Origin of the sequence: Tardiphaga sp. 42S5 (assembly GCF_034044155.1) — a bacterium.
In the GTDB taxonomy this organism is placed as follows: domain Bacteria; phylum Pseudomonadota; class Alphaproteobacteria; order Rhizobiales; family Xanthobacteraceae; genus Tardiphaga; species Tardiphaga robiniae.
In genome coordinates this window covers 2,737,912-2,795,277 of the sequence record NZ_CP139027.1, presented here as the reverse complement: position 1 = coordinate 2,795,277, position 57,366 = coordinate 2,737,912, and the positions used below count along the sequence as shown (strand labels likewise).

The window sequence follows — 57,366 nt, the reverse complement described above, 5'->3', positions numbered from 1 at the left end:
TGCCAGACGCCGACATCGGTCGGGGTCTTGAAATAATTCATCAAGAGGTTAGCCAGCGGCGAGCCGATCATCGCACCGCCGCCGAAGCCCATGATGGCCATGCCTGTGGCCATGCCGCGACGATCCGGAAACCACTTCACCAGCGTCGATACCGGCGAGATGTAGCCGAGACCGAGACCGACGCCGCCGATCACGCCGGAGCCGATCCACAACAGCCAGAGCTGATGCGTGTAGACGCCGATCGAACCGAGCACGAGGCCGCCGCACCAGCACATCGCCGAGACGAAGCCCGCCTTGCGCGGCCCGACGCGCTCGAGCCAGCCGCCCCAGATGGCGGCGGAGACGCCGAGCAGCACGAAGAACAGCGTGTACATCCAGCCGAGGCTGGCGACCTTCCAGTTACAGGTGGTGGTGAACAGCTCGGTGGCGAGGCTCATGCCCTCGCACACTTCCTTCGAGGCAGGTGTCGTGATTGCTTGCGACAGCGGCAGCCAGAACACGCTGAAGCCGTAGGCCATGCCGATACAGAGATGAATACAGAGTGCAGCAGGTGGAACCAGCCACCGGTTGAAGCCGGCGGTCGCAATGATGCGTTCGCGTTCCAGCAATCCTGGCTTGGTGCCAGACAGTGTTCCGGCGTTGCCCACACTTGTCATGAAAGTTCTCCCCTGCAGCCGCCCCTTCTGAGCCGGTCTGCGATTTGAAAAAGTCGCTTCGTCAATTCCCCTGCGCGCGGACAAAGATTCACGCACGCTCGCACTTTAGAACAGGGCCAGAAGCGACTGCGGGAGTCGATAGTCCAAAGGTATCAGGAGCGAAAATTTATCAATGATTTCCACTGCATCGCAGCAATTCAATCGCGATTTGCAATCGCAGCATTTCGTTTTTCGATGAAGAAAACGATCACATCGCCCCTGCGTTCGGAGGCTTCGATCTGATCGCCGATTTGCTGAATCAACGCAGGGATGTCGATCACCGCGAGGGGGTCCGTGCAGTGGACTTCAAGTCGATCGCCCACCGACAGTGCCTTCATCGCCTTGCGCGTCATCAGTGCCGGCAACGGGCATTTCAATCCGGTCAGGTCGAGCTTGGTCACAGGCATCGCGCGGTTCCACTTGGTGCAACTGCGTTATATCGGGCTGGCATCAAATGTCATATGCAGCGGTATGGCGATGACGAACACATATCCGGCCACGCTGGGCGTGCTTCTCGCGGGCGGTCTCGCGCGCCGGATGGGCGGCGGCGACAAGCCGATGCGCGAGATCGGCGGCACAACGATCCTGGCCCGCGTGATCGCGCGCATCGCGCCGCAATGCGACGGGCTGGTGCTCAACGCCAATGGTGATCCCGCGCGATTTGCGTCCTTCGGTCTGCCGGTAATCGCCGACGACGTCGCGGATTTTCCCGGCCCCCTCGCCGGCATTCTCGCAGGTCTGGAATGGACAGCCGCCAACCGACCAGATGTCACGTGGATGCTGAGTGCCGCCGGCGACTGCCCGTTCCTGCCGCGCGATCTCGTCGCGCGTTTACATCACGCCCGCACCGCGGAGAATGCGCAGCTTGCTGTCGCGTCATCGGCCGGACAGTCGCACCCCGTCATTGGCTTGTGGGATGTCTCCCTGCGCCATGAGTTACGGCACGCCCTCGTCAACGAGGACATCCGCAAGGTCGGCCGCTGGACGTCCCGCTACAGGCTCGCAACCGTGGAATGGCCGACTGATCCTGTCGATCCGTTCTTCAATGCCAATACGATGGACGACATCGCCGAAGCCGAACGGCTTGCATTGCTCGACGACAAAGCCTGACCTAAGCTTCTCCCAACACGCGGCCGAAGTGTCGCGACACATGGGAGGACCTTCATGCGCGGCACATCTTTGTCCGTGATCTCAAGCATTGCACTTACTCTCCTCGCCACATCCGCAAACGCGCAGGTCTCCGACGACGTCGTCAAGATCGGCGTGCTCACCGACATGAACGGTCCGGCCTCGACGCCCTCCGGCCAGGGTTCGGTGACGGCCGCGCAAATGGCCGTGGACGATTTCGGCGGCAGCGTGCTCGGCAAGCCGATCAGCATCATCATCGGCGATCATCAGTTAAAGCCCGATGTCGGCGCCTCACTGGCGCGGCGCTGGTACGATGTCGATCAGGTCGATCTCATCGTCGACGTGCCGGTCTCAGCCGTCGGCCTCGCCGTGCAGAACGTCGCCAACGATCGCAAGCGCCTGTTCATCACCCATTCGACCGGCGCCGCGGATTTCCATGGCAAGTTCTGCTCGCCCTATACCATGCAATGGGTGTTCGACACCCGCGCACTTGCGGTCGGCACCGCGCAGGAAGTGGTGAAGCGCGGCGGCGACAGCTGGTTCTTCATCACCGATGACTTTGCCTTCGGCCATGCGCTGGAGCGCGATGCATCGGCCGTCGTCACCAAGACCGGCGGAAAGGTGATCGGCTCAGTGCGCCCGCCATTCGGCGCGTCGGACCTGTCGTCCTTCGTATTGCAGGCGCAGGCCTCGAAAGCCAAGATCATCGGCATCGCCGGTGGGCCGCCGAACAACATCAACGAGATCAAGACCGCCGGCGAATTCGGCGTGTTCAAGGGCGGCCAGCAGATGGCCGCGCTGCTGGCACTGATCACCGACATCGACTCGCTGGGGCTGCAGACCGCACAGGGTCTGCTGCTGACCACCGCCTTCTACTGGGACATGGACGACAAGACCCGCGCCTGGTCGAAGCGCTTCTTCGAGAAGACCAAGCGGATGCCCACCATGTGGCAGGCCGGCGTCTATTCCTCCACCATGGTCTATCTCAACGCCATCAAGGAGGCCGGCACAGACGATCCACTGAAGGTCGCCGCGAAGATGCGCGAGAAGCCGATCGAGGATTTCTTCGCCCGCAACGGCAGACTGCGCGAGGATGGGTTGATGGTGCACGACCTGATGCTGGTGCAGGTCAAGTCACCCGAAGAGTCCAAGTATCCGTGGGACTACTACAAGATCCTCGCAAAGATTTCCGGAGAGGACGCATTTGGACCGCCGGACCCGGCTTGTGTGTTGGGGAAGAAGTAGGAAAGCGACGCTCCCCTTCCCCTCTCCCCCAGCGCGGCAACGCCGCGCGCCGCGGGAGAGGGTGCCTGAGCGTAGCGAAGGCGGAAGAGGGATAGCGACAAAGCGCGGAGTTGCGGCGCCCTCTCCCGTCTGCGCGCCTTCGGCGCGCATCCACCCTCTCCCGCGGCGCGGAGCTTTGCTCCGCTGGGGGAGAGGGGAAGAAAGCCCCCTACTTCACCACCCCAATCTCTCTGAAATACTTCAGCACCCCGGGATGGATCAGCGCCACATCGGGCGCTGACGCCACCGTATTGCTCGCCGTGGTCTCCTTCGCCTGTGCGAGCCGCGCACCGAGCGTGGCTTCGGCGCCGTGCAGCGTCTTCGCAAGCCGATAGGCGACATCATCCGGCAGCGTTTCGCGCGCGAGGATGTAACTCCACGAGCCCACCGATGCGATCGGCATCGGCTGGTTCGGATAGCTGTTGGCGCCCACCAGCATCGGCTTGAGGAAAGCGTGCTTGGCGCGGATCTGCGCGATCTCCGCCGCATCGGGCGCAATGAAGCGCGCGCCGCCGGGGCTCTCGCTCATGGCCTTGAAGCCGGGCCAGCCCAGTCCCGCGCCCCACAGCGCTGCCACGCGACCGTCCTGCACCATGGCAGGACCGTCGCCGGCGCGGTCGAGATAGACCGCCTGAAAATCCTTGTCCTGATCGAGGCCGATCCCGTCCAGCACATAGCGCGACAGGAATACGAGGCCGGAGCCCTTCGCGCCGAAGGCGATCGGCTTGCCGACAAGATCGCGGATCGTCTTGTAGGGACTGTCGGCGCGGACCACGAACATGCCGGGATTGGAATACAGCGCGGTGATGATCTTGAGCTTCGTCGGCGCACGGCCAATGCCCTTGAACGCCTCATAAGCGGGTTCGCCGGCCACCAGTGCAAGATCGAGTTGGCCGGCTTCGAGCAACGGGATGTTCTCGGTCGAACCCTTGGTGTTGCGCGTCGCCAGCGTCAGTGACGGATCGGCCTTGTTCATCACCTCGGCAAAGGCGTCGCCATAGAGCGGGAAGCCGCCGCCGGGCGTCGCCGTGCCGAGACTCAAGCTGAGAGGCGTGGTGGTCGACATCGGTTTGGCTCCCTCCTGCGCAACGGCCGTCGTGACAGTCAGGAATGCTGCGCAAAGAAGCGGCATCATTTTCATGGGGCACCTCGACGTCGATCAGCCTGCATCGTTCGACCAAGCTTGTAGGCAAAATCCGAATTCTATGAAAGCATGGAGGTAACGGGCGGCAAGCCCGATCGAACGACGTCGCGCATCAGCGCTGCGATTTTCATGTCTGGGAGGAACTATGATCGCTTTTCTGCGTGCCGCTGTGCTGTGTCTCGTCGGCTTCGCCAGCCTCGCCACGACAACCCTCCCCGCCTCCGCCGCAGGCTATCCCGATCGTCCCGTGCGCTGGCTGATCGGCTTCGCTGCCGGCGGCCCCGTCGATATCGTGGCGCGCATCATGGCACAGTGGCTGTCGGATCATTTCGGCCAGCAATTCGTCGTGGAAAACCGCGCTGGATCGGGCGGCAATCTGGCCGCCGCCGCGGCCGTGACCTCGGCGCCGGATGGCTACACGCTGTTGTTCGTCGCGCCGAACAACGCAATCTCGGCCTCGCTCTACAAGAAGCTGCCTTATGATTTCATCCGCGACACCGTGCCGGTGGCCAGCATCATGCAGCTCACTAATATGCTGGTGGTGTCGAATGGCATGCCCGTGAAAACGGTCCAGGAGTTCATCGACTACTGCAAGGCCAATCCGGGCAAGATCTCCTATGCGTCGTCGGGCAATGGCACCTCGGTGCATATGTCAGCCGAATTGTTCAAGGCGATGACCAAATGCGACATGATCCATGTGCCCTATCGCGGCTCGGCGATCGCCTTTCCCGACATCATCTCCAACAAGGTGCAGTTGATCTTCGACAACCTGCCCACGGCGCTCGAACAGTCGCGGGGCGGCACCGTCCGCGCGCTCGGCGTCACCTCGCCGCAACGCTGGCCCATCGTGCCGGATGTCCCGGCCATTGCCGAGACCGTGCCGGGCTTTGAATCCATCGGCTTCTACGGCATCTCCGCGCCGAAGGGCACGCCGCCGGAGGTCATCGCCACCCTCAACAAGGCTGTGGGCGAAGCGCTGAAGGATCCGAAGCTGATCGCGCGGCTCGCCGAGACCGGCGGTGTGCCGAAGCCGATGACGCCTGAGGAATTCGGCAAACTGGTTGCCGCCGAAACCGAGAAATGGCGCAAGGTGGTGGAATTCGCCGGCGTCTCGGTCGATTGAGCTGGACGCTCTTTCGTCTAGACGCTCACCGCGACCATGGCGGGCAGCAGTTCAGAACTGCTGACCGCCCCGGCGACCAGATAGGCGAAGCCCAGCAGGGCCAGGAAGCCGAGGAAGAACAGCGCAAAGAGGATGATCGAGAGCTTCTTGGCGAAAGCCGAGATGTTGGTGAGGCCGAGGCCGCCGGCAATCAGAGAAATGATCAGACAGATGACAGCCCAGCGAAACACCCGCGCCTCCCTATATTGAAATTGCGCGGGCCAACGCCACCGCCCGGCCAAAGTTCCGACCCCGGGAACGCGGCATTGCCGACAGGCGATGGCCGATATAAGGAATGCCTGCACCGCCGTCCCCGGTTCTCAAGCCCGCTGGACGCCGGCGGGGCCTGTAGCTCAATGGTTAGAGCCGACCGCTCATAACGGTCTGGTTGCAGGTTCGAGTCCTGCCGGGCCCACCAATTATTTCAGGCTGTATATCCCCTGCCCATTGTTGCTTTTGATGTATTTTTTCCGAGTCGGCCGGATCGGCGGACGCCGATCCGGCTTCGCCTGACTAGACCGCGCCGTGAGTGTCCACGTAGAGCGCATAGATCGAGTGGCTGCTCGCCATGTAGAGCCGATTGTTCTTCGGGCCGCCGAACGCGAGGTTGGCACAACGCTCAGGGAGCCTGATGAACCCAATCTGCTTCCCTTCCGGATTGATGATCATGACCCCGTCCAGGTCTTCGGACTTGCCCTTCAAAGGGAACACCTTGCGGCCACCCACATCCGTCGCCTCCGACTGCAACGCGCCATTGCTGCCCCAACCGCACCAAAGATTGCCGTCGCGATCCAGTTTGAAGCCGTCGAGAGACGCCTGGTCCACCGCATCAACGATCTTGGTGCGGGCGCCCAATGAACCGCCCGAGTTCACGTCATAGCGCCAGATGCTGCGGTTCGGAGTCCCCTTCCACTCAACGACGTAGAGCTTCGTTTCGTCGGGAGAAAAAGCGATGCCGTTCGGATTGACGAGATCGGTGATGATCGCCGTGATCTTCCCGCTCTTGTCGATGCGGTAGACGTTGGTCGTCGCCTGCTCGGCCTTGGCCTTGAAGCCTTCCCACTCGCCATTGATGCCGAACAGGGGGTCGGTGAACCAGATGCTATCGTCGGATTTAACGACGACGTCATTGGGTGCATTGAGCCGCTTGCCTTCGAACTTGTCGGCCAGAACGGTAACCTTGCCGTCCTTTTCCGTTCGGGTGACGCGGCGCGTAACCGAATGTTCGCACGTGATAAGCCGCCCCTGTCGATCGCGGGCGTTGCCGTTGGCATAGTTGGCATTCGCGCGAAACACGGTGGTTTGGCCGGATCTTTCATCGAACTTCATGATCCGGTTGTTCGGAATGTCGCTGAAGAGCAGGCAGCCTTCAGTTGGGAAGTATGCCGGCCCCTCGGTCCATCGGAAGCCCGTAGCGACCTGCTCGAGCGTGCTCGAGTAAATGCGATACTTTGCGAAACTTGGATCGAGTATCTGCACCGCAGGATCGGGGTAGCGCTGGTTGGGCGCGAACGCAAAGGATTGCGCACCCGCAGCGCGGGAAAGAAGCGCCGAGCCTGCGGCGGCACCGGCTGTGGCAAGCAGATTACGTCTCGTGAAAGTCAATTTATCCTCCAGATTTATCGTTCTTTGGCACGCCATGTCATGATGTGGATTCTGCGGGCGGGCGGCGCAGACATCCGGGCGGCCTGGCGGTCGCCCGGAAAGCTCCACGTTGTCGTCACGGATACGGACGGGCGGCTGGGGCCGCCCGATCGCTCATGGAAGGGTGTAGGCGGTCTTGACGGTCGTGTAGAACTCTGCCGCGTAGCGTCCCTGCTCGCGGGAGCCGAAGCTCGATCCTTTTCGGCCGCCGAACGGCACGTGATAATCGACACCGGCGATCGGCAGGTTGACCATCACCATGCCGGCTTCCGAATTGCGCTTGAAGTCGCTGGCGTATTTCAGGCTCGTCGTACAGATGCCTGCCGACAGACCGAACTCCGTGTCGTTTGCAATCGCCAGCGCTTCGGCATAGTCCTTCACGCGGATCACCGCCGCCACCGGACCGAATATCTCCTCCCGCGCGATACGCATCGAGTTGTTAACGTCAGTGAACAGCGCCGGCCGCAGGAAGAAGCCCGGCGTCTCGCGAGTGAGGATTTCGCCGCCGAATGCGAGTTTCGCGCCTTCGTCCTTACCGATTCCGATGTATTTGAGGTCCTGGTCGAGCTGGTTCTGATCGACGACCGGACCTACGTCCGTTCCGGCCTTGATGGCGTCGTCGATTTTCAATCCCTTTATGCGCTCGATCAGGGCCGCCACGAATTTGTCGTGGATGCCGTCTGTAACGATCAGGCGCGACGCCGCCGTGCAGCGCTGACCGGTCGAGAAGAACGCGCTGTTTGCGGCGCATTCCACCGCGACCTTGACGTCCGCATCGTCGAGCACGACGAAGGGATTTTTGCCGCCCATCTCAAGCTGGAACTTCTTCATCGGGCGCGACGCCACACAGGCCGCCGCGACCTTCTGGCCGGTCGAAACCGAGCCGGTGAAGCTGATCGCGGCGACATCGGGGCTCTCGAGCAGCGCGGCGCCGACTTCGGTGCCACGGCCCATGACGAGGTTGAGCACGCCCTTCGGCAGACCAGCACGATGCAGGATATCCACCAGCGCCCAGGTCGAGCCGGGGACGAGGTCGGCAGGCTTGATCACCACAGTGTTTCCGTAGGCCAGCGCCGGTGCCGTCTTCCACGCCGGAATGGCGATCGGGAAATTCCATGGCGTAATGAGGCCAATGACGCCGAGCGGCTCGCGCGTGATTTCGATATCGACGCTGGGCCGCACCGAAGCAAGCTTCTCACCCGCCATACGCAGACATTCACCGGCAAAGAACGCGAAGATCTGCCCGGCGCGGGCCACCTCGCCGACGCCTTCCGGAAGGGTCTTGCCCTCCTCGCGGGACAGCAGGAGGCCAAGCTCGTCCTTGCGCGCCAGAATCTCGTCCGACGCTTTCTTCAGGATGTCATAGCGAAGCTGTGGGGTCGTGCGCGACCACGCCGGGAACGCCGCCTTAGCGGCTGCGATCGCGGCATCCGCCTGCGTGCGTGTGCCACGCACCGCTTCGCCGACGACTTCCTTAGTGTTGGAAGGGTTCACATTGGGCGCCCGCGCGCCATCGGATAGCCATTCGCCATCGATCAGATTGTTGAACATCAGCATCGTACAAGTCCTTTATGAGAGAAGCGCCTGCAGCACGAACGGGGTTATCTGCCGTTGGCCTTACGCCACGCTGCGAAATCGATCGTCGTCTGCTCGTCGGTGGCGGGATAGAGGCCGAGGATGCTCTTGCCGTTCTGGACCTGCTCGGTCACGAAATCCTCAAACGCGGTCATTTCGATCGCCTCGTCGGCAATCTCGTCGGCGATGTGCGCGGGAATGACGATGGCACCGTCGCTATCGCCGAGGATGACGTCTCCCGGAAACACCGGTGCGTCGCCGCAACCGATCGGCCCGTTAATCTCGATGGCATGATGCAGCGTCAGATTGGTCGGGGCGCTCGGACGCGTGTGATAGGCCGGGAACCCGAGCTTGGCGATCTCGGTGGCATCCCGGAAGCCGCCATCAGTGATGACGCCGGCAACGCCGCGCTTCATCAGCCGCGTGATCAGGATGGCGCCGGCCGACGCCGCGCGCGCATCCTTTCGGCTGTCCATCACAAGCACGGCACCGGGCGGGCAATCTTCCACCGCCTTGCGCTGCGGATGAGCACGGTCGCGGAACACTTCCACTTTGTTGAGGTCTTCACGCGCGGGAATGTAGCGCAGCGTAAAGGCCTCGCCGACGAGCGTCGGCTGATCCGCGCCGATCGGCTGGACACCCTGGATCATCTGGATGCGGAAGCCGCGCTTGTAGAGCGCGGTCGCGACGGTTGCGGTGGAGACGGTTTTGAGTTTGGCGCGGGTCGCGTCGCTAAGTTTTGTCATGGTGATACTCTGTGAGTGATTAGTAGATGACGGGTTCCTTGACCGGCGCGCCGAAGTCGGTGCGCAGGAAGTCGAAGTCGCAGCCTTCATTGGCCTGCTGGATATGCTTGGTGAACATCCAGCCATAGCCGCGTTCGTAATTGCGCTCCGGGGCTTTCCACGCCGCGCGACGCTTCTCCATCTCCGCATTGGAGATGTCGAGATTGATCGTCCGCGCATCGACGTCGAGGGTGATCATGTCGCCATTCTGCACCAGCGCCAGCGGGCCGCCGATGAAAGATTCCGGCGCCACATGCAGGATGCAGGCGCCGTAGCTGGTGCCGCTCATGCGCGCATCGCTCAGGCGGACCATGTCGCGCACGCCCTGCTTCACCAGCTTCTTCGGGATCGGCAGCATGCCCCATTCCGGCATGCCCGGCCCGCCCTGCGGACCCGCATTGCGCAGGATCAGCACGTGATCAGCCGTCACATCGAGGTTCTCGTCGTCGATCGCCTTCTTCAACGACGGGTAGTCGTCAAACACCATCGCCGGGCCAGTATGTTTGAGGAAGCGCGGCTCGCAGGCCGACGGCTTGATCACGCAGCCATCGGGCGCAAGGTTGCCCTTCAGCACCGCGAGCGCGCCCTCGGCGTAGATGGGATCTTTGACGGTGCGGATGACGTCGTCGTTATAGACTTCGGCGCCGGCGATGTTCTCGCCGAGCGTCTTGCCCGTGACGGTCATCACGTCGAGATGCAGATGTTCCTTGATACGGCCCATCAGCGCCCGCAGGCCGCCAGCATAATAGAAATCCTCCATCAGATATTTGTCGCCGGACGGGCGCACATTGGCGATCACGGGCACCTTGCGGCTGGCGATCTCGAAATCGTCGAGGCCGATATCCTGACCGGCGCGGCGCGCCTGCGCGATCAGATGGATGATCGCATTGGTCGAGCAGCCCATCGCCATCGCCACGGTGATGGCGTTCTCGAAGGCCTTGCGCGTCTGGATCTTCTGCGGTGTCAGATCTTCCCACACCATTTCGACGATGCGGCGGCCGCATTCGCTGGCCATGCGGATGTGACCGGCGTCTGCAGCAGGGATCGACGATGCGCCCGGCAGCGTCATGCCGATGGACTCCGCGATCGCCGTCATGGTCGAGGCCGTGCCCATGGTCATGCAGGTGCCGTAGCTGCGGGCGATGCCGCCCTCGACCTCGACCCATTCCTTGTCGGAAATTTTCCCCGCACGGCGCTCATCCCAGTATTTCCAGGCATCGGAGCCGGAGCCGAGCGTCTTGCCCTTCCAGTTGCCGCGCAACATCGGGCCCGCCGGCAGATAGATCGCGGGATAGCCCGCGCTGGTGGCGCCGAGCAGAAGCCCCGGCGTGGTCTTGTCGCAGCCGCCCATCAGCACCACGCCATCGACGGGATGGCCGCGCAGCAATTCCTCGGCATCCATCGCCAGCATGTTGCGATAGAGCATGGTGGTCGGCTTCAGGAAGCTCTCCGACAGCGACAGCGCCGGCAGCTCCATCGGGAAGCCGCCGGCCATCAGGATGCCGCGTTTGACGTCATCGACGCGGGTCTTGAAGTGCATATGGCAGGGCTGGGCGTCTGACCACGTGTTCAGGATGGCGATGACCGGCCGCCCCTGCCATTCTTCCGGAGCGTAGCCCTGCTGCATTGCTCGGGAGCGATGGCCGAACGCGCGGAGATCGTCCGGGGCGAACCAGCGTGCACTGCGAAGTTCGTCAGGCGTTTTCTTCTTATCGCTCATGTCGATACTTTCACGTCGTTCAAGATTGCGTGCCCCACTTCTGGATCGTGTTGCGCTCGATGGTGCGGAAGATAAGGTTTTCCACGATCAGACCGATGACGATCACGGTGAGGAGACCGGCAAAGACCGCAGGAATATCAAGCAGGTTACGGTTCTCGAAGATGAACCAGCCGAGACCGCCCTGCCCCGACGAAACGCCGAAGACCAGCTCAGCCGCGATCAGGGTGCGCCATGCAAAGGCCCAGCCGATCTTCAAGCCAGTCAGGATGGAACCAAACGCGGCCGGAATGAGGATCCGCCCCACATAGGGCAGTCCGCGCAGGCCGTAGTTGCGCCCGACCATGCGTAGCGTGTTGGACACGCTCTTGAAGCCCGAATGGGTATTGAGTGCCACGGGCCACAGCACGGAATGTACGAGCACGAAGACCAGACTGCCGTTGCCGAGACCAAACCAGATCAGTGCCAGCGGCAAAAGTGCGATGGCAGGCAGCGGATTGAACATCGCCGTCATGGTTTCGAGAAAGTCCGTGCCGATCCGCGTGCTGATCGCGAGGATGGTGAAGACGGCCGCCAGCACGATGCCGACGCCGTAACCCATGAACAGCACCTTCAGCGAGGCCCACGCCCGCAGCGGGATGGTACCGTCGCTGACCTTGTCGAACATCGTTATGATGGTGTCGTGGAAGGTCGGGAACAACAGCGGATTGTCCAGATAGACGCCGTAAGCTTCCCATATGGCGCAGAGGAAGATGATGATCGCCGTCTTCCGGACGAAGCCATCGTTCCACACCAATTCCAGCACGCTAAGCTTGCGCTCGACTTCCCCTGGATTGGCGGCTGCTGCGGCCGCCTGATCGCGCATCAGGATCTTGGCTTCACCCATTGTCCTGCTCCTCAATGTGCGGTTTCGGAAGGCGCGAACAGCAGATCATGAATCTGTTGCTCGAGGCGCCCCGCGCTTCCGTCATCCGTCGATACCTGATCGACATCGATGATCTCGGCCTTGACGCGCCCGGGATGCGGCGAGAGCAATAGAATACGATTGCCGATCTTGATCGCCTCGGCGATCGAATGGGTCACGAACATGACGGTGAACTTGGTTTCTTCCCAAAGCTGCAACAGTTCGTCCTGGCAGGTCCGCCGCGTCAGCGCGTCAAGCGCCGCGAACGGCTCGTCCATCAGCAGGATGTCCGGCTCCATGGCCATGCCGCGCGCAATCGCAACACGCTGTTTCATGCCGCCGGAAAGCGTATGGGGATAGCTGTCCACGACCCGCGTGAGACTGACCTTCTCGATGTAGGACCGTGCGCGATCCTCCGCCTCCTTCCGTGGCAGCTTGCGCGTCATCAGCAAGGGAAACATGACGTTCTCGAGCACGGTCTTCCAGGGCAGCAACTGGTCGAATTCCTGGAAGATCATCATCCGGTCGGCGCCCGGCTCCGTGATCTCACGGCCGTTGATGGTCATCTTTCCTTCACTGGGGCGCAGATAGCCGCCAACGGCCTTCAGGAGCGTGGACTTGCCGCATCCAGAAGGGCCGAGCAGGACGAAGCGGTCGGAGCGGTTGACGTCGAAGCTAACCCGTTCCGTCGCGGTGACGACGACGCTCGAGGTCTTGTACCTGAGCGTAACGCCGCTCACGTCGAGAAGTGCTGACATTCAGTTTCCCTTGAGGTCGCTCGAAGAAGGAAGATAGTAGTCGGTCCAGTTCTTAGGCTGGGTTTTGAGCGTTCCGACCTTGAAGAGATGGTTGGCGAACTTCATGGTGCCCTGGGGCTCCAGATTGTAGTCCATCATGCCAGGCTCCTTGAGCCATCCGAGGATATCTTCCGCACTGGTCTTGTCGCCCGTCACCTCTCTATAGATATCGACTGCAGCTTTCGGATCTTTCCGGATCAAGTCCTGCGCCTCCTTCGACGCATCGCGGATCGCCTGGATAACCTTGGGATTCGCGTCGGCGAACTTGGTCATGGTGAAGAACTGCGCCTGCGTCAGCGGCCCGCCCATGACGTCTGCCGATTGCAGCACGACGTGCGCGCCGGGCACGTTCTTCAATTCCATGAAGGTGAATGGGGGAATGCTGAAGTGGCTGCGCACCTCATGCTGGGAATTGGAAAGCGCTGCAAAAGCGTCAGGATGACCCAACTGCACCGTGTTGGAATCAAGCTTCGCCCACTGGTCCGCTCCGAAGGCTTCCGCCGCCGCGATCTGCAGAACGATTGCCTGCGTCGAGATCTTCACTGTAGGGACGGCGATCTTGTCGTTCGGCGTGAAGTCCTTAATCGACTTGATATGCGGATCCCGGCTGATCAGCGTCATCGGCTGCGCCGACGTGGCGACGATGCCCTTTACGCCGCCCCTGGTGCGATCCCACAAAAGCAGGAGGTTGCCGGTGCCGGTGTTAAGGACATCGACACCGCCTGCGAGGAGCGCGTCCGTCTGGGCGCCGCCGCCGCTGAACGTGATCCACTTGGTGGTGATGTTCGGAAGCCCCAGCGCTGCAGCATGCTTCTCGATTAGCTTTTGCTTCTCGATGATATGCGTCGGCATGTAGAAAATGCCTGGCTGACGGGAAAGCGAGATTTCGGTCTTCTGCTGCGCCTGGGCTGCACCTGCGAACGTAGCGATGAAGGACGCTACCGCCGCGAGCTTCAATGTGTTCCGAAGCTTCTTCATTTGTTTCCTCCTGCTGGTCGCTGAGATCGACCGCCTTGACTAAGGCACTAATGCATTAGCGCATCTCTGGTCAAGGATGGATTTTTTTGCTAAGCATGCATCTGATGACGATATTGCAAACAAGCACGCCCCGCCCCGCCTCGCGGCCTACCGAACGGCTGGACCGAGATCGGCAGGCGGCACCTCAGGTTTTCGAGCGGCTGCGCGATACGATCATCTCGCTGCGGCTTCCGCCGGGAACCCCGTTATCTCGCGCAGCACTGGCTGAGCAGTTCGGCGTCAGTTCCACGCCCATCCGCGATGCCCTCATGCGGCTCGACGAGGAAAGCCTGGTCGAGGTATTTCCGCAACACGCGACGGTAGTTAGTCGAATTGACGTCAATCTCGCGAAACAAGCGCACTTTCTGAGACTGGCGGTTGAGCTGGAGATCGTACGGAATCTCTCACTCGACCGGACCGACGTGTTCATCGAAGAACTGCACCGTTCCATTGGGCTGCAACAGCAACTGGTAAAAGCTGGCGACTTCGAAACGTTCATGAACGCCGACAACGACTTCCATATGCAGTTCTATGCTGCAGCCGAACGTCAGGGAATCTGGGCGCTTGTGCGCAGCCGAAGCGGTCACATCGATCGACTACGCCGCATAAATTTGCCCTCGCCGGGCAAGGCGCAGGACATCCTCAAGCATCACCGCCTGATCGTCAAAGCGATCGAGAACCGCGATCCCGATGAAGCACAGCATCACCTGCGAGTCCATTTGTCCGGAACCTTGAAAGATGTAGACAAAATACGCGCGCGGTATCCTGAGTATCTGAGCGACTGACTACCGAAGTATTGCGATAGGGCGAATACCCCTTGCCATCAACAACGGCAGCGGCCGCTGGCTTGGCGGTCGCCTCACTTCTATCGATGGTCGGTGGTAGAGAAATCCCATCCGGGAACGAAGTGAGGCTGAATATCGAGGCAGGCAGAATGGCGCTCAGTGGCGGCGCTCACCGGCGCCTCGCAGCACGACCTTCGTTCTCTGCAGGCCGAAGCGGATGCGGATCTAAGAAGAACGGCGCCTGCAAGGAAGGCGCGAGTTTCGCTTACCGCAGTTTAGCGCCCTACGGCCTCAGTTACTCCATCGATTGCAACGGTGAGGAATTGACCGTGGACTGATGGTAGTGATGGAAAGCACGAAAGCCGTCCTCGGAAGAGATGCAGAGAGGCATCGACAAGCCCTAAGCTAGAAGGGCACCGGAGAGTTTCTTGACCATTGGCAGTCAGACACTGTTCGGGCCGCTATATTCACTGTGGAGTCGAGCCAAGTTCAGTCGTGACGCGGCAACGAGAAGTGCGCGGATCCACGAACGTCCACCGAGATTCGCGCCCGAATTTCCGAACCTGCCACTGTGCAGATGGCCGTCGATTACAAGACGGCATCGGCGATGGCGCAGCGTTAGGAGCAAAGCGCCCTAGAGCCGATCGACATTCAGGATTCCCAAGAGGTTCAATCGCTGATTCATAGGGCTCCATGATTTGCACGGAGCAAGTGATGGGGGCGAAGCGCTACGAATTGAATGAGGCGCAGTGGGTGAAGATTTCTCCGCTGCTGCCGGGCAAGGCTGGCGACGCAGGACGCACAGCGGCTGATAACCGCCTATTCGTGAACGGCTGTTTGTGGGTTCTGCGCTCGGGTGCGCATTGGTGCGACCTGCCGGAACGGTACGGCAAGTGGAAGACGGTACATCGGCGGTTCAGCCGCTGGTGCCATGCCGGGGTCTGGGAACGCGTGTTCACAGCCCTGACGGCAGACCGGGATAATCAGTATCTGATGATCGACAGCACCATCGTTCGCGCTCACCAGCAGGCTGCGGGCGGAAAAGGGGGGCTAAAGATCAGGCGCTGGGGCGTTCCCGAGGTGGACTGACCACGAAGATCCATATGCTGGCCGATACACTTGGTCGCCCGCTCCGCTTCATCATCACAGCCGGACAGGCTGGCGACGTCACCCAGGCGCCTGCCTTGCTCCAGGGCCAGACCGGCGAAGCCGTGCTTGCCGACAAGGCCTATGACAGCAACGCGCTGCGCGCGATCATCGCCGATATGGGGGCAACAGCGGTCATCCCGTCCAACCGAACCCGCAAGGTCATCATTCCGCACGACATCAACGTCTACAAGCAGCGCAATCGGATCGAGCGCTGCTTCTGCCGACTCAAACACTTCCGGCGTTTCGCCACACGCTATGACAGACGAACCTCGCACTTTGCTGGCTTCATCCACCTCGCCGCAGCAACGATCTGGAACCAATGAATGTCGATCGGCCCTAGTGCTGCATGTCGGCTAGTTCGTCCGCCAAAACACGAACATTCTCGCTGTAGTCCACTGGCACCACCACGAGGTGGAGGCCGCCAGGCGCGAAGGCCATTTCGAGTGTCGGTGCACATTACCTTTCATGGCCGCAGCAATTTTGATCGGCGATGCCCCGCCTCAGCCATGGCTTTAAGTTTTTCACTTTCTTCGGCCGACCAAGGCCGAATTAGCGGCATCATCACTCATAGTCCACCATCGATGCGTGCCGATCAACCGACGTCTGAATCTCACAGCAATCAACTACTACGGTCTGTCGGAAGTGATCGGAGCAGGCGTCGCGCCCGAATGCATAGAGACGCTCGACGGTCCGACATTGTGGGAAGATCACTTCTATCCCGAGCGTGGATCCAAAGACGGGAGAAGTGCTGCCGGACGGGTCGCACGGCGCGAGTCAAAATTCCATCGCTCAGCTTCCGTGCCCGTCCGGATATCCAGCGACCTCGACTTCCGCGATCGCTCTCGATGACCTCCTTTGCTACCAAAAACGGTCCCGCCAGACGGACGATATCGCATTTCTGTTCTTCCCTAGATCTCTGCGAAATTTGATCGTTCCCCAGCCCGATAACCCGCACGCGACGTGATGCGCTCAAGATACGGAACGGCATTGTCACAGACGCCAACGCCATAGTCGATCGCCCATGTCAGGCAGGTTGTTAGCAATATGTCGGCCGTGGTGAACTGACTCCCCATGAGATATTCGCGGCCGTCGGATAGGGCGACATCGACATGACGGAGCTGCTCGCGAAAATACTCACCCGCCTTCGTCACCACCTGCGGCGCTTCGCCATAGATGTGCGCCAGTCCTTTGTTGGTGCCATGCCGCCTCATGACGTAGAGACTGGTCGAATCCAGTTCGGTCACAATAAAGAAGCACCATTCCAGCCACTTCGCGTAGAGCTTTGAGCAATCTGGAACCAGCCCGCCATCGGCTGTCCGGTGCTTGTTGGCCAGATACGCGACAATGGCTGCGCTTTCCCCGATAGTCAGGTCGCCGTCCTGCAAAAGCGGGATCTTCTGGCGTGGATTCAGTGCGGTATACTCCAGCGTTTTGGTCTCACCTGACCGCGGAAGAATAGGCCGCGATGTGTATGGGAGATCGAGTTCGTGAAGCGCCCAATGCGCCCGGATCGTGCGCGTTGTACCCACACCCCAGAGGACGAGTTCATCTGCCATTTTACCAAGTCTCCGATGATGGACGCAGATCGAGTTCGTGGGTCCAGCCGTCTTTGGATTGTTGGTGAGCAAACCAGTACGCTTCGGCGATGGACGCGGTTTTGGTCAGGCTATCGGGTGGAATCTCGCTGGCGCTGATTCCAGTGGCTGCCTTCATGCGTTGATGAATGGCTTCGCTGTCGACCCCCGCATCGATCAGAAGATGGACGACATGAATGTTCTTCGGCCCAAGCTCACGGGCCATCGCCTGAGCGACGGCGCGTAAGCCGAACTTCGCCGCCGAAAATGCCACAAAGCCCTTTCCACCGCGGACGCTGGCGGTGGCCCCCGTGAAAAGCATAGTCCCTCGTCCACGCGTCGACATGTGTTTCGCCGCCTCTCGGCCCACGAGAAAGCCCGCATAACAAGCGAGTTCCCAGGCCTTGAAGAACAGCTTCTCTGTTGTCTCCAGCAATGGCTTGTTGACGTTTGATCCCGCGTTGAAAAGACAAACCTCGATCGGGCCGACGTCCCTCTCGACATCCGCAAACAGTTTCTGAACTTCTTCCTCCTTACGCGCATCGACGCTGTAAGCCCGTAAGTTGTATCCCTCCGCCTTCATCGAATCGACGAGCCCCTGCGACTTGGCGGCATCGCGCCGCGCGACGCAGACCGCGTAACCACCTTTTGCGAATCTCTGCGCGACGGCAGCGCCGATGGCGTCACCTGCACCGACTAAGAGTGCAACCCTGTTTGATTTTGACATTCTTTTCTCCGGATCAGTTCGACGCCGCGCGCACAGCTTTGTCGGCAATCATCGTGTCAATGGCGTTGTCGCTGTAACCGAGGTCTCGCAGCACGGCGCGGGAATGTTCGCCGACGCGCGGCGCTGGACCACCAATCGCGGCCTTGTTGACCTCGAAAATCGCCGCAGGTTTTGGCTGCCGCACCCGACCTACCGTCGGCTGCTCGAACTCCTCGATCAGGCCGCGCGCCACCACCTGTTCGTTCTGGATGATCTCGCCGCGGCGCAGGATCGGTGAGCACGGCACGTCGGCCGCATCAAGCCGCTCTAGCCACTCGGCGGTGGTGCGCTGCGCGATATATTCCTGCATCTTGTTGATGCGCGCAGTAGCGTTGACGAAGCGCGCGCCCGGCGTCGCAAACCGCTCGTCTTTGTCAAGCTCCGGATCGCCTGATGCCTTGCAGAAACCCTGCCACTCGGAGTCCGAGATCGTGCCACAGGTGATGTAGCCATCCTGCGTCTGGAACACGAGGTCGGGCCGATCGTTGGGGTCCATGGTAGTGGCTTCGGCGCCGACCACCGTGTATTGCATCATGCCTTCGGGCCACAGATACGAGATCATGGTGTCGAGCATCGCCACCTGGATGTGGTCGCCCTGCCCGGTCTTCTCGCGGGCATACAGCGCCGACGATACCGCCTGCGCGGTAAATACGGCCGTGGTCTTGTCGCACACGATGGTGCGGATCATTTGGGGGCGGTTGGTCACTGCTTGCGACTGGATGTCGGCAAATCCCGAGAGCGCTTGGATGATTGGGTCGTAGACGCGCTTCTTCACATATGGCCCGGCGTCTCCAACGCCGCTGATCGACACATAGATCAGGCGCGGATGCCGCTTACGCAGTACTTCAGGTCCGAGTCCGAGCCGCTCCGTGGTGCCAGGTCGGAAATTCTGCACCAGTACGTCGCTCTGCGCAACAAGCTTGGCCATCACCTCGCGGCCGGCCTCACTCTTGACGTCGATCGAGAGCGAGCGCTTACCGCGGTTCGACGAGATGAACAGCGCCGAAAACTCGCCGGCCTTGTCGATAACGGCACGGCTGCGGCGGGTGATGTCGCCGCCGATCGGTTCGATCTTGAGTACATCGGCACCCTGATCCGCCAGAAACATCGTCGCATACGGACCCGATACAACTCCGGTCAGATCCAGCACGCGTACACCATTTAGAGGTCCGGGCATTTCTTCACTTCCTGTGTTTACACTTCGTTTTCGTCTTCCGCATTTTCGCCTGTCACACGCTCAAATACGTTCGTCGGATATCGTCATTTGCGACCAGCGATTGCGTGTCACCAGCGAATTGAACCCGCCCCTGACTGAGCACGTAGACTTGGTCTGCCAGTTGGATCGCTAGGTGATAGTTCTGCTCGACCAGCAGAATGGCCGTTCCGGACGCCTTGATATCCTTGAGCACGGCTTCGAGCTTCTCGATAATCACCGGCGCCAGACCTTCACTGGGTTCATCGAGAATCATCAGGTCCGGACCAGCCACCAGCGCGCGCCCGATCGCCAGCATCTGCTGCTCACCGCCGGACAGTTGTCCGCCGAGACTCTTGCGACGTTCGGAGAGGCGAGGAAATATCTCGAACACATATTCCACGGGCTTACGCCGGGGCCGGTGTTTCGACGCGCCATGGGCAATGGCAAGATGCTCCTCGACGGTCACCGTCGGGAAGATGCCGCGATCCTCCGGTACGAAAGCAATGCCGGATTTCACGATCTGGTGTGTCGGCAGCCGTGTGATATCGACGCCATTGAAGACGACGCGGCCGTGCCGCGCGGGCGTTAGCCCCAATATCGAGCGCAGCGTCGTCGTCTTGCCCGCCCCGTTCCGGCCGAGCACCGCCACGCACTGCGCTGTTGTCACACAAAGATCGACGCCTTGCAGGATGTGGCTTTCACCATAATAGGTGTGAAGATGCTCGATCTTAAGCATGGTGCTTCCCCAGATACGCCTCGATTACCTGAGGATTGGATTGGATCTCGTCCTTCTTCCCTGTTGCGAGCACCTTGCCGTAACTCAACACCGTGATGATGTCGCAGATCGCAAACACGACATCCATGTCGTGTTCTACAAGCAGAATGGTCAACTCGGGCGACAAGCCGTTGATCAACTTTATCAGTCTGGCGCGCTCGTCGGGGGACGTTCCAGCTGCCGGCTCATCCATCAGCAGAATCGTCGGCTCCGCACATAGTGCGATCGCCACTTCCAGTTGACGCTTTTGTCCGTAGGACAGTTCGTTCACATTCCGGTGCAGCACGGTGTCAAGATGCATCTGCTCGGCCGCGAGGTGCGCTTTGTGAATAACGTCAGAAAACGACCGGCACGACCGCAACACGGAATGCCGTGACGCACTAAATGCCTGACATGCGACGCGTAGGTTCTCAAGAACAGTGACACTCTCAAGCAGCATGTTCTTCTGGAACGAGCGTGACAGACCGCCTCGGGTGACGAGGTCGGGCCGCCCCTGCTGCACCGGAACGCCATGAATGAGAATTTCACCGCTGGTCGGTGGCTGCCATCCCGTGATGATGTTGAACAGCGTGGTTTTGCCGGCGCCATTGGGGCCGATCACCGCATGGCGTTGGCCCGACGGCACTTTCAGATCGAGATCACTGATGACCTGCAGCCCACCGAAGGCCTTGCGCAAGTTCCTAACTTCGAGCGCGCTCATCGCCGTTTTCCGATCAGCGTGCTGATGGAGCCGAGAACGCCACCACGGAAAAACGCAACCACAAGCATGAAGAAGATGCCGAAGAACAGATTGTACTCTTCCGTAATCATGCTCAGCGCCTGCTTGACCACGACGAAGACCGCGGCTCCCACAAATGGCCCGAGAACGACATTGGTGCCGCCGATGATGACCATCAGCACGCCCTCACCGCTCATCTGCCAGCTCATCGCATCGGGATTGACGAAATAGGTGTACTGCGACTGAAGAATACCCGCGACCGCACAGATCACGGCAGCCAGTGCGAACGACCCGATCTTGTAGTTGGCAACCGCATATCCCATCGACATCATGCGACGCTCGTTTTCACGAATGCCTACGAGGACGCTGCCGAAAGGCGACGTTACGATCCGCCACAACATCAACAGCGCGATAACCGCGACGGCAAGAACGTAGTAATAGAAGATGATCGGGTGATCCGCGCTCACGCCTAGCAGTGACAGATCAGGGCGCGGAATTCCTGTCATTCCATCCGAACCGTTGGTCCAGCGCAACTTGATTGCTGCCCCATAGAACATCTGTGAGAATGCTAGCGTAATCAGGAGAAATTCGACGCCACGCGTCCGGGTGCAGATCGCGCCAACTGCCGCCGCAATCGCGGCCACGACCACAAGGGTGACCGGGGCAGAGACCCACAGCGGCCATCCCAACAGGGCTGTTCCGATGGCGATGCCGTATCCACCAAACCCGAGAAACATCGCCTGTCCTAGGGATACGAGACCCGTATATCCTGTCAGAAGATTGATGCCCGATGCGAATACTCCCGCAATCATGACTTCGACTGCCAGGGTCATTACGTAGCCAGACACGAACGATGGCAGCGCGCATAAGCCGAAGCCAAGAATAACGAACAAGGCGACGTATGCACGACGTGAAACTGCAAACGGCAGACGCTTTAGCACGCCGGCTTCCCGCTCGCTCGTGAGCATGACATCTGCGCTCATGCGACCCTCCCGACCGCGCCGAAAAGGCCCTGCGGGCGAAAGATCATCACGGCTATCAGAAGGATGTAAATTGCAAACAGCTCGGCTTCCGGAAGATAGGCCTGGGCAAATGTATCCGTCATGCCGACGATGAGCGAGGCGTAGAACGAACCCTTGAGATTGCCGAGGCCGCCCACCACCACGACCACAAAGGTAGTGACAACAATTCCGATGCCCATGCTGGAGTAGATACTCATGACCGGCGCCGAGACGACGCCGGCAAATCCGGCAAGCGCGGAGCCGACCCCGAACACCAGCGCGAACAAAACATTGATGTTTATGCCGAGCGCCGTGACCATCTCACGGTTGTCAACCCCGGCCCGCAGCGTGGCGCCGACCAGGGTGCGGTCGATCACCAGGACAAGCGCGATGGCAACGGCAATGCCGACGGCAATGATGAACAGACGATAAAGCGGGTACTCGATGCCCAGCAAGGTAACGCGGTCCTTCAGGAAATCGGGCGTGACAATGCTGTGAAATGCCGAGCCATAGATATACTCGACTGCCCCCGCTGTCGCGAACAGCAGGCCGAACGTCAGCAGGGCGAGATCGAGATGCGTTGAGCGGCCGCGCTGAGCCAGCGGTTGCAGTACGAAGAATTGCAGCAAAAAGCCCGCCACGAATGGCAATAGCGGACCTATGAGCAGCGCCAGCCAGAATGAGCCTGTTTTATTAGCGACGACCAATCCGAAATAGGCGCCCATCGTGAAGAAAGCTCCATGGGCCAAATTGAGAATGTTCATCAACCCGAAGATCAGCGTGAGGCCGACGGCGAGCAGGTACACCAGCATGCTCAGTTGCACGCCATTAAGAAGTTGAATCAGGAAAAGCTGCATGTTTCATGAACTCGAGAAAAAGGGCGAGCTTTCGCTGGAGACAAAGCTCGCCTCGGATCAGAACGATTTCGTGCAGCCCGGCAGATCGCCAGCACCCGGAAATTGATCCGGGGATTTACGCTGCATCTTGCCGTCGGGACCCATTACAATTTCGATCACATAGACCTTCTCAAGCAATGCGCTGTTCTGCGCATTGAACTTGATCTTTCCACGTGGCGCATCGAATGTCAGATCGCGCATCGTGGAGATGAACTTGGCGCGATCTTCCGGCATTTGACCGCCGAGTTTCTCAAGCGTCAGCATGATCGCCTTGCCATTGTCATAACCAAGCTCGGCGCTGACGTCGGGGTCCTGCTTGTACCTTGCGTTATAAGCCTTCACGAACTTCTCGTTCGCTTCGGTCTTGATACCTGGGTAATGCGTGGCAACGTGCTGCGCGTTGAGGGCCAGATCGCCGAGGGCGGGCCATAGCGATTCGTCATAGACCCAGTGATCCCCGATCAGGGGGATTTTGGTCCGCAGCCCGAAGTCGGCATGTTGCTTCACGACCTGGATGGCCTCCGCGCCCGCATAGAATGCGTAGATGATCTGCGCGCCGGAGTTTGCTGCCTGCGTCAGCGCGGCGCTATAGTCCTTGGTCTTCTGGAAGGGTGTCCAGACTTCCTCGATCACCTTGCCGCCATTGTCTTCGAAGCCGCGCCGGAATCCGCCGATGAATGCACGTCCTGCGGAATAGTCCGGACCCATCGTGACGGCAGTCTTGATCCCCTTGCTGGCCCAGTACTTTCCGGAGGCGTATTCGAAGCCGTTGGCGCTGAAGGATGTGCGAGCAATGTAGGGACTACAGAACTTCCCCGTGATCTCGTCGGCGAATGCATTCGCGAATACCATCGGCATCTTGTTCTTGTCTGCCAGCTCGGAAATGGCGATGCCGACGTTAGAACCGATAACCCCCGCAACGAGATCTACCTTGTCCGATTGAACAAACTTGTTGAATCTCTGCACGCCGACACCCGGTGTCAGCTCGTCGTCAGCACGGATAACCTCGATGGGGCGACCGTTCGTCTTGTTACCAAACTCCGCCAACGCAATTTGAAAGCCGCGATCAAGGTTTTCGGCCTGGACCGCATACACCCCCTTATAGGGCAACATCAGTCCGATCTTGATCGGCGTCTTATCTTGCGCGTATGCCGTCACGCCAGCCGACGCCGCGAGACCTATCGCCGTGGCCAAACCAATGCGCGCGTATCCCCTGAAAGAAATTGCCATCCCGCTCTCCCTAATGCCGGGCGGTCTTTTCCGCTCCGAAACTCCCGCTTGAGCCGCGGCCATGCGGCTGCGGTCTGCGTGGATTTTTATGGGATAGTATTAGATCGGGAGACGGCACCTGACTTGCAGGATAACGCCAAGGCTTCCGAAAAAGCGCCATTTAGTCCGCGACAGGCAGGCGCGTATTTTCAGAGAGGGCTGTTGCTTATGACAGGCAACGCTGACGGAACGCGGATGGAGTGACGCCAGTCGCTTTCTTGAAACTCGTCGAGAAATGCTGGGCGTGACTGAATCCGGTCGCAAGGGCCACATCAACGATGCTGTCTTCCGTTTCCAACAGCCGCCGCTTCGCCTCATTGATCCGAAGGGAAAGAACGTAGTTGTATGGCGTCGCGCCGACACTTTCCTGAAACGCGCGCAGGAAATGCCGCTTGCTCAAGCCGGCAATCTCCGAAAGCTCTGCGAGACAGATCGGCTGGATAAGGTTGTTACGCACATATTCCTCAAGACGCCGGAGACTCCGGCCCGGTAACCCCCCGCGCAGTTCGTTAGATGGCTGCTGACTTCTTTCACTTACCCGAGAAATGTGCGCCAGCGCCTGAATCGACCATCCCTCTGCCATGAGGTTGAAAACGTTGTCGGGCGAGGCTGCCTCACGGCAAAGTTCCGCGAGGCCGCGGGTCAATCCGTCGTGCTCAAAAGCGACTGTCGGATTAGTGATTGCGTGTTGAAGGCGTTCACCTACGAAGGATGGGTTCAGGAACACCACCGTGTAGTCGAGGGTTGGTCCTACGTTCCACTCGCCTTCGATCTCGATTGCAGCAGGAAAGATTGCGAGCTTCGATTTGCCCGGAAACCGGCGCTCAACCGGACGCCCATCGATCGTAGCTCTGAGCCGTTCGGCTCCCTTGCCAAACCAGAACAACGACAGCTCCGGCTGGCGAAAGTGCCAGTGCATTCGCCCAACCGTTTCCCTGCGAAGAACTTCGATCCGCATGCTCGGCGTATCGGTAATGATGGACGACACAAGATCGCCCCCGACCAACCGAACGTAGTTCTCGCCGACGCTTGCCATCCCAAAACCTCGTTCAAACGCGAGTTCCAAGATAGAATGCACTGAACACAGAAAAGAAGCGAGGCGCTTTGTTGGTGCGCCGCAGCATAACCCCCACGACCGTTCGTCGCGGACAATCAAAGCCGCAGTGAGCCAATCTTCTTCCTCGACCAACGCGAGCGATGTTTCTCCCATCCGCTTGAAAGGATTCCTGCCTAGCATGTGCATTTGCCGTCGAGGATAGACCGTGGCTGACAACTTCCCGGTCTCGATCACCGAGGCTTGCAGTGGAGCGTTGGTACTGACCGAAATAGGCCACGCGCAGATTCAAAACTGATCACTTTACTTGTGATATGCTTTCGCTCACGAATGGGAGCATGCCCGATGCGGCAGCAAAGGCATCCGATGCCCAAGCCGCAAGGACGCAGCGCTTTTGCAGAGCGTCCAAAAAGGGATTCGCGAGAACCTCCCGCAGGTGCGTGAAGGTGCTGTCGAAGGGAAGCCATGGCTCCGACAGATCCCGGGCCGCGACGAGACCGTCAGGATCGGCGATATACTCGCAGCTCTCAGATCGCTTGACGACGACAGTCCCCCACCGCCGAAAACGTCGCGAATGCTGCTGCCGGGGTCGATTATACGTGTGCGTGCCGTGGGTCAAACCGCTCAAGAAAACAGACAGCGGATAGCGGACATCCACCCGTAAGATAGTACACCTTAGAATGGCACAAGCCGTCCCGCCGCGTAGCGTCCCTGCTCGCGGGAGCCGAAGCTCGATCCTTTTTCGGCCGCGAACGCTTCGCGGCGACGTCTAGGCTATCCGCCCGTGTGATTGTTGCCACCGTGCGCGGCGATGAACATGGCGACGGCAGACCGGCAATAGGATTCGATTTCGTCCTCTGCTCTCGCCTCATCGAAGCGTGCGACAATCAGGAGATCGGATCCTTTGAAAAGCGCGGCAAACAAGCGGGCGGACCGAAGAGGATCGGGCACGTTTAGAACCGCTTTCGCGTGCAACTGACGCAACAGGGCCTCGATTTGGGCGATGACATGGGCGGGGCCGGCTTCGAAATGGAGCCTGCTTAGCGAGTTTTGACTCGTCTTGTCGGCCATGACCATGGCTTCGACACTGCGGACGTCTGATCTCAACAGCGTGCGAAGCAGTAATGATCCCACCGCCACGAGCTGATCTTCGACCGAACCGTCGACGCCTTTAAGAAGGGCCTGTGGTGCAAACAACTGACGGCAGCTGGCCGCCATGGCCGCGCTGAACAGCGCCTCCTTGTTCTCGAAGTGCCGATAGATGCTGAGCTTGGATATCTTCGCTCGCTGGGCGACCTTGTCCAAGGTCGTCGCCTGAAAACCCAATTCCACAAAAAGTTCGCGCGCGGCGTCGACTATCGTTTGGCCAAGCGCCTCGTTGGCGGGCCGGCCGCGCCGGGCCTGGCTGTTTTCGGTCACGACAATTCCAGTACTTGACAGTATTCCAATTCTTGAATTACGATACCACGCAGTTTCCAAAATATGCAAGCCAAAGATCGCTGCCTGTCTCAAGCGCGTATCATCTGACCAAAAAAACACAAGGCGACTTCGATGCAACGACGAGCCCTGCTGAAGTTGGCCGCGCTTTCTACCATCGGCCTCGCCCGCGCCCAGGCAAACCCGTCTCCCTCCATCCACACCACGGAGCCCATCACCATGAATGACGTTATCATCATTGGCGGCAGCTTTGCCGGTCTCGCCGGCGCCCTGCAGCTCGGCCGCGCCCGCCGCAAGGTCACCGTTCTCGATACCGGCCTGCCGCGCAACCGCTTCGCTGAACACTCGCATGGTCTTCTCGGCCACGATCACAAGCCACCGTTGGACATTCTGGCCGAGGCGCGACAGCAACTAGCGCGTTATCCCACGGTCAGGCTGGTCAATGCCCGGGCCGACAGCGTCTCTGGCGCCATCGACAAATTCTCCGTCCTCACTGACGATGGTGAAAGCCTTGGCGCGCGCCGCCTGATCCTGAGCTATGGCATCGTGGACCAGATGCCCGATGTTCCGGGGTTCGCCGAAAGCTGGGGCGGGTCCATCGTGCCCTGCCCCTATTGCGACGGCTTTGAAGTCGCCGGCCAGCATTGGGGTCTCGTCTGGTCCGGCCCGCAGTCGATGAATCAGGTCAGGCTGTTCCACGATTGGACCGACAGGTTGACGGTCTTCGCCGATGGTCACGACATTGCACCCGATATCCGGGCCGATCTGGCTCGCCGCAACGTCCCTGTCGTCGATGGCCGTATTACTGGGATCGCCCAACGCGGGGCCCATAACGCCACCGTCAAGCTCGATACCGGCCCCGATGTCGCGGTCGACATCCTGTTCGCGCATCCGCGCAACAAGCCGTCCGCAAGCCTGCATGAATCACTGGGGCTCGCCACGGTCAAAACACCTCTCGGCATCATCCTCAAGGTCGACGAGCGCCGCGAAACCAGCATGCCCGGCATCTACGCCGCCGGCGACCTCGCTAACCCCATCACGCCGCCATCGGTCACCCTGGCATCGTCGCACGGCGCGATGGCGGGTATCTTCGCGCAGCAGTCGATGGTGGTTTGAGAAGACACATATGGAGTTCGAACAGGTCACTTTCGACCTACCGCACGGCACCTTTCACGCGCTACAGGGTGGTGCTCCCGATGGTCAACCGACGATCGTCTTGCACGGCTTCCCGGACCATCCGCCGATCGCGAAGCCCTTCCTTGCTGAGCTCGGCCGCCGTGGACGTCACGTCGTCGCACCCTGGCTTCGCGGTTACGCGCCGTCCCCGACGGCGGGGCCGTTCGACTTCGCAGCCCTCACCGGCGATGTGGTCGCGCTGATCGACCGTTGGTCTCCGGGGCGACCCGTGGAGCTGATCGGCCACGATTGGGGTGCGCTAATCACATATGATACCTGCGTCACCGCGCCGGAGCGGATCGAACGCGCGGTCACGCTCGCAATCCCTCATCCACTCACGTTCATGAGCCAGCTGACGCGCCCCGCTCAGCTACGCCGGAGCTGGTACATGGAGCTCTTTCAACTGCCGGGAAGTGGCTGGATAGCCACCGCCCGCGATCTCGCCCTCATCGACTACCTCTGGCGTCAGTGGTCGCCCGGCTTGTCACTCGATCCGGCTCTCCAGGCGGAGCTACACGAGCACCTGCGGGCGAGCATGTCCGCGCCGCTAAAGTACTACCGGGCGATGATGCGCCCCGGCATGCTGGGGGCCACGCGCCGCATGTCTCAGCCGATCACGGTACCCCTGCTGCACCTTCATGGTGCCGACGACGACTGCATCCTCCCGCCGCAGGTTGACGACCGATATCGGTTCGCCGCCCCGCACGCGATGGAGATCATTCCCGACGTCGGCCATTTCCTGCACATCGAGGCCCCCGAGGCCATTGCGGAACGGATCGCGGTATGGGCCGATGCGCGCTTTGGCATCGGATAGCTTAGTTATCAACTAATCCGAACAAGGATATGTATGGCAGAGCAGAATGTGGAGCGGGTGGACTGGAACGACCAAAGCGGGGAGCGCTGGGTCGCCCACCAGGCCATGCTCGACGCTAGGCTGGCGGTGTTCGGCCAAGCCGCGATCGACGCCGCCGCGCCCGCGATGGGCGAGCGCGTGCTGGACATCGGCTGCGGCACTGGCGCGTCGAGTTTTGCTCTCGCCGCCCGCGTCGGAGCAGAGGGCCAAGTGCTGGGCGTGGACATATCCGAACCGATGATCGCCCGAGCGCGCGCTTGCGCCACAGGATACGCCAGTCCTGTTCCGGGTTGCCGACGCCAGCAGCGCCGAACTGCCCGAGGGCGTGTTCGACATACTGTTCTCGCGTTTCGGGGTGATGTTCTTCGACGATCCGACAAGAGCATTCGCCCATATGCGCCGCGCGCTCCAGCCGGGAGGGCGGGTCGCTTTCGTTTGCTGGCGTAGCGCGGCCGAGAACGATTGGGTGCGCCTGCCGATGGGTGCGATCAAAGGCATCGTCCCGCCGGCGGCGCCGCCCGATCCCGAAGCACCGGGCCCATTCTCATTCGGCGACCGGGGCCGGGTGGCTCGCATCCTGACGGCGGCCGGCTTCACCGATATCGCTATCGCGCCCTTCGATGCTTCCTTCCCGTTTGGCGAGGGCGCGACGCGGGACGCGGCGATCGACGACGCGGTGAAGTTGACGTTCGAGGTCGGTCCGGTGTCGCGCGTGCTCGCTGATCAGCCCGATGACATCCGTGCCCGCGCCTCGATCGCGCTTCGTGCTGCCTTCGCGGGCAGCTCCGGCGAACGGTCGGTGATGATCGACAGCGCGGCGTGGATCGTCACGGCGCGCGCAATCCGGCAAGCTGACAGGGATTAGCAGGGGAGACGCCCCCGCTCGTTGGATGGGGCTTCTTTGGCCGGCCTGCGGCGGAGCAGAGTCGTGCATTAACACGGTTCAGCCAGGCTTGTTGACAGCCGTCGCGGCGAGATAGGCCGGCCGCCGAAGTACGCGGTCGAGATATCGCCTCGCTCCGGCTGACGGAAGTGCCACTGCACCTTGTTTCGCACTTCTCGTCGGAAGCTCTCGATCCGGATCGAGGGCGTCCTCACGACCACGTTGGAGCGGAGGCGTCTTCCGACCGTGCGCACGAATCCATAGCCGTCGTCCGACGATTGAACCATGCCGCCTTTCCTCCCTCGGACCCGAGCCGCCTTTTGGAACGTCATGGGGTCGCTTGGTTTGCGCGGGAGCTTGGGCTGCGCCTGGGCCGTCCGTCCTCCACGTTCTTGCTTGTAACGACTAGGGTAAGGTTCTACTTTAGAACTGTTAACAATAACGGGAGGTCGATCGATGGATGTCGTATCAAGAAATGTCGCGTGGTAGCGGCCGAGGCCCTGGTTGAAAACGCTTTCGCAATGGCGCTCACGCTCGCGGACGGACCGGCCAATGCGTCCGGAGTCATCAAGGACAATCTCGGCGATGCTCAGGTCTTGGGCTTTTCGCGCATCCTTGGACAAGGAAGCGGAGCGTCTCGTGGGATGCGCGCAGACCGCCGAGCACCGCGAGACTGTGCGCGCGTTCGTAGAGAAGCGGCGGCCGGTTTTTCCTTGACCGCGCCGGATCGACCGCCCGTTCGAGCGTCCTCTACTGAATCGCCGACCGTCGTGGATCGCTGACGTAGCGCGGCTGACGAAGGAACATCCGATGAAGCAGGAAACGGTCGAGCGGGAAATCGTATTAAACGACGTGGTCGTCTTCATGAACGGCCACCCGGATGCGCCTGGATGCGCGTTTAGTGCCCAAATGGTGCGCATTCTCGATCTGCTCCGGGTTCAATACCGCGCGATCGACGTGCCCCCGTCGCCCGAACTGGGCTGCGGCACCGAGAGCCAACAGGGTGGACCGGCTATTCCGCGACTATACGTGAAGGGAAAGCTCGTCGGCGGCTACGATGCCGTCAGAGAGATGTTCCGGGCGGGAGAGCTGCAGGCGATGTTCGCCGAGAACGGCGTTTCGGCTTTCGCGGACCGGGAGTTTTGGTGATCGTCGGGCACCTAGCGCAGTCCGAACTGCTGCATCACCGACTTCTTCGTCTCCGCGAGAATGCCATTAGACATTTGGCGGTCGGACCATACGATCGATCTCGCCGCGCTTATGCCGCCAACCAGGGCCGAAATGAGCAGAAGAGCGTCTTTCCGGGCCCGGACCTTCGTCTGCCCGGCCATCTCGAACTGCGCGCTGATCTGACGGACGTAGTTCTCGAAGCCCTTGGCATATTCCCGTCGCACGATCGCTTCCTGTCGCCCGATGGACTCGGCGAAGCATGGCACCGGACAACCTTCTGCAGGTCTATCTCGATGTTCGCCGGATAGGTACATACTGACGAATTTGCTCAGAGTCATTCCGGCAGGCCAGACACCATGTTGCTCCTCGAACGCCCGACGACATGATTCCGCGGCCAAGTCCGCCTTCGATCGAAAATGACCGTAGAACGCGCCATGGGTCAACCCGGCCTCCTTCGCGACTTCGATGACGCCGACCCCGTCAAAGCCATGTTCGCGGAACAACTTGGCACCGGCGGATATGATGGCATTGTGATGCTCCGCCATCCTTTCCTTACTGACTCTCAAAGCGCTCCTCGCGTGTCTGCCCGGCCCGATTTCCGAAGTCGCCGGCTTTGGCGACCATGTCCTCGTATTATGACTGCGGCTCGCACGCAAGCAAGCTGCAAGGTGCATTTTACTTCGGCCCGCACCGTTCTGAGGCGCAGTCATCGACGCGATCGGTGCCATGGATGCTAACTTGCTCTCGGCGTTCGCGACGCTTCTCAATCGCAAAGTCTGCGGAGCTCTCGCAGCAGCTTTCAGGCCTTCTCATAATTGGTCACATATTTCGGAGACGAGCCGGGTCGCCCTCGAAGGGCCCTAACCGCCGGACCTAAAGAGGCATGAAAGCTGCGCCGGGCCTTGCACAAACTGATCTCGATCCGAGGACGCCCACGTCAGGACGCCGAGCATCGTGGACGAAAAATGCCGCCCGCGTATGAAGCGGGGCGGGTATTCACAAGACCGGGGGGAAAACGCATATCGCATCGACAGCAAGTAGGTGGCGAACGACCGCTGTTATTATATATTCGACCATCTTCAACAACCGACGCCACCGGCGCTGATGAGCTGACCAAAGGACGCATCTCGCTTCGAGCGCGAATAAATCCGTAAGTTTGTCAAAGGACTAGAGCCGATCGACTTTCAGGATTCCCAAGAGGTTCAATCGCTGATTCATAGGGCTCCATGATTTGCACGGAGCAAGTGATGGGGGCGAAGCGCTACGAATTGAATGAGGCGCAGTGGGTGAAGATTTCTCCGCTGCTGCCGGGCAAGGCTGGCGACGCAGGACGCACAGCGGCTGATAACCGCCTATTCGTGAACGGCTGTTTGTGGGTTCTGCGCTCGGGTGCGCATTGGTGCGACCTGCCGGAACGGTACGGCAAGTGGAAGACGGTACATCGGCGGTTCAGCCGCTGGTGCCATGCCGGGGTCTGGGAACGCGTGTTCACAGCCCTGACGGCAGACCGGGATAATCAGTATCTGATGATCGACAGCACCATCGTTCGCGCTCACCAGCAGGCTGCGGGCGGAAAAGGGGGGCTAAAGATCAGGCGCTGGGGCGTTCCCGAGGTGGACTGACCACGAAGATCCATATGCTGGCCGATACACTTGGTCGCCCGCTCCGCTTCATCATCACAGCCGGACAGGCTGGCGACGTCACCCAGGCGCCTGCCTTGCTCCAGGGCCAGACCGGCGAAGCCGTGCTTGCCGACAAGGCCTATGACAGCAACGCGCTGCGCGCGATCATCGCCGATATGGGGGCAACAGCGGTCATCCCGTCCAACCGAACCCGCAAGGTCATCATTCCGCACGACATCAACGTCTACAAGCAGCGCAATCGGATCGAGCGCTGCTTCTGCCGACTCAAACACTTCCGGCGTTTCGCCACACGCTATGACAGACGAACCTCGCACTTTGCTGGCTTCATCCACCTCGCCGCAGCAACGATCTGGAACCAATGAATGTCGATCGGCCCTAGTCTGCCGCGAGGATCCTGGTAGCCCGCTCGCATTTAGCTTTCACCGCACTTACCTGCTCCAAGAAACCTTCGAGAGCGCTGCTGTCGAAATCAGAAAAGATAAACTTCTGAATCGAATGTCGCCTTTCGTTGACCCGAGATATCCGCTTCTTGGCGTCGTCGGTGATAGTCATCAGAATTACGCGCGCGTCGTGCGGAGAACTTGCCCTGCGAATGAACCCTTTGGCTGCGAGCACCTTCGATTGCGTTGTCACGAACGAAGGATCTACGAACATCTTCGCGGAGACATCTTTTACTGCGACCCCTTCCCCGGCATCCATGTCTTCCAGGGCCGCCAGGATCATCCACTGCCGAACGCTGATGCCAAGTCTGCTCGCCCAAAACGAACGTATTTCGTCTAAATGCCTCTCGATAGAAGCTATGTCCCAATAGAACTGCTGCAACCCCTGCGCGTCGGCCTCGCCGCTGCTAAGTTGGAATGGCTCGGTCATCCGGCGCGGTCCTCTATGCAGGACCGGCTCGCTGCGCGTGGTCGGCATCAGTATCCCCAGTCGGCTTGTTTCGTAACAACAGAGAATGCATTTGACAGCACATGCGTTCGCCGCATGCCATTGATGACCACTGTACTATTCATTATAAATAAAATGAATAACATGGTCGTGATAATGGCGGTTGTATAGTGATGTTTAACGACCTCGGCCTTGATCTCTGCTGCAATTTTCCGCGGACGGCTCAAATCTAGGACAGCGATCGTTGCGACAGCCGGCGCTTTGCCCGACCCGGATTTCTACCTCATCTTCGCTCCTTACGGCTACGATGAACCAGACATCCTCTCTTCGTGAAGTCCCTCAACTGGTCTCAAGGGCGCTGACGGCGAACAGAGCAATGACACCTTGCCGGTCGGCGAAAACGTCAGAAACCAGCAGGGCTTGGCCGCGAGATCGACGTCGGTCCTGTTGAACGACACACGCTTTTTCAGAAGGACGATCGTCACCCTTGAACTAACGGGCAAAGCGGATGGCTGATGAGCGTGAGGCTGGTATTGGGCATGATGGCCTCTCGAAGTGCCGCAAGGAACGGGCGATGTTGTTCCTGCGAACACATTAGTTCTGAACGCCGCTTTCGATGGGATGCGATGGCGCAAGAGCATGATGCGTTTCGGATAGGGCCTGTCGCCGCATCTGACGAAGGCTCGTCGCGAAGCGTCCGGCCGGAGCGTCTCGGCAGGGATGAGACCCGATCGGACGTTCCGGACGATGGCGCTCTCGGCATCACTCGCTGGACGGCGTTCGCGACCGCAATGGCTCTGATTATCTCAGCGCCTGTCGCCCGTTGGGTCCACCAAGCACATGCTCCTCTCGCAACATCCTGCGCAGAATCTTGCCGACGTTGCTCTTGGGCAGATCGTCCCTGAATTCGATCTGTTTGGGAATCTTGTATGGCGTCAATTGCGTCGAGGCGTGGGCGATGATGTCGGACGCGGTGAGGCTCGGATCGAGGCGGACGATGAACACCTTGACTGCTTCGGTCGTCCTTCCATCCGGAACTCCGATCGCTGCGCACTCCAGCACCCCGGGATGATTGGAAATGACCTCCTCTATCTCGCTGGGATAGACGTTGAAGCCAGATACGATGATCAGGTCCTTCTTGCGGTCCACGATTCTGATCGAACCGTCCGGTGACATGATGCCGATGTCACCGGTGCGGAAGTAGCCGTCTTCCGTCATCACCTGCGTCGTCTCTGCCGGGCGATTCCAATAGCCGACCATGACCTGAGGACCCCTGCCGCATATCTCTCCTGCCTCGCCGACGGGCAGTTCAGCGCCTTCATCGTTCCTGATCGAGATGTAGGTGGAGGGTACGGGCAGGCCTATCGTACCCGAGAACTCCTTGAGATCGGGCGACGTCGTCGTCAGCGTTGGGGCTGTTTCCGACAAACCGTATCCTTCGGATAGAACGCAACCCGTGACCGCCCTCCATCTGTCGGCGACCGCCTTCTGGGTGGCCATACCGCCGCTGATGGCGATCCTGAGCTCCGAAAAATCGAGCTTCCCGAAGTCGGGGTTTTGCAGCAGGCCGTTGAACAGAGTGTTGACCGCAGGGAAGATGTGAACCTTGTGCCCGCGCAACGTTTCGACGAAGCTAGGAATGTCCCGCGGGTTGACGATCAGAAGGTTGGTGCCCCCGGCTCTCGTCGAGAACAGGAAACACACAGTGAGGGCGAAGATGTGATAGAGGGGGAGAGCGCAGACGGTCAGCAATTGCTCGATCCCAGGAGACCTCTCGAGGGTCGGCTCGGTCCACGCTTGAATTTGAAGAAGATTGGCGACCATGTTTCGGTGAAGAAGCGTCGCGCCCTTCGATACCCCCGTGGTGCCGCCGGTGTACTGCAGGAAAGCGGGATCGTCAGGTCCGATGTCGGGCCTCTTCAACGCTAGACGACGCCCCTGAGAGAGAGCTCGGTTGAACGTTACCGCCGTCGGCAGGTAGAACGCCGGAACCATCTTGCGGAGGCGGCGCACCGTGAAGTTCACGATCGCCCCCTTCATTCCGAGAAGGTCGCCCATCGCCGCCACGACGATGTGCTTCACCTTCGTACGCGGCAGCACTGCCTGCAGCGTCGTTGCGAAGTTCTCGAGTATGATGATCGCTTCAGCGCCGGAGTCGTTCAGCTGATGCTCCAACTCGCGCGGCGTGTAGAGCGGATTGACGTTCACGACGATGAATCCGGCGCGCAGCACAGCAGCGATGGCGACCGGGTTCTGCAATACGTTGGGCATCATTATGGCCACGCGCGCCCCGCGCTCGAGCCCCTGCTTCTGTAGATGGGCGCCGAGTGCGGCCGACATGTCGTCGAGTTCGCCATATGTCAGAGCGACGCCCATGCAGAGCGCGGCGCGTCTGTCCGAGAAGGCGGCGAAACTCTCCTCGAAGATGTCGATCAACGAGGAATATCCATGCGTATCGATGTCGGCCGGTACGCCCGACGGATAGTGTTCTAGCCAGATCCTGTTCATAGTCCCCCCTGCACGGCCGCTTTGCGGTCTCGTAGATCGTTCCCGGCACGATGTGCCGGGCCTTCAGTGTTCCGCTCTGCCGGTCCCGTCGGGCACCCGCGCGCAGGCCTGCCGCCAGCTAGGTCCTTCCGCGATCTCGTTTCGCAGCGGAGATGACCTCGCGACCGAGAGCGCTTGTCCTCGGCATGGCTTGAGCGAGGGCCAACGCGCCCACCATGCGGCAGACCACGTCGATGGCCTCGAGCCGGGAGTCCGGTCCGTCCGGCAAAAGTCTGACGACGGAGGAGATCATGCGTTCGACCCCGTCGGCGAACACCTCCCGAATGTCGTCCGACTGGCGCGCGACCTCTCCGGCCAAAGCGGCCGCCGGGCACGACGAGCCGGGCGACGAGCGCGCTTTTTTCGAAACGTATACGTCGATGAAGTCCTTTATGGTCTCGGCTCGCCCGCGGAATTCGTCCATCTGACGAAATGCGTGCTCGACGGCCTCAAGAGCCAACGCTTCCTTCGATTCGAAGTGATTGTAGAAGCCGCCGTGCGTAAACCCTGCGGCCTTCATTAGCTTCTCGACCGAAACGCCGTCGAAACCCTTCTCCCGAAAAAGCCTGGACGCCTCGGCGACCACCCTCTCTCTGTTTTCCCGCGCCTGGTTCTCGGAGATACGCATGAGGATGCTCCCACTGTTGTTATGATTTTACACGTCATCAATAATGATTGACAAGCCCATCGATGGTGATGATCATCATTATCGACAAAGTGCCAATTGTGCCTGAGGGAGCGGAGACATGCCTTTCTGGAAGATCTATCATCCTGTGGGAGCGTTCACGGCGGATGACAAGCGCGCTCTATCGCAGCGCATCACCGAACTTTATCGCGGACTGCCGAAGTTCTACGTGATCGTGGTTTTCCAGCAGGTAGAGCCGGAGTCGTTCTACATGGGCGGCGAAGAGGCGAAGAACTTCGTCCGGATATGGGTGGATCACATCGCGAGGTCGTTTCCGCCCGACGCCAAGAAAGCCAAGTACAAATGGATGGGATGGGCGGAGAAGGCACTGGCACCCTACATCAAGGACCGTGGCAGGGACTGGGAAATACACATCGACGAGACGCCGTTCGATCTCTGGCAAATCCAAGGCATGCCGGCGCCCCCCGCCAATTCGGAATGGGAGAAGGTCTGGCTCGAGGAAAATAGGCCCGTGCCGTATCCCATCGAAGAACCCGTTTGAAGTCCGGAGGACGATATGAGCTACTCTAAGGGTGTTGCCGTTGTGACGGGTGCTTCCTCCGGTATCGGAGTCGCGTACGCCGAGCGCTTGGCGGCGCGCGGCTACGATCTGGTTCTCGTCGCTCGGCGCGAAGACCGCCTGAGGGAGGTCGCCGATCGGATCGGGAAGACCGCCGACCGCAAGGTCGAGATATTGATAGCGGACCTGGCTCAGACATCGGACCTGGAGCGCGTCGAGGCGCGTCTGTCGAACGACGATATCCAGATTCTGGTCAACAATGCGGGACTGGGCGCGCTAGGCCCAGCGGCGAAGGTTTCCGCCGATGCTCTGGATCGGTTGATCAAGATCAATGTTCAATCGTTGACCCGTCTGACCCGCGCCGTCCTGCCGGGTTTCCTCGCGCGCAATTCCGGGATCGTCGTCAACATCGCCTCGATGATAGCTGTGATGCCAACACCGTCTGGGGCCGGCTACTCCGGATCCAAGGCGTACGTGTTGAATTTCAGCCGCTCGCTTCAGATGGAACTGGCCAAGACCGGTGTCATCGTCCAGGCTGTCCTGCCCGGGCCCGTGCGGACGGAATTTTTTGAAGCTTCAGGCATGACCGCTGCGCCATTTCCCGACGAACTGTTCATGTCCGCCGACCAGTTGGCGGATGCGGCCCTTGCCGCTTTGGACCAAGGCGAGCTCGTTTGCCTGCCCTCGCTGCAGGATCTTTCTCTCTGGGACACCTACGAGGCGGCGCGTGTCGCGCTGAGCCGCGCGCTCATGCAATCCGGGCAACCCGCCCGTCGCTACTCCGCAATGGTCGATGCGGGTGGGCCGAGATAATTCAGCGGTGGGCCCATCGTCGCTCGAAGACGGGGCCGAGCGGAGGAACGATGTCGGCGAAATCTCTTACCGCAAGGTCGGAGCATTTCAGAAGGGTAGCCGCTAGAATCGGAGCCGAGGCGCTCCGTGAAGCGGATAACGAGCGTATGTTGCGGCTTCTCCACCAAGCACTTTCGTGGATAGCTCTGGCGGAGAACGAAGAGCTGCTGAATTCGTCGGGCGCCGATTGCATCGAGGATCACTTCAATTGACCGGCTCACCGACCTGACAGCGAAACCGTCGGTCTGCCCGGCCGACGGCCCCGGCTATACATGGAAGCCGGCCACCCGAGGTAGCGAGCGCTGTCTATGCGGACCACCTGCGGAAAATGACGCTCGCATTTACGCCGCCGAATCCGAATCCGTTCGAGATCGCGTATTCCATCGCATGAGGCCGAGCCGCGTGCGCGACGAAGTCGATGCCGTCCGCGGCAGGATCGGGATCTTGTAGGTTGAGCGTCGGCGGCGCGACCTGGTCTCGAAGTGCGAGAATCGTGAAGATCGCCTCCAGGCCGCCAGCTGCGCCTAGAAGGTGACCTGTCGCCGATTTCGTGGCGCTGACTGCTATTTCGCCGTTGCTTCCGAAGATCGCCTTGATGGCGGCGACTTCGCCGAGATCACCGACCGGAGTGGACGTTGCGTGGGCGTTCAAATGTCGAATGTCCTCCGGTCGGATTCCGGCCTGCCGGATCGCGATTTCCATCGACCGTCTGGCACCATCGCCGTCTTCGGCGCCGGACGTGATGTGATGCGCGTCGGCCGACGTTCCATATCCGACAAGCTCGGCCAGCGGCTCGGCGCCCCTTTCAAGCGCATGGTCGAGCGCTTCTATGACCAGAATGCCGGCACCTTCTCCCATCACGAAGCCGTCGCGTGCCTGGTCGAACGGACGGGATGCCGTGGACGGAGCATCGTTGAAATGCGTCGAGAGGGCGCGGGCGGCTGCAAAGCCTCCGAGACTCACCTCGTTGATGCATGCCTCCGTGCCGCCGCAGACGGCGACGTCCGCTTCTCCCGCTCTGATGAGGCGGGCTGCATCGCCGATCGCCTGCACACCGGCGGCGCACGCCGTGACGGGTGCGCCGAGCGGACCTTTGAGGCCGAAACGGATGGAGATTTGTCCCGCCGCGAGATTCGCCAGAAAGGACGGAATCGTGAAGGGCGATAGGCGACGGACCCCTCGCTGATCGACGGTCCGGACGGCCTCCGTGATCGCCGGAAATCCCCCGATGCCGGATGCGATGATCGTAGCGGTACACTGCTGCTCGATAGCGGAAAGCGGTGCCCAATTGGCCTGCGAGAGCGCCTCTTCGGCCGCCGAGAGACCGAACAGGATGAAACGATCCATCTTGCGCTGGTCCTTCGGCGGCACCACGACATCCGGATCGAAGCCATGCCCGGCTTCTTCGGACTTCGCTGGAACGGCTCCGCCGATCTTCGCCGGCAGATCCTTTACTATCTGTTCCGGCAATCGCCCGATTCCGGATTCGGACGCGAGCAATCGTGACCAGCTCTGGTTCACGCCGGCCGCAAGCGGGCTTACCGCGCCCATTCCAGTAACAACGATACGTTTCATCGTGCTCCTCGTTCGGTCATGCGGCCGCGGCGTGGGACGGCGTAACGTGGGTTTCGCCACTCGGAGAGGATGAGCTCTCGACGGCGTTCGGCTTGATGCGGAACCATGTGGCGTAGAGAGCCGGTAGAAACAGCAGGATGAGGATTGTACCGACCGCCGTGCCACCGATAAGGGTGTATGCCATCGATCCCCAGAAAACGGAGTGGGTGAGCGGTACGAACGCCAGCACCGCCGCGAGCGCGGTGAGGATCACCGGCCTCGTACGCTGAACCGTGGCCTCAATGACCGCGTGGTAGTCGTCGAGTCCGGCGGCCTGATTCTCCTTGATTTGCTCGGTGAGGATCAGCGTGTTCCGCATAAGGATGCCTGCAAGACCGATCAGACCGAGGATCGCGTTGAAGCCGAAGGGCTGATTGAAGATCAGCAGCATCGGAACGACGCCGGCGAGTCCGAGTGGGCCCGTCAGAAGCACCATGAACATGGTGGAGAAGGATCGTACCTGCAGCATGATCACGATGAGCATCGCGGCGAACATGGCCGGGAAGATCTTACCGAGCGCATCGTTTGCTTTGGTCGCCTCCTCGATCGAGCCGCCGGTCTCGATCCGGTATCCGGCGGGCAGCGACGCGATCAAGGGCTGCAGGGCTTTCATCACATCCTTCGACACCTCCGGCGGCTGTGTCGATTCGTTGATGTCCGAACGGATGGTGATCGTTGGTGTGCGGTCGCGACGTTTCATGATCGGTTCTTCGAACTTGAATTCCGAATGGCCGACCTGGTCGAGCGGGATCGGGCGACCGTCCCGGCTCGTGAGCGAGAAATCCGCGAGCCGCATCGGATCCAACCGCTCGCTTCCCGCGCTGCGGGCGACCACCGCGACGTTCCTGATGTTCTCGCGAACCTGTGTGACGGTGACGCCGGTCAGGAGGAACTGCATCTGCTGTGCCGCTTCGTTCGGGGAGAGCCCGATGAGATTCAGTCGATCCTGATCCGGCACGAACCTCAGGACTGGCGTGCGATTGCCCCAGTCGCGATTGGCCTGCCGGGCATCCGGCACGGACCTCATGATATCGAGCGCCTTCTCGGAGATCTCGTAGAGCTTGACGGGGTCGGGCCCCATGAGACGGAATTCGACCGGGAACGGAGTGTACGGGCCGAACACGAGCTGCGTGACGCGGACGGACGCTTCGGAAGCCAGTCCCTGAGCGACCGCCGAACGCAAGCGGGCCTTGAGCGCTTCGCGGGCAGCTTCGTCTGGAGTGAGAACGACGATCTTCGCGAACGCCGGATCCGGGAGTTCCGGAGACATGGCGAAGAAGAAGCGCGGAGCCCCCTGACCGATATAGCTCGTCACGATGCGCGCTTCCGACTCGTTCTTGAGCCAGTCCTCCAGCTTCGTGACCGTTGCCGTCGTCGTCTCGATGCTCGTGCCTTCGGGAAGGCGGACCTCCACCAGGACCTCGGGACGGTCCGAAGTAGGGAAGAACTGCTGCTTGACGCCGCCCATTCCCACCACGGCCAACGCGAACGTTATGCCGACGATCGAGCAGGTTACGAATTTGTGGCGCACCGAGAGTTCGATCAATCGCCTGAGGCGTTGGTAGTTCGGCGTTCCGTAGATCGCGGCGTGTCCGCCCGCCACCGGCTTGATTTCGGGCAACATTTTGACGCCGAGATATGGCGTGAAGACGACCGCCACCAGCCAGGAGACGATGAGCGCGAAGCCGACCACCCAGAATATGTTGCCGGCATATTCGCCGGCGCTCGAACGGGCGAAGCCGACGGGCAGAAAGCCCGCGATTGTGACGAACGTCCCGGACAGCATCGGCGCCGCCGTGTGGCTCCACGCGTATGCCGCCGCCTTGATGCGGTCCATTCCCTCTTCCATCTTCACGACCATTACTTCGATCGCGATGATCGCGTCGTCGACGAGCAGACCAAGCGCGAGGATCAGCGCCCCGAGCGTGATGCGGTCAAAGAAGCGGCCGGTTTCGAGCATGATGAGGAAGACGACCGCGAGCGTTAGTGGAACGGCCAATGCGACCACGATACCGACGCGCCATCCGAGACTTACGAGGCTAACGAAAAGCACCACGCCCAACGCCATGGCGAACTTCAGCATGAACTCACCGACCGCGGACTGGATGTTCACGGCCTGGTCGCTGACCTTGTCGAGGGTCATGCCGAGCGGAAGCGACTTCGTAACCTCCGCACGCTTGTCTTCGAGCGCGGTGCCGAGATCGAGGCCGTTCCATCCCTCCTGCATCACGACCCCGAGGAGGATGGCGGGTTCGCCCTGGTGACGTATCAGAAAGGTCGGCGGGTCCTCGTAGCCGCGTCGGACTTCGGCGACGTCCGACAGCTTCAATGTGCGCCTTCCCGCCACGATGGGAGTGTCCGCGATGGTCTGGAGGCTGTCGTAGGCACCATCGAAGCGGATGAAGACCTGCGGCCCGCGCGTATCGATCGAGCCCGCGGGAGTCACCGTATTCTGGCGGCGTAGGGCCGCCGCGATGTCCGGGGCCGAAACCCCAAGTGTCGCCAACTTGGCGAACGAGAATTCGACGAAGATCTGCTCGGGCCGTTCGCCGACGATATTGACCTTCTTCACGCCGGGAACGTGGAGCATGTCCTGGCGGATGGTTTCCGCCTGACGCACGAGATCGCGCATCGGCAATCCCTTGGCTTTGAGGGCGTACAGTCCGAAGCTGACGTCGGAATACTCGTCGTTGACGAATGGTCCCATGACGCCTGGCGGCAGGTTGCGTGCCTCGTCTCCAAGCTTCTTGCGCGCCTGGTAAAACTCCTCCTGCACCTTGGAAGGAGGCGTGGCATCCTTGAGCGTCACCGTGAGAAACGCGTATCCGGGCCTGGTCGTGGTCTCCACTCGGTCGTACCAGGTCAGTTCCTGGATGCGCTTCTCGAGCGGTTCGGCCACCAGCTCCTGCATCTCGCGCGCGGTCGCACCGGGCCACACAGCGGTCGCCGTGAGGGTCTTGATGGTGAACGATGGATCTTCGGCACGACCGAGCAGGGCGAAAGCGAAAACGCCGGCTGCCGCCAGGAGCATCATGAAGAAGAGGGTGACGGATCGCTCGCGGACCGCGAGCGCGGACAGATTCAGACTCATCGTGCGTCCGCCTTTTCCGTCTTCGTGCGAACGCTCGCGCCGTCGCGGAGAAGATGCGCGCCGAGCGCGACCACAGGTTCCCCGGGACGGATTCCGGTGACGAGCGCGGTCTCCTCTCCGACACGGAGCAACTTGATCGGCTTGAAGTGGACGGTCGCGGAGTCCGCGTCGAACGACCAGACGCCGACCTTGCTGCCGTCGTCGAATATGGCACCCACGGGGATTTCGAGACGCTCCGAAGCCTCTGCGCTGGCTAGTCGTATCGTAACTGTGGCTCCGAGAGGCGCCTCCGCGGCATCGCCTTCCAGCACGTAACGTGCCTCGTAGGTGCGCGTGAGCGCGTCGGCGGAGTCCGAAAGAGTCCGTAGCCGGGCCGACCAGCTGCGCTTTTCTGTCCCGTAGACGACCGCTCGTGCATGAGAGCCGACCGACGGCCGGACGTTTTCCGGCAGCGACACGATGGCCTCACGAGGACCTGCCTGCGCGAGGCGAACGACCGTCTGGCCGGCTGCGACGACTTGGCCTGGCTCGCCCAAAGTCTCGACCACGGTGCCGTCGACATCAGCGGTGAGAGTCGAGTAGGCCGCCTCATTCTCGGCCACCCGTGCCTCGGCTTCGGTAGCCGCGGCCTGAGCTGTGGCGCTATCGAATGCCGCCTTCGCCTGTTCGTAGCGCTGGCGGGTCGCGAACCCGCTCTGGACGAGCGTCGAATATCGCTGCTCGTCGGCGGTCGCCTGAACCAGCATTGCGCGCGCCGCCGCTGCGGCGTTGCGTTTGGCCGTCAGAGCCAGCCGAAGATCGTTTTCGTCGATGCGCAGCAGCGGTTGTCCTTGTTTCACCTGCTGGCCTACATCGACATACCGTTGCACGATCTTTCCCGGCACCCGGAAACCGAGGTTGCTCTGAACGCGAGCCCCGATCGACCCGGTGTAACCGCGCTCTGCGGTACCCGCGCTTTTCGCCTCGACGACCTTCACGAGCGGTTTGGCGGATCGGGGATCGATCTCTTGGGGCTTCGAGGACGCCCCTTCCGTCAACAGCAGGGCGGCGACGCCTCCAGACGCCAGAGCGACTACGGTGCAGGCGACGAGAAGGCGCTTTCGTTCCATGACAGGTTCCTTGGGCGAACCGCCCTATTTTAGATTACGTTCGATATGATTATCATATTAAGATTACGAGCACAATCTAAAAGAGATGTCATGGCTACTCCTCTTTTGGTACCTGGCCGGCTGGACATTTATCATTATTATCGTAATGTTTTTAAGGCGCCGACTGCAATAGCTCAGCCGGCAGCGATTTACTCCCAGACTTTGGCTCATGCCCCGGTTACGGCGTGGGCTTTCTTTTATTGCGCCATCCCCACCGTTTTTGAGCAACACAGCGAACGTCGTGCCAGAACAGCACGCGGCGCCCCCATCGATTACCGGCAGGAGATATGGCATATGATCCTTTGAGGATGCTCTTGGCCCGATCACGCCAACAGCGATGGCCGGAGTCGTAGATCCGGAGTTAGGCCAGGCTCGATATCATCGTATTCATGATGGATCGTCGGAAGCGATTCGCTCTCGAACGCTCCGCGTGAGTGGACCGAACGGCACTTTCGCGGTGGGAGTTGGCTGCCGTCAACCGGCCGTCCGATATCGTCCCTCCTAACGATCTCCGACGTTTTCGAACGCTGGTCGAGATTGGTCTCGTCGGTGCCTGCTCGTCAGGTTTACGAGCATCTTTAATCCGTGGTCGGTAAGCTGGAAAGCTCGTTGGTGCGACCTGCCAAGGATGGCGGAAGTTCCTTTCGCGTGGACGTGAAGATGAGCATGGCTACGAGTGCCCATGCACGCTGCCGGCCGCCGAAGGCGGCCGGTTCAGCCAGCGAGTCAGGGGAAGAATACCCGCAAGCCGGCCTCCGAAGCATACAGATCGTTCACGTCCGTATGTCGGTTCGTCAGCACGGCTCGCTGATTTACATAGGCCTTGTCGGTGATCTCTCCGGCTCCCAGGGACGGCGGGTCGACCAGGAGCTTCACCGCCCCGATGCGAACGCTGCTGCCCACCAGTCCGTTGTACGCCCCGATCTTGGTCCGGAGGAAGTCGATCACGCCGGGATCTCGCGTCAGGTCCTCTACGTTCGGTGAGGCGGCATACTGCTTAGCCTGCACGGGATTGAGCCAGGCCAGGACCGCGCAGTGTTCGCGGTTCTCGCCCGCGATGACGACGTCTTGGAAGAGACCCTTCGAAACGCCGACTATCGCGGCGCGAAGTTCGCCCGCAATCACCCACGTGCCGTTCGCGAGCTTGAAGTTCTCGGACAGGCGCCCGGTGAACCGCAGGCCCGACGATGGTTTCTGCGGGTCGAGAAACGCGACCGTATCGCCGACACGATAATAACCTTCCTCGTCGAAAGCGTTGCGCGTCAGATCGGGCTGGCCGAAGTATCCCGGCGTCACATTCGGTCCACGGACGCGGACCTCGAAGCTCTCGCCTGCCGGCACCAGCTTCACCTTCAATCCGGGACCGGGGAGCCCCAGTTCACCCGGCAGCTCCGTAGCCCAGTGCGTCGTGCAGATCGTGGGCGCGGTTTCCGTCGTCCCGTATCCTGACATAACCGGTATTCGCCTTCCCGTGCTGCGCACGGACAGCTCATAGAGCTTGTCCAGAGTGGACTGAGCTATCGCTGCTCCGGCGTAGGTGATGCGTTCCAGCCTTTTGAAGAAGGTCTGGCGCAATTGCTCGTTTTCCTCCAACGCCTCGCACAGGAGCGTATAGCCGCCGGGAACGTTGAACATGGCGGTGGGCGACACGGAAGCCAGGTTCGCTACGGTTTTGTTGAAGAGCTGTGGTACGGGCCGCCCGTCGTCGATGTAGAGAGTGCCGCCATTCTTCAGGATGCCCTGAAGAATGACGTTGCCTCCCATCGTGTGGTGCCATGGGAGCCATTCGACCTGGACCGGCGGTTCGACGGTCGGCGCCAAGAGACTTCCCATCTCCAACGCGCACGACATCATCCGGTGCGTGTTGATGACGCCTTTCGGCAGTCCCGTGCTTCCGGATGTGAACAGTATCTTGGCCGGGGCGTCACGATCCATGGAGCGACGGCGATCCTCGAACTCGCTTCCCACCGCGGTCCGATAGAGATCCGCGATCGACACGACCCGGTCGTCGTATCCTTCTCCGGCGGTTATCCATAGTGCGCTGCCGAGCTCGGGAACGTCGCGTGCCGCGCCGAAGGTCTTGAAGTTCTGCACGAACACGAAGGACGGTAGGATCAACCGGGCGATGTCGGACAGACGTGCGATGCCGCCGGGCATGAGCGTGTAGTTGGGGGAGACGGGAACGGCGACCATGCCGACCGTCATGGCGGCGAATTTGACGATGGCATGCTCGATCGAGTTGCCGGACAGGATCGCCACCTTGTCTCCGAGGCCCCCGCCACGTTCGAGCAGCGCCTGCCCGACGGCGCGTGTCCGCCGCCACATCTCGTCGTAGGATATCGTCTCCCAATCCGAGCCGACCCGCTGCGCGAGGAAGACCCGATCTGGCGCCTTCTCGGCCCAGTGCGGCAGCCAGTCCGTTACGTTCCACTCCGGCTCGACGAAGGAGATCGGGGATGTCAGCACCAGGCACCCGTCCTCCCGCCGCTCGACATCGACTTCTCTCGGGGCGAACTCCACCGGCCGCACGTGTCGTTCGGCAACTGCCGCGGTAGCGATCATTCGTGTTTCCTCCTGCCCGTGGGCGAGCGTTCCTCGAAACGAGAGCGCGTTGACCCGCGCTTTCTCACATGCGGCGCCGCGTGCGGCGCCGTTAGCCGGTGTCAGAAGCGACTGAAATCAGGCTGGCGGCGTTCTGCGAAAGCCGCGAAGGCCTCGCGTGCCTCCGCGGTTTGTAGCCGCTCCTTGAAGATCGCGCCTTCCTCTTCCATGCGCACCAGTATGCTGCGGTCGCCTCGCATAAGGCGTTTGGTCGCGCGAAGCGAACCGGCGGCCTTCCCCGCGAGAGTGCGCGCGGCGCCGAGCGCTCGGCTGCGGAGTTCGTCGCGCTGCACCACCGCATTGGCGAGACCGCTGGCTAACGCGTCGGCAGCGGTCATCGGCTCAGCCAGAGCGAACATGGCGAACGCACGCGCGTGACCTATGCGTGCGGGCAGCAGGAGGCTGGATGCGGCCTCCGGGACCAGCGCGAGATTCACGAAAGGCGTGATGAGGCGAGCGTCTTCCGAGAGATAGACCATGTCGCAATGTAGCAGCATCGTCGTGCCAACGCCGACGGCATTGCCTTGGACCGCAGCGACCACCGGCTTGTCCGTCGTCGCGAGATTGCGCAAGAAGCGGGCCGGAGCTCCTTCTCCATCGCTGTTTCCGCTCGATTGACTCTGGAAGTCGGCCAGGTCGTTCCCTGCGGTGAAGCTGTCCCCTTCGGACTGGAAGAGGACCGCCCTTACGAGATTGTCTTCTCGCGCGCGTTCGAGACCGGCGGACAGGCCGTCATACATCGCTCGGGTCAGCGCATTCTTCTTCTCGGGTCGGCACAGCGTCAAGATGAGGACGCCTTCGTGAAGTTCGGTCGTCAGATTTCCGCTCATGGTTCCTCCCGCTGAAGTTCGGCCGATGCGACCTCGGCCGATCCGCCCGTTCGCACGCTATCCGGCGGCTGCCGTCTGAAGCGGTCTATCGTGGGTCGCATCCAGAAAGCCTGTCAGGCGGCGCCGGACGATCTGTTCCGCCTCCGACATGATGCGGTCGATCAGTTCCTTGACGGTAGGGATGTCCTTGATGAGCCCGACGACCATGCCGCAGCTCCACGCGCCCGCGTCCATGTCCCCATCGACCATGACCTTCGGATAGACGCCCGCCACCTCGTCGAGGATGTCCTCGATCTTCAAGGCGGCGCCCTTCTGCCGCTCGATCTCGATGAGACGATCGACGCCGGCGTTCTTGAGCACGCGTTCGGTATTGCGGAGCGGGCGCATCACGATGCGCGTATCCAGCTCGGTGGCGGCGACCAGTGCCTTCTTGACGTTCTCGTGGACAGGCGCTTCCTTGGTCGCGATGAACCGCGTTCCCATGTTGACGCCTGCGGCTCCGAGAGCGAGGGCAGCGACGAGACTGCGCGCGTCGGCCATACCGCCCGAGGCGATGAAGGGAATTTTCAGCTCCTCGGCGGCGCGGGGCAGCAGGATCATATTGGGCATGTCATCTTCGCCTGGATGGCCGCCGCATTCAAATCCGTCCACGCTCACCGCATCGCAACCGATCTGCTCCGCTTTGAGCGAGTGCCGCACCGATGTGCACTTGTGGATCACCTTGATGCCCGCCGCTTTGAGTGCGGGCATGTACTGTTCCGGGCTGCGTCCAGCGGTTTCGACTATCTTGACCCCTCCTTCCCGGATCGCGGCGATGTATTCCGGATAGGGCGGCGCGTTGAACGTCGGAAGGAAGGTTAGATTCACGCCGAAAGGTTTGTCGGTGAGGTCCCGACAACGCGCGATCTCCTTGGCGAGCAGCTCCGGCGTCTTCTGTGTCAGGCCCGTGATGATTCCCAATCCGCCCGCGTTCGAGACGGCGGCGGCGAGTTCCGCGAAGCCGACATAGTGCATGCCGCCTTGCACGATGGGATGTTCGATACCGAATAGCTCTGTGATGGCTGTCTTCATCTGTTACCTCGTGTGGACGATCGGAGCGGCACGCCGCGGATTAATGGACAATCTCAAGAAGTCCGGCAGATCCCATGCCGCCGCCGACGCACATGGTGACCACCGCATATTTCGCCTTGCGGCGACGGCCTTCGATAAGGGCATGGCCGGTCAGCCTCGCGCCGGTCATTCCGTAGGGGTGGCCGACGGCGATGGAGCCTCCGTTCACGTTGAGCTTCTCCGGGTCGATACCAAGCTTGTCGCGGCAATAGATGACCTGGACCGCGAAGGCCTCGTTCAATTCCCAGAGATCGATGTCGTCTACGCTCAGGCCGTGACGTTTGAGAAGGCGGGGGACGGCCAGGACCGGCCCGATGCCCATCTCGTCCGGTTCGCAGCCGGCCGAGACGAAGCCGCGGAAGATCCCCAGAGGCTTCAAACCCTTTTGTGCCGCCAGCTTGTCGCTCATGATCACCGACGCGCTTGCGCCGTCCGACAGTTGGCTCGCGTTGCCACCCGTCACGGTGAAGCCCGGGCCCTTCGCCGGCTTGAGACCGGTGAGACCCTCCAGAGTCGTATCCGGGCGAGGGCCTTCGTCGGTAGCCAGCGTGACGTCCTGCATGGAGACTGCGCCGGTCGACTTATCGACGACGCCCATCTTCGTCTCGATGGGAGCGAGTTCGTCCTTGAAGCGCCCCGCCTGCTGCGCTGCGGCGGTGCGCCTCTGACTTTCGACGCTGTACTCGTCCTGCCGGTCCCGCGAAATCCCGTATCGCTTTGCGACGACCTCGGCGGTGTCGAGCATGGCGATGTATGCGTCGCCCTTGATAGCCTGAAGCTCCGGATCGACGGCATGCCACATATTGAAGTGTTCGTTCTGGACGAGACTGATCGACTCGCCGCCACCGCCCACCGCCACCTCGACTCCGTCGAACACCACGGACCGCGCGGCGAGTGCGATGGCCTGGAGACCCGACGCGCATTGCCGATCGATCGTGGTACCGCCTACGGAGACCGGCAGTCCGGCCCGGAGAAGTGCTTTCCGCGCGATGTTGGTGCCCGTCGTGCCCTGCTGCATGGCGCAACCCATCACGACGTCCTCCACTTCCGAACCTTCGATGCCGGCCCGCGAGACCGCGGCCGAGATCGCGTGGCCAAGGAGCGTCGCTCCCTCGGTCAGATTCAATGCGCCCTTATAGGCTTTGCCTATCGGCGTACGAGCCGTCGACACGATCACCGCTTCCGTCATATTCGCTCTCCCATTTGCGCGAAGTGCCGCGTCTTTCCTTATGATCGCCCCGCTTATGCGGCGCGTGCGTACCGTTTGAGGTGAAAAGCGGAGTCGCCAAAGGCGATGTCGATCGCTCCGATCCGCTTGAAATAATGGCCCACGTCGAGTTCGTCGCTCATGCCCATGCCGCCGTGCAGCTGGATCGCCTGCTCCCCTACGAACCGGGCCGCGTAGAGCACCTTCGATTTCGTGCCGGCTGCCAGCTTGGAAGCTCCGTCGGGCGACGTCAGGGAAAGCGTCAGATGCTGGCTCAGCGAGATGGACTCCTCCAAAGCCACGAACATATCGACCATGCGGTGTTGCAGGACTTGGAACGTGCCGAGCGCCACGCCGAACTGTTTTCGAGTCTTGCTATATTCAAGAGTCGAGGCGTTGAGCTCGGCCATCGCGCCCACCGCTTCTGAGCAAAGGGCGCCTATCGCGCGGTCCCGGCACGCTTCCAGCATGCGGCTCCCCTGACCCGCTTTCCCGAGCATGTCGGCTGCAGGCACCCGAACGCCCGCGAGACTGATCTCCGCTGCGCGCCGCCCATCGATGGTCTTGAACGACTGGAGGTGCAGGTTCGCAGCCTGCCTGTCCACGATGAAGAGGCTGGTGCCGCCGCGGTCGCGACGGGCGCCGGAAGTTCGGGCGGAGACGATCAGCTTGTCGGCCCAAGGCGCCCCGACCACGGCTATCTTCGTACCGTCGAGGACGTATTCGTCGCCTTCCCTGCGCGCCGTCGTCTCGACGTCGTAGAGCTCGTATCGCGACTTTCTCTCAGCCCAAGCGAGCGCCCACACGGCGTCGCCGGAAGCGATCTGCGCGAGATGCTCCTGCTTCTGGCCCTCGTCGCCTTCGGCCTCGATCAGCCCTCCCGCGAGGACTACGGTTTCGAAGAAAGGCTCGACGACCAGATGGCGGCCGAACTCCCGCATGACGATCATCGTCGCGACCGGTCTCGCTCCCAATCCTCCAAATTCCTCCCCCAGCGGCGCCGCGAGAAGCCCCATGTCCGCAAAGGCCTTCCAGTGGTCCCGGCTCCACCCCTTCTCGCTGGCGACAATCTTGCGCCGCGTCTCGAAGCTGTATTTGTCCTTGAGGAGCCGCTGCACGCTGCTCTTGAGCAGCTCCTGCTCGTCGGTCAGTCGGATGTCCATGGAATGCCCTTTCCGGTCAGAGACCAAGCACCGCTTTCGCGATGATGTTTCGTTGGATCTCGTTCGATCCGCCGTAGATGCTGAGCTTTCGCGAGTTCAGAAACTTCTCGGTGGCGGTGTGGCCATATTCGGGACCGGGCATGAACCTGTTCGGACTCGCGGGCTGCTCGCGCAGTGCTAGCCCGTCGTTCCCGATGGCGGCATGGGTTAGATTGGCGATCCGCTGAAAGATCTCCGTTCCTCTTATCTTGAACAGCGAAGCCGCCGCGCCCGGCTCGATCCCCCGCGACATCTGCGAGACGATCCGGAGCTCGGTCGCCTCGAGTGCGAGCAGGTCCAATTCCACCTTCGCGATATCCAGTTCGAACTGCGCAGCGGCCGGGTCTTCGTCGTCGATCTCGGACTTCACGATCGACTTGAGCCGTTCCAGGTACCTCGTCGAGCGGCCGATGCCCGCCATGCTCGTCCGCTCGTTGCCGAGGAGAAACTTCGCGTAGGTCCAGCCCTTGTTTTCCTCGCCGACGAGATTTTCGACAGGCACTCTGACGTTCTCGAGGAAGACGTCGTTCACCTCGTGCGATCCGTCGATCGTTATGATCGGACGGACGGTCACGCCCGGCGTCTTCATGTCGATCAGGAGAAACGAGATGCCCGCCTGCGCCTTGGCCGACGGATCGGTGCGTACGAGACAGAAGATCCAGTCCGCGTGCTGCGCGAGGGTCGTCCATGTCTTATGGCCATTGACGACGTAGTGATCGCCGTCCCTGACCGCCTTCGTGCGGACCGAGGCGAGATCCGACCCCGCGCCCGGCTCGGAATATCCCTGACACCACCAATCATCGCCCGAGAGGATCCGCGGAAGAAACTTCTCCTTCTGCGCGGCGGTACCGAAGGTGTAGATGACCGGCCCCACCATGGTCACGCTGAAGGCGAGCGGAGGAAGCGTGCCGGCGCGCGTCGTCTCGCGCTCCCAGATGAAGCGCTGTGTCAGCGACCACCCCGGACCGCCATACTCCTTCGGCCACAGGGGAGCCACCCATCCCTTCTTGTGGAGCACCTTGTGCCAAAGCAGGGATTGCTCCTTGCTGAGATCGGTCTCGGAGTTGGGGACACGCATCTCGCTCGGATAGTTGCCGGCGATGAAGGCCCTCACTTCGTCGCGGAAGGCCGCGTCTTCATTGGAAAGCTCGAGCTCCATGTGCCGCCCCTACCACTTCTCGCCGAACGGACGGATTTCCTGTTCGAAGGTCCAGGCGTCGCGTGGCTGCTGGTAGATCTGCCAATACGTCTCCGCGACGGCGGCGGGGCGCATGAAGCGATCCGTGTTTTCGAGTCCCTCCGGCCCTTCGCGCTGCACGATGAGGTTTCTGACCCACTCTGTGTCCACGCTGGAGTCAATCACGAGATGGGCGACGTGGATGTTCTGAGGTCCGAGTTCGCGCGCCATCGATTGGGCGACGGCCCGGAGGCCGAACTTCGCGCTGGCGAAGGCCGCGAAACCCTTGCCGCCGCGCATGCTCGCGGTGGCGCCGGTGAAGAAGATGTTGCCCTGGCCCCGCGCCAACATGTGACGCGCCGCCTCCCGTCCCGCCAGGAAGCCCGAGTAGCAGGCCATTTCCCATACCTTCCGGAAGACCCTCTCCGTCGTGTCGAGGATCGGAAAGTTGACGTTGGCGCCGATGTTGAAGATGCAGACTTCGAGCGGGGCTTCCGCGTCGGCGTCGGCGATGAACTTGACGACCTCCTCCTCCTTCCGCGCGTCGAGCGAACGCCCGAAGACCTTGCCGCCCGCGGATTCGATCTCCTTGATGAGCGGCTCAAGCTTCTCGCCCTGTCGTCGGCCGACGAACACGGTGAAACCTTCGGCCGCGAACTTCTTGGCTATTTCCCCGCCGATGAAGTCTCCTGCCCCGATGACGACGGCGCTCGCGTTGCGTTTGCTCAAGTTCGTTCTCCCTATGCTGCCGTTACATCGTCGTCCGACCGACTAGGCACGTAGCGTCTCGGCCAGTTTGTGTTTCAGGATTTTGCCCGTCGAGGTCGCCGGCAAGGAGGCCATCGCGATGATCTCGGTCGGACGCTTGTATGCGGTCAGTCGCGACCGGGCATGCTCGGCCAGTTGCTCGACGCTCGACTTCGTGCCGGCGAGGAACTGTACGAAGGCGACCACTTCCTCGTTGCCTTCGACGCGCCGCCCGACGACAGCACACTGGACCACGTCGGGATGCGAACTCAGGATCGCTTCGACCTCGGCGGGATAGACGTTGAAGCCGGACCGGATGATCATCTCCTTGGTGCGGCCGACGACGAACAGGGCGTCGTCGGCGAACCTTGCGAGATCGCCGGTGTTGAACCATCCCTCCGGATCGACGACGGCCGACGTCTGATCGGGAGATTTGTAGTAGCCGAGCATGACGTTCGGGCCGCGCACGTGCAGTTCTCCCGTGTCGCCTCGACCATCCTTCGTCGCAGGGACGATCCTGGCCTCGATCCCCGGAAGCAGTTTCCCGACGGAGTCGTCATCGCGGGGTGCGCCAATCCGGACGCCCGAGATGCCCGGCGAGCATTCCGTGATCCCGAAGCCGTTCAGAAGCGGGAGTCCGAACGCGGCCTCGACGCGCCGCTTGAGATGGATGTCGAGGGGAGCGCCGGACACTCCGGTGAAGCGCAGCTTGCCCGCATCGAGACGTTCCAGCCCGTTCGAGGCCATGTACTCCAGCACCCGCTGGTAGGTCGCGGGAACGCCGCTCAACATGGTCAGCCCCTCCTTCGAGACCGCCGCAATGAGGGCGGCGGGATCGAACCTCGAGGAGAGTCTGATCGACGCACCGTTCTGGAAGGTCATGACCAGCAAAGAGATGCCGACGATGTGCGAGACCGGCAGTACGCCATAGATCCTGTCGACGGCGGTTATGCCGCGAACGGCGGAAGTGACGCCGGCGCTGTACAGCAGGTTGCGGTGGCTCAGCATGACGCCCTTCGGCGTGCCGGTGGTGCCCGAGGTGTAGATGAGGACGGCGACCTGCTTCGCGCCGTCCTCATGCGTCGGCTCCGCCGTCGCCGTCTGGTCGACCGCCGAGAGCGAGAGACCTTCGAGCGGCCCCGTGGAGCAGTGGCGCGCCTCCGCCAGCTCGGCGTGCGCCGCCGCGTCCTTCGACGATCGTCCCGCGAACACGGTCATCCTCGCGCCGCTGTGGCCCCGTATTTGCGCGATCTCGCGGGAGGACATTCGCGGGTTCACAACGATGGCCCACGCGGAGCATCGGCTTGCGGCGAAGATGAGCGCGGCGACTTCGTTACAGTTTTCGCCGACGATCATGAGACGATCTCCCGGCCGCAGCCCTTCGTCGCGCAGGATGCGCGCCATGCCGGCGACAGCGGCATCGAGCTGCCGGTAGGTCCAGGACGTTCGGTCGTCGGACAACGCCGGCCGATCGGGCGTTTCGAGGCATGCCCTGTCGATGGCCGTATGCAGACGTTCCGGAACGGTCGCCAGAACGTGCTTTGCGATGTCTTCTTCGCTCGTGGCCGACAAGGCTGCCTCCTCCGCTCGGAGAGCGGACATGCGTTTACATCGACAACGACTTGACCCGTCGTTCAGCGAGTTGCTCAACGATTGAGTCCTCGACGTCGCGCAGCTGATCCTTTCCGAAGAACATCTCCTCTCCGACGAAGAAGGTGGGCGAGCCGAAGGCTCCGCGTTCGACGGCGTCGTTCGTGTCTTCGATCAGCTTCTTCTTGACGTCGTCCTGCTGCGCGCGCGCCATGATGGCTTTGGCGTCGATGCCCGAAGACTCGAATGCGGCGCGAAAGACCTCCGGATCGTCCATCTTCTTGGGCTCTTCCCACATGTGGTGGTAGGCAGCCCGGAAATACTGCTCGAACACTCCCTCGAACTGCGCAGCCACTGCGCCGCGCATCAGCGCGAGCGTATTCACCGGGAAGAACGGATTGGACTGGAAGTTGGTGATCCCGTGCTTGCGCATGAACCGCTTCATCTCGAGCGCGGCGTATTCCGGCTTGTTCTTGATCCCGAGAAGGCTCTCCGCCGGCGAGCGGTTTCCGGTCGCCTTGTAGATACCGCCGAGAAGAATGGGTCTGTATTCGAACGATACGCCGGTCCGCTGCTCGATGCCCCCGAGCGCGCGCTCCGCCAGATAGGCGTTAGGACTGCCGAAATCGAACTGGAATTCAACCTTGAGCGGCGCCTTCATCGCTTCCTCCTGGGACGTCTTGCCATTTTTTCGACGTCTATAGTTCTATTTTAGAACTGTCAATCCGCCTTCCGACGATTTCGCGCCCAGATCGCGTGATTTCGGCTAGACCGTTGTTTTCGGCGGGGTACCGATTTAGAATTACCGGCGGCGTCGACGTTATGGGAGATTGCGAACGTGAAGTGGGATACGCTGGAGGAAGAGCCGTGCTCCGTGGCGAGGACGGTCGCCGTGATCGGAGACCGCTGGAGCCTGATGATCTTGAGGGAATGTTTTTTGCGCCGGCGTCGCTTCGACGAGTTCCAGTCCTCGCTCGGCATCACGAGGCATCTGCTCGCCGAACGTTTGAAGAAGCTGGTCCGCTTCGGCGTGCTTCGGCGTGATCCCTACATGACCTCGCCGAAACGATACGAGTACCTCCTCACGCAGAAGGGTCTCGACCTGTATCCGATCATCATGGCGATCGTCCATTGGGGCAACGTTCACATGGTCGATTCACGCGGCAAGCCCATGCTTCACGAGCACAAGAACTGCGGGAAGATGTTCGACGCGATCATGGTCTGCTCCGAATGCGGCGAGCCTCTCAACGCGAAGCACGTCCACGTCCATCCGGGGCCGGGCGTCAAACATCTGCGCACGGCCGCTACCGAAGGCGAATCCGGGCGCCAGGTCGCCGCGAAACGCTCGAAATCCGCTTGATGCGTCCGGCCGGATAATCACGGGCTTTTTGCTCTGCAAAGCGGTATCCCCCGATCCAAGCGAGCTCCGGTCTTCCGTACATACTGCGCCCCGCCGCGCCGTTGGGCCGTCCGCTATGGCCAGCGACGAACTGAGCCGCCGCGCCACGCGCGAAGACGTCTTGAGGACATCAACAACGCGCGCCCCCCCACGCGTGATCAGATAGATTTGCGTTGACCGACATTCGCGGCACTGGAATGTCCGCAGGTCTCCCGTCGGAAGGGGTTCCGGGCCTTCTCCCATTTTCGCCAGGAATCGACGGCCCTCACGGAGGGCACACTTCAGCAAGCCGATAACCGGATGTCTGAGCGCTCGCACGGCAATTCTTTCCGGAAGGATTGGGCGGGAGCAATCTTCTCTCAGTCACCGATATCGCCGCGGATCGGACGGTGAGCCAGCCTATACATTCGCCCGAAAGAGGCGGCCACGCGCCGCCAACCGTCTTGCGAGTTCTAAAAAAGAACTATAGCGTGAAATCCTCAATGACAATGCGGCGCCTCGATGCGCGCGTAAAAAGGGGGAAGCATGTTACTGTCAAGGATAGGTATTGCGACGGCTTGCGCCGGGCTTGTCTTGGCCTGTGCCTCGGCGAGGGCGGCGGACGCGCCGGGCGTGACCGCCACCGAAATCAAGATCGGCGGGATCTTTCCGTTCAGTGGGCCGGCCTCCGGTCTTGGAGCGGTCGGCAAAGCGATCGTCGCCTACGTCCAGTCGGTAAACGACAGGGGTGGGATCAACGGTCGGAAAATCAACTATATCGCCCTCGACGACGCCTACAGTCCGCCCAAGGCTGTCGAACATGCGCGTCGCTTGGTGGAGAGCGACGAGGTCGCGTTCATTTTCGGTCAGTTGGGTACCCCGGGCCTGTCGGCTACGGCTAAATATTCGAGAGCGAAGGGTGTCCCGACGGTCGGAATTTTCAGCGGAGCGAGCAAGTTCACGAACGTAAGCGAATATCCGCTCACGACGACGGGACTGGTGAGCTACGACACGGAGGGTCGCATCTACGCGAAGTATCTCAACAAGACGCTCCCGGGCGCGAAATACGCGATCCTCTTCCAGAACGACGATCTCGGGAAGGATTACGTGGCGGCCTTCAAGGGTTTCATGAAGGATGACTTTGACAAGCGCGTGGTCACGGCCAGCTACGAGGTAACCGAACCGACCGTGGATTCGCAGATCGTGAACCTGCGGAGCAGCGGAGCCGAAGCGCTCTTCATAGCAGGAACTCCCAAATTCGCCGCGCAAGCGATACGCAAGACCATCGAAATCGGTTGGAAGCCCACTTTGATCCTGAACTTCCCGTCCGGGTCGATCTCCACGTTGAAGCCGGCCGGTCTCGACAAGTCGGTCGGCGTCATGGTCGGCACCATCAATAAGGATCCGACCGATCCGAAATGGGAGACCGATCAGGGCGTCAAGGATTACCGAGCCTTCTTCTCGAAGTATCTTCCGGGCGCAGATTTCGAGAACACGAGCTATGTTTCCGGATACATGCAGGGCATGATCCTCGAGCACCTGCTTAGGCAGAGCGGCAACGATCTTTCGCGGGCGAACATCCAGAAGCAGGCAAGGTCGCTGAAGGATCTGGAGCTACCGACCGCCGCGCCCGGCGTGAAGGTCTCCACGAGCGACACCCGGAACATGTTCTGGGCCAAGATGCAGATGCAGCGATGGACCGGCACAAATTGGGAGCCGTTCGGTCCGGTCTTGGACGGCAGCCCGGACTGATAGGGCATCGGGGCCGTGGCCGCGTGGCCCGGCCCCGTGTTCGGATCACGTCCGACGAAACGATTGTGTCCCGACGCCATACCTGCCGGAGCGGAGATCTTCGGCCTGCGCCGATAGCCCCTCGCGCGTCGCGACGAGGATTTCCTGCGAGAGTGCACCCTTACCCGTGGCCCGGGCCAACACGAGGGCTCCTACCATCGCCGAAAGAGCCACGAGGGCATGTTTCCGCAC

Annotated in this window: 52 protein-coding genes, 1 tRNA gene and 1 pseudogene (2 of these 54 cut by a window edge); 16 read left to right on the top strand and 38 right to left on the bottom strand. The window is 61.1% G+C overall.

Features of this window, described 5'->3' with window-relative positions:
• On the bottom strand, positions 1-656 hold the start of the coding sequence (locus tag SFY93_RS13035) for an OFA family MFS transporter (protein WP_175367285.1). It extends 1,003 nt beyond the left edge of the window; the window shows 656 of its 1,659 coding nt (coding positions 1-656); it begins with the start codon at positions 654-656; the stop codon falls past the left edge of the window.
• Between the two features lie 197 nt (positions 657-853).
• The gene (locus tag SFY93_RS13030; RefSeq protein ID WP_320447409.1) at positions 854-1,102 is read right to left on the bottom strand and encodes a sulfurtransferase TusA family protein; all 249 of its coding nucleotides are present in this window, start codon (positions 1,100-1,102) and stop codon (positions 854-856) included.
• A 70-nt stretch (positions 1,103-1,172) separates the two neighbouring features.
• Here SFY93_RS13030 and mobA point away from each other — a divergent pair, with 70 nt between their 5' ends.
• Together mobA and SFY93_RS13020 are read left to right on the top strand one after the other, a co-directional pair.
• Complete coding sequence (mobA, locus tag SFY93_RS13025) at positions 1,173-1,805, top strand: molybdenum cofactor guanylyltransferase MobA (protein ID WP_320447408.1); 633 nt, start codon at positions 1,173-1,175, stop codon at positions 1,803-1,805.
• Positions 1,806-1,859: 54 nt separating this feature from the next.
• Positions 1,860-3,068, top strand: coding sequence for an ABC transporter substrate-binding protein (locus tag SFY93_RS13020; protein ID WP_320447407.1), 1,209 nt, complete (start codon positions 1,860-1,862; stop codon positions 3,066-3,068).
• 208 nt (positions 3,069-3,276) lie between these two features.
• Here the strand turns inward: SFY93_RS13020 and SFY93_RS13015 are convergent, their stop codons facing one another.
• The gene (locus SFY93_RS13015) at positions 3,277-4,248 is read right to left on the bottom strand and encodes a TAXI family TRAP transporter solute-binding subunit (RefSeq protein ID WP_320447406.1); all 972 of its coding nucleotides are present in this window, start codon (positions 4,246-4,248) and stop codon (positions 3,277-3,279) included.
• A 148-nt stretch (positions 4,249-4,396) separates the two neighbouring features.
• On the opposite strand from SFY93_RS13015, the gene SFY93_RS13010 reads away from it, so the two are divergent.
• Complete coding sequence (locus tag SFY93_RS13010) at positions 4,397-5,374, top strand: Bug family tripartite tricarboxylate transporter substrate binding protein (protein WP_170849793.1); 978 nt, start codon at positions 4,397-4,399, stop codon at positions 5,372-5,374.
• Between the two features lie 17 nt (positions 5,375-5,391).
• Here the strand turns inward: SFY93_RS13010 and SFY93_RS13005 are convergent, their stop codons facing one another.
• On the bottom strand, positions 5,392-5,604 hold the full coding sequence (locus SFY93_RS13005; RefSeq protein WP_089267474.1) for a DUF1328 family protein: 213 nt from the start codon (positions 5,602-5,604) through the stop codon (positions 5,392-5,394).
• A 151-nt stretch (positions 5,605-5,755) separates the two neighbouring features.
• Here SFY93_RS13005 and SFY93_RS13000 point away from each other — a divergent pair.
• Positions 5,756-5,831: transfer RNA gene (locus SFY93_RS13000), tRNA-Ile, on the top strand.
• 95 nt (positions 5,832-5,926) lie between these two features.
• Here the strand turns inward: SFY93_RS13000 and SFY93_RS12995 are convergent.
• From SFY93_RS12995 to SFY93_RS12965, 7 genes are all read right to left on the bottom strand, one after another.
• The gene (locus tag SFY93_RS12995) at positions 5,927-7,018 is read right to left on the bottom strand and encodes an SMP-30/gluconolactonase/LRE family protein (protein ID WP_320447756.1); all 1,092 of its coding nucleotides are present in this window, start codon (positions 7,016-7,018) and stop codon (positions 5,927-5,929) included.
• 153 nt (positions 7,019-7,171) lie between these two features.
• The gene (locus tag SFY93_RS12990) at positions 7,172-8,614 is read right to left on the bottom strand and encodes an aldehyde dehydrogenase family protein (RefSeq protein WP_320447405.1); all 1,443 of its coding nucleotides are present in this window, start codon (positions 8,612-8,614) and stop codon (positions 7,172-7,174) included.
• A gap of 44 nt (positions 8,615-8,658) precedes the next feature.
• A complete protein-coding gene (locus SFY93_RS12985) occupies positions 8,659-9,378 on the bottom strand; it encodes a ribonuclease activity regulator RraA (RefSeq protein WP_320447404.1) in 720 nt (239 codons plus the stop codon).
• Between the two features lie 19 nt (positions 9,379-9,397).
• Positions 9,398-11,137, bottom strand: coding sequence for an L-arabinonate dehydratase (gene araD, locus SFY93_RS12980; protein WP_320447403.1), 1,740 nt, complete (start codon positions 11,135-11,137; stop codon positions 9,398-9,400).
• A gap of 19 nt (positions 11,138-11,156) precedes the next feature.
• Positions 11,157-12,020, bottom strand: a complete 864-nt coding sequence (locus SFY93_RS12975) for an ABC transporter permease (RefSeq protein ID WP_320447402.1) — start codon at positions 12,018-12,020, stop codon at positions 11,157-11,159.
• Between the two features lie 11 nt (positions 12,021-12,031).
• The gene (locus tag SFY93_RS12970) at positions 12,032-12,796 is read right to left on the bottom strand and encodes an ABC transporter ATP-binding protein (protein WP_320447401.1); all 765 of its coding nucleotides are present in this window, start codon (positions 12,794-12,796) and stop codon (positions 12,032-12,034) included.
• Positions 12,797-13,813, bottom strand: coding sequence for an ABC transporter substrate-binding protein (locus tag SFY93_RS12965; protein WP_320447400.1), 1,017 nt, complete (start codon positions 13,811-13,813; stop codon positions 12,797-12,799).
• 95 nt (positions 13,814-13,908) lie between these two features.
• Here SFY93_RS12965 and SFY93_RS12960 point away from each other — a divergent pair, with 95 nt between their 5' ends.
• Complete coding sequence (locus SFY93_RS12960) at positions 13,909-14,637, top strand: GntR family transcriptional regulator (RefSeq protein WP_414717121.1); 729 nt, start codon at positions 13,909-13,911, stop codon at positions 14,635-14,637.
• Between the two features lie 714 nt (positions 14,638-15,351).
• A protein-coding gene (locus SFY93_RS12955; protein WP_320447386.1) for an IS5 family transposase occupies positions 15,352-16,109 on the top strand; the annotation gives its coding sequence in 2 pieces (ribosomal slippage) (positions 15,352-15,694 and positions 15,694-16,109; 759 coding nt in all).
• Between the two features lie 585 nt (positions 16,110-16,694).
• Here SFY93_RS12955 and SFY93_RS12945 read toward each other — a convergent pair.
• From SFY93_RS12945 to SFY93_RS12900, 10 genes are all read right to left on the bottom strand, one after another.
• Positions 16,695-17,342 (bottom strand): glutathione S-transferase family protein, encoded by a 648-nt coding sequence (locus SFY93_RS12945; protein ID WP_320447399.1) that lies wholly within the window; start codon positions 17,340-17,342, stop codon positions 16,695-16,697.
• 1 nt (position 17,343) lies between these two features.
• The gene (locus SFY93_RS12940; RefSeq protein ID WP_320447398.1) at positions 17,344-18,087 is read right to left on the bottom strand and encodes an SDR family NAD(P)-dependent oxidoreductase; all 744 of its coding nucleotides are present in this window, start codon (positions 18,085-18,087) and stop codon (positions 17,344-17,346) included.
• 13 nt (positions 18,088-18,100) lie between these two features.
• Positions 18,101-19,303 carry a CaiB/BaiF CoA transferase family protein gene (locus SFY93_RS12935; RefSeq protein ID WP_320447397.1) on the bottom strand — a complete coding sequence of 401 codons (1,203 nt, stop codon included), beginning with the start codon at positions 19,301-19,303 and terminating at the stop codon, positions 18,101-18,103.
• Between the two features lie 52 nt (positions 19,304-19,355).
• Positions 19,356-20,057, bottom strand: a complete 702-nt coding sequence (locus SFY93_RS12930; RefSeq protein WP_320447396.1) for an ABC transporter ATP-binding protein — start codon at positions 20,055-20,057, stop codon at positions 19,356-19,358.
• Positions 20,050-20,796 (bottom strand): ABC transporter ATP-binding protein, encoded by a 747-nt coding sequence (locus SFY93_RS12925; protein WP_320447395.1) that lies wholly within the window; start codon positions 20,794-20,796, stop codon positions 20,050-20,052. Before SFY93_RS12925 ends, SFY93_RS12930 begins: the two co-directional genes overlap by 8 nt.
• Positions 20,793-21,797 carry a branched-chain amino acid ABC transporter permease gene (locus SFY93_RS12920; RefSeq protein ID WP_320447394.1) on the bottom strand — a complete coding sequence of 335 codons (1,005 nt, stop codon included), beginning with the start codon at positions 21,795-21,797 and terminating at the stop codon, positions 20,793-20,795. The genes SFY93_RS12925 and SFY93_RS12920 overlap by 4 nt, the downstream gene beginning before the upstream one ends.
• Positions 21,794-22,672 carry a branched-chain amino acid ABC transporter permease gene (locus tag SFY93_RS12915; protein ID WP_320447393.1) on the bottom strand — a complete coding sequence of 293 codons (879 nt, stop codon included), beginning with the start codon at positions 22,670-22,672 and terminating at the stop codon, positions 21,794-21,796. The genes SFY93_RS12920 and SFY93_RS12915 overlap by 4 nt, the downstream gene beginning before the upstream one ends.
• A gap of 57 nt (positions 22,673-22,729) precedes the next feature.
• The gene (locus tag SFY93_RS12910; protein WP_320447392.1) at positions 22,730-24,004 is read right to left on the bottom strand and encodes an ABC transporter substrate-binding protein; all 1,275 of its coding nucleotides are present in this window, start codon (positions 24,002-24,004) and stop codon (positions 22,730-22,732) included.
• A 142-nt stretch (positions 24,005-24,146) separates the two neighbouring features.
• On the bottom strand, positions 24,147-25,271 hold the full coding sequence (locus SFY93_RS12905) for an AraC family transcriptional regulator (protein WP_320447391.1): 1,125 nt from the start codon (positions 25,269-25,271) through the stop codon (positions 24,147-24,149).
• A gap of 537 nt (positions 25,272-25,808) precedes the next feature.
• Positions 25,809-26,453 carry a TetR/AcrR family transcriptional regulator gene (locus SFY93_RS12900; RefSeq protein WP_320447390.1) on the bottom strand — a complete coding sequence of 215 codons (645 nt, stop codon included), beginning with the start codon at positions 26,451-26,453 and terminating at the stop codon, positions 25,809-25,811.
• 237 nt (positions 26,454-26,690) lie between these two features.
• Here SFY93_RS12900 and SFY93_RS12895 point away from each other — a divergent pair, with 237 nt between their 5' ends.
• The 4 genes and pseudogenes from SFY93_RS12895 (at position 26,691) to SFY93_RS12880 (ending at position 30,532) form a co-directional block, all read left to right on the top strand.
• A complete protein-coding gene (locus tag SFY93_RS12895; protein WP_320447754.1) occupies positions 26,691-27,587 on the top strand; it encodes an NAD(P)/FAD-dependent oxidoreductase in 897 nt (298 codons plus the stop codon).
• Positions 27,588-27,597: 10 nt separating this feature from the next.
• Positions 27,598-28,461 carry an alpha/beta fold hydrolase gene (locus tag SFY93_RS12890; protein ID WP_320447389.1) on the top strand — a complete coding sequence of 288 codons (864 nt, stop codon included), beginning with the start codon at positions 27,598-27,600 and terminating at the stop codon, positions 28,459-28,461.
• Between the two features lie 33 nt (positions 28,462-28,494).
• A pseudogene (locus SFY93_RS12885) lies at positions 28,495-29,355 on the top strand (class I SAM-dependent methyltransferase).
• Between the two features lie 838 nt (positions 29,356-30,193).
• Positions 30,194-30,532 (top strand): glutaredoxin domain-containing protein, encoded by a 339-nt coding sequence (locus SFY93_RS12880; RefSeq protein WP_320447388.1) that lies wholly within the window; start codon positions 30,194-30,196, stop codon positions 30,530-30,532.
• 11 nt (positions 30,533-30,543) lie between these two features.
• Here SFY93_RS12880 and SFY93_RS12875 read toward each other — a convergent pair whose 3' ends face one another.
• Positions 30,544-31,098, bottom strand: coding sequence for a TetR/AcrR family transcriptional regulator (locus tag SFY93_RS12875; RefSeq protein ID WP_320447387.1), 555 nt, complete (start codon positions 31,096-31,098; stop codon positions 30,544-30,546).
• 702 nt (positions 31,099-31,800) lie between these two features.
• Here SFY93_RS12875 and SFY93_RS12870 point away from each other — a divergent pair.
• Positions 31,801-32,558, top strand: a protein-coding gene (locus tag SFY93_RS12870) for an IS5 family transposase (RefSeq protein ID WP_320447386.1) whose coding sequence is annotated in 2 segments (ribosomal slippage) — positions 31,801-32,143 and positions 32,143-32,558 — 759 coding nt in all. Because the reading frame shifts where the segments join, the coding sequence is not laid out codon by codon here.
• Between the two features lie 13 nt (positions 32,559-32,571).
• Here the strand turns inward: SFY93_RS12870 and SFY93_RS12865 are convergent.
• The 3 genes from SFY93_RS12865 to SFY93_RS12850 all read right to left on the bottom strand — a co-directional run bounded on the left by SFY93_RS12865 (position 32,572) and on the right by SFY93_RS12850 (position 36,259).
• Positions 32,572-33,066 (bottom strand): MarR family winged helix-turn-helix transcriptional regulator, encoded by a 495-nt coding sequence (locus tag SFY93_RS12865; protein ID WP_320447385.1) that lies wholly within the window; start codon positions 33,064-33,066, stop codon positions 32,572-32,574.
• A gap of 819 nt (positions 33,067-33,885) precedes the next feature.
• Positions 33,886-35,592, bottom strand: coding sequence for a long-chain-fatty-acid--CoA ligase (locus SFY93_RS12855; protein ID WP_320447384.1), 1,707 nt, complete (start codon positions 35,590-35,592; stop codon positions 33,886-33,888).
• A 118-nt stretch (positions 35,593-35,710) separates the two neighbouring features.
• Positions 35,711-36,259, bottom strand: coding sequence for a TetR/AcrR family transcriptional regulator (locus SFY93_RS12850; RefSeq protein WP_320447383.1), 549 nt, complete (start codon positions 36,257-36,259; stop codon positions 35,711-35,713).
• Positions 36,260-36,377: 118 nt separating this feature from the next.
• Here SFY93_RS12850 and SFY93_RS12845 point away from each other — a divergent pair, with 118 nt between their 5' ends.
• Both SFY93_RS12845 and SFY93_RS12840 read left to right on the top strand, forming a co-directional pair.
• Entirely contained in the window at positions 36,378-36,818 is a 441-nt protein-coding gene (locus SFY93_RS12845) for a tautomerase family protein (protein ID WP_320447382.1), read from the top strand.
• A 15-nt stretch (positions 36,819-36,833) separates the two neighbouring features.
• Entirely contained in the window at positions 36,834-37,649 is an 816-nt protein-coding gene (locus SFY93_RS12840; protein ID WP_320447381.1) for an SDR family NAD(P)-dependent oxidoreductase, read from the top strand.
• Positions 37,650-37,994: 345 nt separating this feature from the next.
• On the opposite strand, the gene fabF is transcribed toward SFY93_RS12840, so the two are convergent.
• The 3 genes from fabF to SFY93_RS12825 are packed head-to-tail and all read right to left on the bottom strand — an operon-like array spanning position 37,995 to position 43,502.
• Entirely contained in the window at positions 37,995-39,263 is a 1,269-nt protein-coding gene (fabF, locus tag SFY93_RS12835; protein ID WP_320447380.1) for a beta-ketoacyl-ACP synthase II, read from the bottom strand.
• A gap of 16 nt (positions 39,264-39,279) precedes the next feature.
• Positions 39,280-42,393, bottom strand: coding sequence for an efflux RND transporter permease subunit (locus tag SFY93_RS12830; protein ID WP_320447379.1), 3,114 nt, complete (start codon positions 42,391-42,393; stop codon positions 39,280-39,282).
• Positions 42,390-43,502 (bottom strand): efflux RND transporter periplasmic adaptor subunit, encoded by a 1,113-nt coding sequence (locus SFY93_RS12825; RefSeq protein ID WP_320447378.1) that lies wholly within the window; start codon positions 43,500-43,502, stop codon positions 42,390-42,392. The genes SFY93_RS12830 and SFY93_RS12825 overlap by 4 nt, the downstream gene beginning before the upstream one ends.
• Before the next feature lie 90 nt (positions 43,503-43,592).
• Here SFY93_RS12825 and SFY93_RS12820 point away from each other — a divergent pair, with 90 nt between their 5' ends.
• Positions 43,593-43,847, top strand: a complete 255-nt coding sequence (locus SFY93_RS12820) for a hypothetical protein (RefSeq protein ID WP_320447377.1) — start codon at positions 43,593-43,595, stop codon at positions 43,845-43,847.
• Positions 43,848-44,267: 420 nt separating this feature from the next.
• Here the strand turns inward: SFY93_RS12820 and SFY93_RS12815 are convergent, their stop codons facing one another.
• The 9 genes from SFY93_RS12815 to SFY93_RS12775 all read right to left on the bottom strand — a co-directional run bounded on the left by SFY93_RS12815 (position 44,268) and on the right by SFY93_RS12775 (position 54,666).
• Positions 44,268-46,103, bottom strand: coding sequence for an AMP-binding protein (locus tag SFY93_RS12815; RefSeq protein ID WP_320447376.1), 1,836 nt, complete (start codon positions 46,101-46,103; stop codon positions 44,268-44,270).
• Positions 46,104-46,204: 101 nt separating this feature from the next.
• Positions 46,205-46,972 carry an enoyl-CoA hydratase-related protein gene (locus SFY93_RS12810; protein ID WP_320447375.1) on the bottom strand — a complete coding sequence of 256 codons (768 nt, stop codon included), beginning with the start codon at positions 46,970-46,972 and terminating at the stop codon, positions 46,205-46,207.
• Between the two features lie 57 nt (positions 46,973-47,029).
• Positions 47,030-48,043: an NAD(P)H-dependent flavin oxidoreductase gene (locus SFY93_RS12805; protein WP_320447374.1), complete on the bottom strand. Its 1,014-nt coding sequence runs from the start codon at positions 48,041-48,043 to the stop codon at positions 47,030-47,032.
• Between the two features lie 40 nt (positions 48,044-48,083).
• Positions 48,084-49,271 (bottom strand): acetyl-CoA C-acyltransferase, encoded by a 1,188-nt coding sequence (locus SFY93_RS12800; RefSeq protein WP_320447373.1) that lies wholly within the window; start codon positions 49,269-49,271, stop codon positions 48,084-48,086.
• 53 nt (positions 49,272-49,324) lie between these two features.
• The gene (locus SFY93_RS12795) at positions 49,325-50,452 is read right to left on the bottom strand and encodes an acyl-CoA dehydrogenase family protein (RefSeq protein ID WP_320447372.1); all 1,128 of its coding nucleotides are present in this window, start codon (positions 50,450-50,452) and stop codon (positions 49,325-49,327) included.
• Between the two features lie 16 nt (positions 50,453-50,468).
• Complete coding sequence (locus SFY93_RS12790; protein ID WP_320447371.1) at positions 50,469-51,650, bottom strand: acyl-CoA dehydrogenase family protein; 1,182 nt, start codon at positions 51,648-51,650, stop codon at positions 50,469-50,471.
• Between the two features lie 9 nt (positions 51,651-51,659).
• Positions 51,660-52,397 (bottom strand): SDR family oxidoreductase, encoded by a 738-nt coding sequence (locus SFY93_RS12785; protein ID WP_320447370.1) that lies wholly within the window; start codon positions 52,395-52,397, stop codon positions 51,660-51,662.
• Between the two features lie 42 nt (positions 52,398-52,439).
• Positions 52,440-53,987 carry a class I adenylate-forming enzyme family protein gene (locus tag SFY93_RS12780; protein ID WP_320447369.1) on the bottom strand — a complete coding sequence of 516 codons (1,548 nt, stop codon included), beginning with the start codon at positions 53,985-53,987 and terminating at the stop codon, positions 52,440-52,442.
• Positions 53,988-54,021: 34 nt separating this feature from the next.
• A complete protein-coding gene (locus SFY93_RS12775; protein WP_320447368.1) occupies positions 54,022-54,666 on the bottom strand; it encodes a 2-hydroxychromene-2-carboxylate isomerase in 645 nt (214 codons plus the stop codon).
• Between the two features lie 177 nt (positions 54,667-54,843).
• Between SFY93_RS12775 and SFY93_RS12770 the strand changes: the two genes are divergently transcribed.
• On the top strand, positions 54,844-55,365 hold the full coding sequence (locus tag SFY93_RS12770; RefSeq protein WP_320447367.1) for a winged helix-turn-helix transcriptional regulator: 522 nt from the start codon (positions 54,844-54,846) through the stop codon (positions 55,363-55,365).
• 564 nt (positions 55,366-55,929) lie between these two features.
• Entirely contained in the window at positions 55,930-57,135 is a 1,206-nt protein-coding gene (locus SFY93_RS12765; RefSeq protein ID WP_320447366.1) for an ABC transporter substrate-binding protein, read from the top strand.
• 45 nt (positions 57,136-57,180) lie between these two features.
• Here the strand turns inward: SFY93_RS12765 and SFY93_RS12760 are convergent, their stop codons facing one another.
• Positions 57,181-57,366 carry the 3' portion of a TetR/AcrR family transcriptional regulator gene (locus SFY93_RS12760; RefSeq protein ID WP_320447365.1) on the bottom strand. Its footprint extends 444 nt past the window's final position, so the window shows 186 of its 630 coding nt (coding positions 445-630); the start codon falls outside the window, past its right edge; the stop codon is at positions 57,181-57,183.

Coding starts and splice junctions, on each gene's coding strand:
- SFY93_RS13030 (WP_320447409.1), bottom strand. CDS start 1,102: ATGCCTGTGACCAAGCTCGACCTGACCGGATTGAAATGCCCGTTGCCG.
- mobA (WP_320447408.1), top strand. CDS start 1,173: ATGACGAACACATATCCGGCCACGCTGGGCGTGCTTCTCGCGGGCGGT.
- SFY93_RS13020 (WP_320447407.1), top strand. CDS start 1,860: ATGCGCGGCACATCTTTGTCCGTGATCTCAAGCATTGCACTTACTCTC.
- SFY93_RS13015 (WP_320447406.1), bottom strand. CDS start 4,248: ATGAAAATGATGCCGCTTCTTTGCGCAGCATTCCTGACTGTCACGACG.
- SFY93_RS13010 (WP_170849793.1), top strand. CDS start 4,397: ATGATCGCTTTTCTGCGTGCCGCTGTGCTGTGTCTCGTCGGCTTCGCC.
- SFY93_RS12990 (WP_320447405.1), bottom strand. CDS start 8,614: ATGCTGATGTTCAACAATCTGATCGATGGCGAATGGCTATCCGATGGC.
- SFY93_RS12985 (WP_320447404.1), bottom strand. CDS start 9,378: ATGACAAAACTTAGCGACGCGACCCGCGCCAAACTCAAAACCGTCTCC.
- araD (WP_320447403.1), bottom strand. CDS start 11,137: ATGAGCGATAAGAAGAAAACGCCTGACGAACTTCGCAGTGCACGCTGG.
- SFY93_RS12975 (WP_320447402.1), bottom strand. CDS start 12,020: ATGGGTGAAGCCAAGATCCTGATGCGCGATCAGGCGGCCGCAGCAGCC.
- SFY93_RS12970 (WP_320447401.1), bottom strand. CDS start 12,796: ATGTCAGCACTTCTCGACGTGAGCGGCGTTACGCTCAGGTACAAGACC.
- SFY93_RS12965 (WP_320447400.1), bottom strand. CDS start 13,813: ATGAAGAAGCTTCGGAACACATTGAAGCTCGCGGCGGTAGCGTCCTTC.
- SFY93_RS12960 (WP_414717121.1), top strand. CDS start 13,909: ATGCATCTGATGACGATATTGCAAACAAGCACGCCCCGCCCCGCCTCG.
- SFY93_RS12945 (WP_320447399.1), bottom strand. CDS start 17,342: ATGGCAGATGAACTCGTCCTCTGGGGTGTGGGTACAACGCGCACGATC.
- SFY93_RS12940 (WP_320447398.1), bottom strand. CDS start 18,087: ATGTCAAAATCAAACAGGGTTGCACTCTTAGTCGGTGCAGGTGACGCC.
- SFY93_RS12935 (WP_320447397.1), bottom strand. CDS start 19,303: ATGCCCGGACCTCTAAATGGTGTACGCGTGCTGGATCTGACCGGAGTT.
- SFY93_RS12930 (WP_320447396.1), bottom strand. CDS start 20,057: ATGCTTAAGATCGAGCATCTTCACACCTATTATGGTGAAAGCCACATC.
- SFY93_RS12925 (WP_320447395.1), bottom strand. CDS start 20,796: ATGAGCGCGCTCGAAGTTAGGAACTTGCGCAAGGCCTTCGGTGGGCTG.
- SFY93_RS12920 (WP_320447394.1), bottom strand. CDS start 21,797: ATGAGCGCAGATGTCATGCTCACGAGCGAGCGGGAAGCCGGCGTGCTA.
- SFY93_RS12915 (WP_320447393.1), bottom strand. CDS start 22,672: ATGCAGCTTTTCCTGATTCAACTTCTTAATGGCGTGCAACTGAGCATG.
- SFY93_RS12910 (WP_320447392.1), bottom strand. CDS start 24,004: ATGGCCGCGGCTCAAGCGGGAGTTTCGGAGCGGAAAAGACCGCCCGGC.
- SFY93_RS12895 (WP_320447754.1), top strand. CDS start 26,691: ATGAATGACGTTATCATCATTGGCGGCAGCTTTGCCGGTCTCGCCGGC.
- SFY93_RS12890 (WP_320447389.1), top strand. CDS start 27,598: ATGGAGTTCGAACAGGTCACTTTCGACCTACCGCACGGCACCTTTCAC.
- SFY93_RS12880 (WP_320447388.1), top strand. CDS start 30,194: ATGAAGCAGGAAACGGTCGAGCGGGAAATCGTATTAAACGACGTGGTC.
- SFY93_RS12875 (WP_320447387.1), bottom strand. CDS start 31,098: ATGGCGGAGCATCACAATGCCATCATATCCGCCGGTGCCAAGTTGTTC.
- SFY93_RS12865 (WP_320447385.1), bottom strand. CDS start 33,066: ATGACCGAGCCATTCCAACTTAGCAGCGGCGAGGCCGACGCGCAGGGG.
- SFY93_RS12855 (WP_320447384.1), bottom strand. CDS start 35,592: ATGAACAGGATCTGGCTAGAACACTATCCGTCGGGCGTACCGGCCGAC.
- SFY93_RS12850 (WP_320447383.1), bottom strand. CDS start 36,259: ATGCGTATCTCCGAGAACCAGGCGCGGGAAAACAGAGAGAGGGTGGTC.
- SFY93_RS12845 (WP_320447382.1), top strand. CDS start 36,378: ATGCCTTTCTGGAAGATCTATCATCCTGTGGGAGCGTTCACGGCGGAT.
- SFY93_RS12840 (WP_320447381.1), top strand. CDS start 36,834: ATGAGCTACTCTAAGGGTGTTGCCGTTGTGACGGGTGCTTCCTCCGGT.
- fabF (WP_320447380.1), bottom strand. CDS start 39,263: ATGAAACGTATCGTTGTTACTGGAATGGGCGCGGTAAGCCCGCTTGCG.
- SFY93_RS12830 (WP_320447379.1), bottom strand. CDS start 42,393: ATGAGTCTGAATCTGTCCGCGCTCGCGGTCCGCGAGCGATCCGTCACC.
- SFY93_RS12825 (WP_320447378.1), bottom strand. CDS start 43,502: ATGGAACGAAAGCGCCTTCTCGTCGCCTGCACCGTAGTCGCTCTGGCG.
- SFY93_RS12820 (WP_320447377.1), top strand. CDS start 43,593: ATGGCTACTCCTCTTTTGGTACCTGGCCGGCTGGACATTTATCATTAT.
- SFY93_RS12815 (WP_320447376.1), bottom strand. CDS start 46,103: ATGATCGCTACCGCGGCAGTTGCCGAACGACACGTGCGGCCGGTGGAG.
- SFY93_RS12810 (WP_320447375.1), bottom strand. CDS start 46,972: ATGAGCGGAAATCTGACGACCGAACTTCACGAAGGCGTCCTCATCTTG.
- SFY93_RS12805 (WP_320447374.1), bottom strand. CDS start 48,043: ATGAAGACAGCCATCACAGAGCTATTCGGTATCGAACATCCCATCGTG.
- SFY93_RS12800 (WP_320447373.1), bottom strand. CDS start 49,271: ATGACGGAAGCGGTGATCGTGTCGACGGCTCGTACGCCGATAGGCAAA.
- SFY93_RS12795 (WP_320447372.1), bottom strand. CDS start 50,452: ATGGACATCCGACTGACCGACGAGCAGGAGCTGCTCAAGAGCAGCGTG.
- SFY93_RS12790 (WP_320447371.1), bottom strand. CDS start 51,650: ATGGAGCTCGAGCTTTCCAATGAAGACGCGGCCTTCCGCGACGAAGTG.
- SFY93_RS12775 (WP_320447368.1), bottom strand. CDS start 54,666: ATGAAGGCGCCGCTCAAGGTTGAATTCCAGTTCGATTTCGGCAGTCCT.
- SFY93_RS12765 (WP_320447366.1), top strand. CDS start 55,930: ATGTTACTGTCAAGGATAGGTATTGCGACGGCTTGCGCCGGGCTTGTC.